The organism is Peribacillus sp. NPDC097284, from assembly GCF_044761765.1.
GTDB lineage: Bacteria > Bacillota > Bacilli > Bacillales > DSM-1321 > Peribacillus.
Genome location: NZ_JBIWCZ010000001.1, coordinates 979,551 through 1,037,221 on the forward strand (window position 1 = coordinate 979,551; position 57,671 = coordinate 1,037,221).

Annotated in this window: 54 protein-coding genes and 2 pseudogenes (2 of these 56 cut by a window edge); 20 read left to right on the forward strand and 36 right to left on the reverse strand. The window is 42.0% G+C overall.

The window, feature by feature from the left end; translation table 11 throughout:
- The 7 genes from ACIQXU_RS04875 to ACIQXU_RS04905 form a co-directional block, all read right to left on the reverse strand.
- Positions 1 to 329, reverse strand: the 5' portion of a protein-coding gene (locus ACIQXU_RS04875) for an aldo/keto reductase (RefSeq protein WP_402874244.1). It extends 571 nt beyond the left edge of the window; only the first 329 of its 900 coding nucleotides appear in the window; its start codon is at positions 327 to 329; its stop codon lies beyond the left edge, outside the window.
- 22 nt (positions 330 to 351) lie between these two features.
- Positions 352 to 1,050 carry a carbohydrate ABC transporter permease gene (locus ACIQXU_RS04880; protein ID WP_402957375.1) on the reverse strand — a complete coding sequence of 233 codons (699 nt, stop codon included), beginning with the start codon at positions 1,048 to 1,050 and terminating at the stop codon, positions 352 to 354.
- A 127-nt stretch (positions 1,051 to 1,177) separates the two neighbouring features.
- Positions 1,178 to 2,053, reverse strand: a complete 876-nt coding sequence (locus tag ACIQXU_RS04885; RefSeq protein ID WP_402987402.1) for a carbohydrate ABC transporter permease — start codon at positions 2,051 to 2,053, stop codon at positions 1,178 to 1,180.
- 70 nt (positions 2,054 to 2,123) lie between these two features.
- The gene (locus ACIQXU_RS04890) at positions 2,124 to 3,368 is read right to left on the reverse strand and encodes an ABC transporter substrate-binding protein (RefSeq protein ID WP_402987078.1); all 1,245 of its coding nucleotides are present in this window, start codon (positions 3,366 to 3,368) and stop codon (positions 2,124 to 2,126) included.
- Positions 3,369 to 3,396: 28 nt separating this feature from the next.
- On the reverse strand, positions 3,397 to 4,443 hold the full coding sequence (gene ssuD / locus ACIQXU_RS04895) for an FMNH2-dependent alkanesulfonate monooxygenase (RefSeq protein WP_402957371.1): 1,047 nt from the start codon (positions 4,441 to 4,443) through the stop codon (positions 3,397 to 3,399).
- A gap of 920 nt (positions 4,444 to 5,363) precedes the next feature.
- Entirely contained in the window at positions 5,364 to 5,585 is a 222-nt protein-coding gene (locus tag ACIQXU_RS04900; protein ID WP_402987080.1) for a hypothetical protein, read from the reverse strand.
- A 428-nt stretch (positions 5,586 to 6,013) separates the two neighbouring features.
- The gene (locus tag ACIQXU_RS04905) at positions 6,014 to 6,256 is read right to left on the reverse strand and encodes a hypothetical protein (RefSeq protein WP_402987082.1); all 243 of its coding nucleotides are present in this window, start codon (positions 6,254 to 6,256) and stop codon (positions 6,014 to 6,016) included.
- Positions 6,257 to 6,575: 319 nt separating this feature from the next.
- Between ACIQXU_RS04905 and ACIQXU_RS04910 the strand changes: the two genes are divergently transcribed.
- Complete coding sequence (locus ACIQXU_RS04910) at positions 6,576 to 7,133, forward strand: DUF4256 domain-containing protein (RefSeq protein WP_402874235.1); 558 nt, start codon at positions 6,576 to 6,578, stop codon at positions 7,131 to 7,133.
- Between the two features lie 166 nt (positions 7,134 to 7,299).
- Complete coding sequence (locus ACIQXU_RS04915; protein WP_402987084.1) at positions 7,300 to 8,130, forward strand: hypothetical protein; 831 nt, start codon at positions 7,300 to 7,302, stop codon at positions 8,128 to 8,130.
- A 72-nt stretch (positions 8,131 to 8,202) separates the two neighbouring features.
- Here the strand turns inward: ACIQXU_RS04915 and ACIQXU_RS04920 are convergent, their stop codons facing one another.
- From ACIQXU_RS04920 to ACIQXU_RS04945, 6 genes are all read right to left on the reverse strand, one after another.
- Positions 8,203 to 8,964 (reverse strand): SDR family oxidoreductase, encoded by a 762-nt coding sequence (locus ACIQXU_RS04920; protein ID WP_402874229.1) that lies wholly within the window; start codon positions 8,962 to 8,964, stop codon positions 8,203 to 8,205.
- Positions 8,965 to 9,140: 176 nt separating this feature from the next.
- A complete protein-coding gene (locus ACIQXU_RS04925) occupies positions 9,141 to 9,896 on the reverse strand; it encodes a hypothetical protein (protein WP_402987086.1) in 756 nt (251 codons plus the stop codon).
- Between the two features lie 179 nt (positions 9,897 to 10,075).
- On the reverse strand, positions 10,076 to 11,635 hold the full coding sequence (locus ACIQXU_RS04930) for a SagB family peptide dehydrogenase (RefSeq protein WP_402987088.1): 1,560 nt from the start codon (positions 11,633 to 11,635) through the stop codon (positions 10,076 to 10,078).
- 21 nt (positions 11,636 to 11,656) lie between these two features.
- Entirely contained in the window at positions 11,657 to 13,573 is a 1,917-nt protein-coding gene (locus ACIQXU_RS04935; RefSeq protein ID WP_402987405.1) for a TOMM precursor leader peptide-binding protein, read from the reverse strand.
- 14 nt (positions 13,574 to 13,587) lie between these two features.
- Entirely contained in the window at positions 13,588 to 15,534 is a 1,947-nt protein-coding gene (locus ACIQXU_RS04940; protein ID WP_402987090.1) for a putative thiazole-containing bacteriocin maturation protein, read from the reverse strand.
- A gap of 137 nt (positions 15,535 to 15,671) precedes the next feature.
- Positions 15,672 to 15,917, reverse strand: coding sequence for a hypothetical protein (locus tag ACIQXU_RS04945; protein WP_402874214.1), 246 nt, complete (start codon positions 15,915 to 15,917; stop codon positions 15,672 to 15,674).
- Between the two features lie 322 nt (positions 15,918 to 16,239).
- Here ACIQXU_RS04945 and ACIQXU_RS04950 point away from each other — a divergent pair, with 322 nt between their 5' ends.
- The 3 genes from ACIQXU_RS04950 (at position 16,240) to ACIQXU_RS04960 (ending at position 19,134) form a co-directional block, all read left to right on the forward strand.
- A complete protein-coding gene (locus ACIQXU_RS04950) occupies positions 16,240 to 17,709 on the forward strand; it encodes a serine hydrolase domain-containing protein (protein ID WP_402987092.1) in 1,470 nt (489 codons plus the stop codon).
- Between the two features lie 178 nt (positions 17,710 to 17,887).
- Entirely contained in the window at positions 17,888 to 18,523 is a 636-nt protein-coding gene (locus ACIQXU_RS04955; protein ID WP_402987094.1) for a 2OG-Fe(II) oxygenase, read from the forward strand.
- 245 nt (positions 18,524 to 18,768) lie between these two features.
- Entirely contained in the window at positions 18,769 to 19,134 is a 366-nt protein-coding gene (locus ACIQXU_RS04960; protein WP_402987096.1) for a hypothetical protein, read from the forward strand.
- 150 nt (positions 19,135 to 19,284) lie between these two features.
- Here the strand turns inward: ACIQXU_RS04960 and ACIQXU_RS04965 are convergent, their stop codons facing one another.
- Positions 19,285 to 19,827, reverse strand: coding sequence for a hypothetical protein (locus ACIQXU_RS04965; RefSeq protein WP_402987098.1), 543 nt, complete (start codon positions 19,825 to 19,827; stop codon positions 19,285 to 19,287).
- A gap of 267 nt (positions 19,828 to 20,094) precedes the next feature.
- Between ACIQXU_RS04965 and ACIQXU_RS04970 the strand changes: the two genes are divergently transcribed.
- Together ACIQXU_RS04970 and ACIQXU_RS04975 are read left to right on the forward strand one after the other, a co-directional pair.
- On the forward strand, positions 20,095 to 21,279 hold the full coding sequence (locus tag ACIQXU_RS04970) for a YhgE/Pip domain-containing protein (RefSeq protein WP_402957349.1): 1,185 nt from the start codon (positions 20,095 to 20,097) through the stop codon (positions 21,277 to 21,279).
- A gap of 54 nt (positions 21,280 to 21,333) precedes the next feature.
- A complete protein-coding gene (locus ACIQXU_RS04975) occupies positions 21,334 to 21,879 on the forward strand; it encodes a PadR family transcriptional regulator (RefSeq protein WP_402987100.1) in 546 nt (181 codons plus the stop codon).
- A 106-nt stretch (positions 21,880 to 21,985) separates the two neighbouring features.
- On the opposite strand, the gene ACIQXU_RS04980 is transcribed toward ACIQXU_RS04975, so the two are convergent.
- Complete coding sequence (locus ACIQXU_RS04980; RefSeq protein WP_402987102.1) at positions 21,986 to 23,785, reverse strand: hypothetical protein; 1,800 nt, start codon at positions 23,783 to 23,785, stop codon at positions 21,986 to 21,988.
- Positions 23,786 to 24,046: 261 nt separating this feature from the next.
- Between ACIQXU_RS04980 and ACIQXU_RS04985 the strand changes: the two genes are divergently transcribed.
- A complete protein-coding gene (locus tag ACIQXU_RS04985; RefSeq protein WP_402987104.1) occupies positions 24,047 to 25,459 on the forward strand; it encodes a hypothetical protein in 1,413 nt (470 codons plus the stop codon).
- Positions 25,460 to 25,945: 486 nt separating this feature from the next.
- Here ACIQXU_RS04985 and ACIQXU_RS04990 read toward each other — a convergent pair whose 3' ends face one another.
- The 5 genes from ACIQXU_RS04990 to ACIQXU_RS05010 form a co-directional block, all read right to left on the reverse strand.
- Positions 25,946 to 27,214 carry an L-lactate MFS transporter gene (locus ACIQXU_RS04990; RefSeq protein ID WP_402874188.1) on the reverse strand — a complete coding sequence of 423 codons (1,269 nt, stop codon included), beginning with the start codon at positions 27,212 to 27,214 and terminating at the stop codon, positions 25,946 to 25,948.
- A 219-nt stretch (positions 27,215 to 27,433) separates the two neighbouring features.
- Positions 27,434 to 28,189: an SDR family NAD(P)-dependent oxidoreductase gene (locus tag ACIQXU_RS04995; protein WP_402957341.1), complete on the reverse strand. Its 756-nt coding sequence runs from the start codon at positions 28,187 to 28,189 to the stop codon at positions 27,434 to 27,436.
- 240 nt (positions 28,190 to 28,429) lie between these two features.
- The gene (locus ACIQXU_RS05000; protein WP_402987106.1) at positions 28,430 to 29,032 is read right to left on the reverse strand and encodes an Ltp family lipoprotein; all 603 of its coding nucleotides are present in this window, start codon (positions 29,030 to 29,032) and stop codon (positions 28,430 to 28,432) included.
- A gap of 207 nt (positions 29,033 to 29,239) precedes the next feature.
- On the reverse strand, positions 29,240 to 29,884 hold the full coding sequence (locus tag ACIQXU_RS05005) for an FMN-dependent NADH-azoreductase (protein ID WP_402874180.1): 645 nt from the start codon (positions 29,882 to 29,884) through the stop codon (positions 29,240 to 29,242).
- Between the two features lie 269 nt (positions 29,885 to 30,153).
- Positions 30,154 to 30,303, reverse strand: coding sequence for a hypothetical protein (locus ACIQXU_RS05010; RefSeq protein ID WP_402874177.1), 150 nt, complete (start codon positions 30,301 to 30,303; stop codon positions 30,154 to 30,156).
- A 118-nt stretch (positions 30,304 to 30,421) separates the two neighbouring features.
- On the opposite strand from ACIQXU_RS05010, the gene ACIQXU_RS05015 reads away from it, so the two are divergent.
- On the forward strand, positions 30,422 to 30,946 hold the full coding sequence (locus ACIQXU_RS05015; RefSeq protein WP_402987109.1) for a GNAT family N-acetyltransferase: 525 nt from the start codon (positions 30,422 to 30,424) through the stop codon (positions 30,944 to 30,946).
- 158 nt (positions 30,947 to 31,104) lie between these two features.
- On the opposite strand, the gene ACIQXU_RS05020 is transcribed toward ACIQXU_RS05015, so the two are convergent.
- The 4 genes from ACIQXU_RS05020 to ACIQXU_RS05035 all read right to left on the reverse strand — a co-directional run bounded on the left by ACIQXU_RS05020 (position 31,105) and on the right by ACIQXU_RS05035 (position 33,386).
- Complete coding sequence (locus ACIQXU_RS05020) at positions 31,105 to 31,932, reverse strand: STAS domain-containing protein (RefSeq protein WP_402987111.1); 828 nt, start codon at positions 31,930 to 31,932, stop codon at positions 31,105 to 31,107.
- A 317-nt stretch (positions 31,933 to 32,249) separates the two neighbouring features.
- The gene (locus ACIQXU_RS05025; protein ID WP_402874171.1) at positions 32,250 to 32,411 is read right to left on the reverse strand and encodes a hypothetical protein; all 162 of its coding nucleotides are present in this window, start codon (positions 32,409 to 32,411) and stop codon (positions 32,250 to 32,252) included.
- A 113-nt stretch (positions 32,412 to 32,524) separates the two neighbouring features.
- A complete protein-coding gene (locus tag ACIQXU_RS05030) occupies positions 32,525 to 32,845 on the reverse strand; it encodes an antibiotic biosynthesis monooxygenase family protein (protein WP_402874169.1) in 321 nt (106 codons plus the stop codon).
- A 196-nt stretch (positions 32,846 to 33,041) separates the two neighbouring features.
- Entirely contained in the window at positions 33,042 to 33,386 is a 345-nt protein-coding gene (locus ACIQXU_RS05035) for a hypothetical protein (RefSeq protein WP_402987113.1), read from the reverse strand.
- Positions 33,387 to 33,564: 178 nt separating this feature from the next.
- Between ACIQXU_RS05035 and ACIQXU_RS05040 the strand changes: the two are divergent.
- Positions 33,565 to 34,644 (forward strand): annotated as a pseudogene (locus tag ACIQXU_RS05040) (CotH kinase family protein); the annotation flags it as partial.
- A 66-nt stretch (positions 34,645 to 34,710) separates the two neighbouring features.
- On the forward strand, positions 34,711 to 35,070 hold the full coding sequence (locus tag ACIQXU_RS05045; protein WP_402987408.1) for an SET domain-containing protein: 360 nt from the start codon (positions 34,711 to 34,713) through the stop codon (positions 35,068 to 35,070).
- A 125-nt stretch (positions 35,071 to 35,195) separates the two neighbouring features.
- Here ACIQXU_RS05045 and ACIQXU_RS05050 read toward each other — a convergent pair whose 3' ends face one another.
- Both ACIQXU_RS05050 and ACIQXU_RS05055 read right to left on the reverse strand, forming a co-directional pair.
- A complete protein-coding gene (locus tag ACIQXU_RS05050) occupies positions 35,196 to 36,152 on the reverse strand; it encodes an ABC transporter permease (RefSeq protein ID WP_402987115.1) in 957 nt (318 codons plus the stop codon).
- Entirely contained in the window at positions 36,149 to 37,081 is a 933-nt protein-coding gene (locus tag ACIQXU_RS05055; RefSeq protein ID WP_402987117.1) for an ABC transporter ATP-binding protein, read from the reverse strand. Before ACIQXU_RS05055 ends, ACIQXU_RS05050 begins: the two co-directional genes overlap by 4 nt.
- 406 nt (positions 37,082 to 37,487) lie before the next feature.
- On the opposite strand from ACIQXU_RS05055, the gene ACIQXU_RS05060 reads away from it, so the two are divergent.
- Positions 37,488 to 37,997, forward strand: coding sequence for an SH3 domain-containing protein (locus ACIQXU_RS05060; RefSeq protein WP_402987119.1), 510 nt, complete (start codon positions 37,488 to 37,490; stop codon positions 37,995 to 37,997).
- Between the two features lie 410 nt (positions 37,998 to 38,407).
- Here the strand turns inward: ACIQXU_RS05060 and ACIQXU_RS05065 are convergent, their stop codons facing one another.
- Genes ACIQXU_RS05065 through ACIQXU_RS05080 form a run of 4 tightly spaced genes read right to left on the reverse strand, consistent with a single transcriptional unit; the run spans position 38,408 to position 40,207 of the window.
- A complete protein-coding gene (locus ACIQXU_RS05065; RefSeq protein WP_402987121.1) occupies positions 38,408 to 38,869 on the reverse strand; it encodes a VOC family protein in 462 nt (153 codons plus the stop codon).
- A 47-nt stretch (positions 38,870 to 38,916) separates the two neighbouring features.
- Positions 38,917 to 39,252 (reverse strand): VOC family protein, encoded by a 336-nt coding sequence (locus ACIQXU_RS05070; protein WP_402987123.1) that lies wholly within the window; start codon positions 39,250 to 39,252, stop codon positions 38,917 to 38,919.
- Between the two features lie 38 nt (positions 39,253 to 39,290).
- Positions 39,291 to 39,695 (reverse strand): PH domain-containing protein, encoded by a 405-nt coding sequence (locus tag ACIQXU_RS05075; RefSeq protein ID WP_402987125.1) that lies wholly within the window; start codon positions 39,693 to 39,695, stop codon positions 39,291 to 39,293.
- Positions 39,695 to 40,207 (reverse strand): DUF1572 family protein, encoded by a 513-nt coding sequence (locus ACIQXU_RS05080; protein WP_402987127.1) that lies wholly within the window; start codon positions 40,205 to 40,207, stop codon positions 39,695 to 39,697. The genes ACIQXU_RS05075 and ACIQXU_RS05080 overlap by 1 nt, the downstream gene beginning before the upstream one ends.
- 158 nt (positions 40,208 to 40,365) lie before the next feature.
- Between ACIQXU_RS05080 and ACIQXU_RS05085 the strand changes: the two genes are divergently transcribed.
- The 6 genes from ACIQXU_RS05085 (at position 40,366) to ACIQXU_RS05110 (ending at position 45,731) form a co-directional block, all read left to right on the forward strand.
- Positions 40,366 to 41,013 (forward strand): glycosyltransferase, encoded by a 648-nt coding sequence (locus ACIQXU_RS05085; RefSeq protein ID WP_402987411.1) that lies wholly within the window; start codon positions 40,366 to 40,368, stop codon positions 41,011 to 41,013.
- Positions 41,014 to 41,142: 129 nt separating this feature from the next.
- A complete protein-coding gene (locus ACIQXU_RS05090) occupies positions 41,143 to 41,730 on the forward strand; it encodes a GNAT family N-acetyltransferase (RefSeq protein WP_402987129.1) in 588 nt (195 codons plus the stop codon).
- Between the two features lie 553 nt (positions 41,731 to 42,283).
- The gene (locus ACIQXU_RS05095) at positions 42,284 to 43,549 is read left to right on the forward strand and encodes a right-handed parallel beta-helix repeat-containing protein (protein ID WP_402987414.1); all 1,266 of its coding nucleotides are present in this window, start codon (positions 42,284 to 42,286) and stop codon (positions 43,547 to 43,549) included.
- The gene (locus ACIQXU_RS05100) at positions 43,546 to 44,076 is read left to right on the forward strand and encodes a nitrous oxide reductase accessory protein NosL (RefSeq protein ID WP_402987131.1); all 531 of its coding nucleotides are present in this window, start codon (positions 43,546 to 43,548) and stop codon (positions 44,074 to 44,076) included. The genes ACIQXU_RS05095 and ACIQXU_RS05100 overlap by 4 nt, the downstream gene beginning before the upstream one ends.
- A gap of 150 nt (positions 44,077 to 44,226) precedes the next feature.
- Positions 44,227 to 45,039, forward strand: coding sequence for an ABC transporter permease (locus ACIQXU_RS05105; protein WP_402987133.1), 813 nt, complete (start codon positions 44,227 to 44,229; stop codon positions 45,037 to 45,039).
- Positions 45,036 to 45,731, forward strand: coding sequence for an ABC transporter ATP-binding protein (locus ACIQXU_RS05110; protein ID WP_402874135.1), 696 nt, complete (start codon positions 45,036 to 45,038; stop codon positions 45,729 to 45,731). Before ACIQXU_RS05105 ends, ACIQXU_RS05110 begins: the two co-directional genes overlap by 4 nt.
- A gap of 2 nt (positions 45,732 to 45,733) precedes the next feature.
- Here ACIQXU_RS05110 and ACIQXU_RS05115 read toward each other — a convergent pair.
- A pseudogene (locus tag ACIQXU_RS05115) lies at positions 45,734 to 45,859 on the reverse strand (hypothetical protein); the annotation flags it as partial.
- Between the two features lie 626 nt (positions 45,860 to 46,485).
- Between ACIQXU_RS05115 and ACIQXU_RS05120 the strand changes: the two are divergent.
- Positions 46,486 to 47,283: a peptidoglycan-binding protein gene (locus tag ACIQXU_RS05120; protein WP_402987135.1), complete on the forward strand. Its 798-nt coding sequence runs from the start codon at positions 46,486 to 46,488 to the stop codon at positions 47,281 to 47,283.
- A 97-nt stretch (positions 47,284 to 47,380) separates the two neighbouring features.
- Here ACIQXU_RS05120 and ACIQXU_RS05125 read toward each other — a convergent pair whose 3' ends face one another.
- The 4 genes from ACIQXU_RS05125 to ACIQXU_RS05140 all read right to left on the reverse strand — a co-directional run bounded on the left by ACIQXU_RS05125 (position 47,381) and on the right by ACIQXU_RS05140 (position 55,865).
- Positions 47,381 to 51,718 (reverse strand): endonuclease, encoded by a 4,338-nt coding sequence (locus ACIQXU_RS05125; protein WP_402987137.1) that lies wholly within the window; start codon positions 51,716 to 51,718, stop codon positions 47,381 to 47,383.
- 79 nt (positions 51,719 to 51,797) lie between these two features.
- Positions 51,798 to 54,602, reverse strand: a complete 2,805-nt coding sequence (locus ACIQXU_RS05130) for a 5'-nucleotidase C-terminal domain-containing protein (RefSeq protein ID WP_402987139.1) — start codon at positions 54,600 to 54,602, stop codon at positions 51,798 to 51,800.
- Positions 54,603 to 54,955: 353 nt separating this feature from the next.
- Positions 54,956 to 55,348: a DUF1648 domain-containing protein gene (locus ACIQXU_RS05135; RefSeq protein ID WP_402957299.1), complete on the reverse strand. Its 393-nt coding sequence runs from the start codon at positions 55,346 to 55,348 to the stop codon at positions 54,956 to 54,958.
- Positions 55,349 to 55,355: 7 nt separating this feature from the next.
- A complete protein-coding gene (locus tag ACIQXU_RS05140) occupies positions 55,356 to 55,865 on the reverse strand; it encodes a hypothetical protein (protein WP_402987141.1) in 510 nt (169 codons plus the stop codon).
- A gap of 228 nt (positions 55,866 to 56,093) precedes the next feature.
- Between ACIQXU_RS05140 and ACIQXU_RS05145 the strand changes: the two genes are divergently transcribed.
- On the forward strand, positions 56,094 to 56,345 hold the full coding sequence (locus ACIQXU_RS05145) for a hypothetical protein (RefSeq protein WP_402874120.1): 252 nt from the start codon (positions 56,094 to 56,096) through the stop codon (positions 56,343 to 56,345).
- Positions 56,346 to 56,594: 249 nt separating this feature from the next.
- Here the strand turns inward: ACIQXU_RS05145 and ACIQXU_RS05150 are convergent.
- On the reverse strand, positions 56,595 to 57,671 hold part of the coding region annotated (locus tag ACIQXU_RS05150) for an SH3 domain-containing protein (protein ID WP_402987143.1) (this coding region is incomplete at its 5' end). The annotated region continues 734 nt past the right edge of the window; 1,077 of 1,811 annotated nt are visible.

Consider the following 57,671-nt stretch of genomic DNA (forward strand, 5'->3'; position numbering starts at 1 on the left):
TCGGCCGACTCGATGATATGCTCCTTGCTTGAATCATAGTGATTGAGAGAGAAGCCATTTTTGCCATTGGCGAGCTTAATGCCGCACTTCGTCACGATTTCCATTCGGTCCCGAAGGTCGGGTTTCGCTTTCAGCACCTTGCCGAAAAGCCCTTCGCATGTGTAATCACCGTAAATATTCGCGTTATCGAAGGTAGTGATTCCCAACTCGAGACATTGCTCGGTCAGAGTTAAGAATTCCTGTGTGGACTTATTCCAGTCCGCCGCCCTCCAGTGCCCGTGGACGATCCTTGAAAAAGACAATCCTTCTTGCAGTGTAACTCGTTCCATAACCGACACCTCTTCCTATTTATTAGCCTTTCACCGCTCCGGCCGTCATGCCGGCGATGAAGTACTTTTGCAAAAATACATAGATAATGACCATTGGCGCTGAAGCAATGATGACTCCCGTAAACAGAAGCGGATAATTCGTCATGTATTCACCCTGGAATTCCAGTAAGGCAAGCGGCAGGGTCTTGAACTCGTCTTGCGTGATGAACAGAAGCGGATATAAGAGATCGTTCCAGTGCATCACGAACAGGAAGATGGCCGTTGCCGATAAGGACGGCAGGGATAGTGGCAAGACAATGCGGGTATACATCTGCCAGTTGCCAGCACCGTCCATGATGGCTGCCTCGAATATCGTCTTCGGCAGGGACTTCATGAATCCGGTCAGGATGAACACCCCGACTGGCATCGTCACCGCTATATTGACAATCATCAACCCGACAAGGCTGTTCGTCAATCCTAAATCATACATGAGCTGATAAAGCGGAATCATGTTCGTTTGGGCGGGTACCATCATTCCGAGTGCGAAGAAACTGAACAATAGTCCACCGGCCCAGCCACCCATCCTCACAATTGAAAAGGCAATCAGGCTGGCAAAAAACAAGGTCAGGATGACGGATACCAACGTGACGGTCAAGCTGTTCTTAAAGTAGGTTCCCATCGACTGGTCGATGAACACATTGACATAATTATCGAACTGAAAGGATTCCGGCAACCCCAGCACATTGCTGTACATTTCAGACATTGGCTTGAACGTCGACAGGAAGATCGTCAGGATCGGAATGATGATCAATGACGCATAGAGAAGCATCAGTACCGTTTTTGAAAGTTTCATAGCTGCGGTCTCCCCCCTAATAGTTTACTCGATCGGCCCGTAAGGCTTTGAATTGTATATATGTAATAACTGCCATCAGAATCATGAACAGGACCGATTCAGCTGAAGCGTAACCGAACTTGAAGCTACGAAACGCCGTGGTATAGATGAAGGTTGCCAGAATTTCCGTCGAGTAGTTTGGCCCCCCTTTGGTCATCGCGAAGATCAAGTCGAACGCCTTGAACGACTGAATCGTCGTATAGGCAATGACGATGGTCGCTGCCGGTGCGACAAGCGGCCAGGTGACAGTAAGGAACGTCTGCCAGCGGTTGGCCCCTTCAATTTTTGCCACCTCATACAATTCGCTTGGAATCGCCTGAAGTCCGGCGACGAAGATGATCAGCATCTGCCCCGTATGGAACCAAACTTGAACGGCTGCAATCGAGAAGATGGCGATATCCTCATCTCCCAGCCAATTCTGTGAAAGAGACTCGAGGTTCAGGCCAGAAAGCAGGCTTGATAATAACCCCATGTTCGGGTCATAAATGAAGGTCCAGATGAACGCGACCGATACCGAGGAAAGGATCGTCGGGAAAAAGTATAACGCCCGGAGAAACACATTGACCTTCGTGTTTTTGATCAAAAATAAGGCGAACAGCAGCGACAGGATCGTCTGGAAAATCACGACGAACAGCATGAACTTGATGTTATTCGTAAAGGCCTTAGCAAAAATGCTGTCCTCGGTCACTAGCTTCACATAGTTATCGAACCCGACGAACTGATAATCGGGTGTGATGCCATCCCAGTTTGTGAAGGAATAGAAAAGGGCGCTAAGCGTAGGATAGATGAAAAAGATGAGATACATAAGTAAACCTGGTGCAATAAACAGGAACAATCGTTTATTCTTCTTCAGCACGATGCACAACCTCCCCTAACAGACAAAAGAAAGAGAGAGAGAAAGATCTTCTCCCTCCGTACGCTTTTCATTCATCGATATTTTGTTTGACGATTTTCTGGGCGTCACTTGCCGCTTTATCCGGTTCCGTGCCGCCGATGACCGCCTGGATGGAAGACAGGACGGCTTTTTCCACGTTCGCGTTGGTGATGGTATATCTCGGCTGGAATCTTGTATTTTTATCCATCCATTCCGTTGAATCCTTCAGAATATCGGACTCATACTCGACATCGTTCAGTGTTAAAAGCTGGCCCGTTTCATTGGCATAGGCCGACGCGTTTTCAGGCTCTGTTAAGAAGTCGATGAACTTCTTGGCTGCTTCTTGTTTCTTCGATTTGCTGTTCACCGCCAGCATGAAGGTTGTCGTATGGACGCCTTCGAATTTTGCCTCATCCTCTGAAACCGTAATCGGTGCCAGCATCTTCAGCTTGATATCCGGATTGAGTGCCTGGATGTTCGCCATCGCGAAGGACCCAGTCCCCAGCATCGCCGCTTTTTCCTGTGCCACCAAGGCAATGGCACCGTCATGCTTCACGCTTAAGGAGTCTTTTGAAATGTATCCTTTATCAACTAGCTCCTTAAATTGCGACAGGGTTTTGACCCACCATTCTTCAGTCAGCTCATTCTCGCCATTAACTAATTTTGTGAAAACTTCTTCGTCCGGCGCATTGTTCATGACCATCGAGTTGATCAGCTGACCTGGGCCAATATCGGCTCCTGGGAAAGCGATGGGCAGGTAGCCCGCCTTTTTCAACTTTTCGCATAGGGCAAGGAAGCCATCCCAGTCCTTGGCAGGTTCTAGTCCCAATTTTTCAAAAAGGCCGACATTGTAAACGGGCTGGTTGAAGACAAGCTGAAGCGGAAGCGCCAATTGCTTCCCGTCATCCTGTCCGGCTTCAATCAGACTTTCATTGAATTTCCCAACAAACTCTTCACCGCTAAGATCCGTGAATAGATCGGCTTTCTTCAGAATCTCAAATTGCGATCCCGGGAACGCCGTGAAGACATCCCCTGTCGAGCCGTCCTTCAGGATGGTCTGGGCAGTAGATTGGTATTCCTCGGACGGGTATACCGTCATATTGACTTTGATATCCGGGTTTTCTTTTTCGAATTTAGAAATTTGCTCCTTGAAGGCCTTGTTGTCTTCCCCACGCCAGTGGATGAAGCTGATTGTCGTTTTCTCGCCGTCGTCTGTAGAGCTTTTCGAAGAACATCCGATGACAAGGACCGCCATCATCATACATATAAATAAAACCGAAAACTTTCTTTTCATGTGATTCCCCCCTATCTTTCTTCTCTTTTCAATCCTTTAATTTTGGAAAAAGCAATTCCGCAACCCTATATGATTCTTCCAGGTGTGGATAACCAGATAGAATGAAAGTGTCTACACCCGCTTCCTGGTACTTTTTCATATTGCTAGCCACTTGGTCGGGATTTCCCACCAAAGCCGTTCCTGCCCCTTCCCGGGCCAAACCGATTCCTGCCCAAAGTCCAGGACTGATTTCAAGCGAATCCCTGTTTTTGTACGAGATATCGCTCATCCTGTTCTGCGCATTGGAATCGAAGCCAGCCATCTTCTTTCTCATTTCATCAATTGTATGTTGATCTACATACTTGATTAGTTCATCCGCTGCGGCCCACGCTTCCTCCTCCGTCTCCCTGACGATCACATGAAGCCTTATGCCAAACTTCACCTCTCGCCCTTGTTGTTTCGCCAACTCCCTTACCGTGTCGATTCTTGTTTTGACCACATCGACCGGTTCACCCCATGTCAGATAATGATCGACATGCTTCGCCGCCACTTCATAAGCAGAAGCTGATGTCCCGCCAATGTATAAGGCCGGAGATTGCTTTGGAGTGGAAGGATGGAGTTGACTATTCTCAATATTAAAATAATTCCCTTTAAAGGTTACGGATTCCTGCTTAAATAATTGATTCCATATAGATAAAAACTCGCCGCTCATTTCATAGCGTTCATCATGAGTCAAATGGAGACCGTCCCCTGCCAATTCCTTGGGGTCCCCACCCTGTACGATATTCAGCAGGAGGCGTCCTCCCGAAATTTTATTAAGAGTTGCCGCCATCCGCGCAGCAACGGGCGGAGCGACGAATCCGGGGCGGACCGCAACCAGGAATTTCATCCGTTTCGTCAATGGGACAAGACTCGACGCGATCACCCATGAATCTTCACAAGCAACCCCCGTAGGCAGCAGTGCACCGTCAAATCCGAGCGTGTCGACAGCCTTTGCCACCTGCTCAATATAATCAAACGTGACCTCACGCTTTCCATGCTCCGTACCCAAATACCTGCCTTCTCCCGCCGTCGGTAAAAACCAAAAAACCTCCATGCCTATATCCCCCTTTTAAAATAAAAAAAACCAAACGCAAATCACCCATAGATATGGGTCGATGCCTTTGGTTTTCCAATCAGCTAATTATTCTTATTTGTTTACTGTGTTTTGTAATTACTAGCTAGTATAGTCGGATTGACCCACTGTGTCAAACCTTTTTTAATCAGGCATCTCCCTATTATTTAATGCCCGGGAGAAGAATTGGTGAAGAGGAATTCTTTAGAGGAATGCTAATCCTTTAACATAAGAAAAAGGAGCTACAATCGGAGGAATTTTGCAGTTTTTTTTAAAAGTTTTCATAGGCGTGGATGCCCATGTATTGTACCTGTAAGAATTTGTTCAGTGTATTAATCGTTTGTTATTGATCCAAACGTATCTCCCCCTTAAAATAATCGTCTTATTATTCCACCTCCAGTGAAAATTATGGGCAGTATGTTTCTCTGATAGTAGCTTAGATGCATTAGACCGGAAAAGGACCTGTAGAGGACCAAAGGAACCCTCTTCACATAAAAGACCTTCATAAAGATTTGGAGTTCTTTTATGTGAAGAGCTTTATAAAGGATTTGTATTGATTTTTCACTTACTCACTAGATTCAGAAATCCTGAGGATGTTATTCCGTTCCAAACAATGGCTTAAGCGCCTCGTTATAACGTTACCTGAGAATGAAAATGGAGGATGGGAATATAATCCTTCGCATATATTAGTTGTATTTTCGAAATAAGAACACAATATATTGATGAAGGTTTATACAAAAAACAGCTGTCGACTTTGTCGACAGCCTGAGACGAACTCATTTAAGGTTCGTCTTTTTCTTTTTAAAGTTTTTAAAAAGTTTTACAAGCATTAAAATGATAAATAATATCATTACTACTGTAAACGCTGCTGTTACTACAAAAGACATAGAGGTTCCTTCTTTCTATCTTAAAATTGAGTTTTTGGTTATTTTACCTTTTGCATTCGATTCAACATTAACTCTTAAGTATTTTTCTTGCAATTTAAGACCATGCCCTTTAACTGTAAAACCTAAAATTGCGCTACCTTCTTGATAAGCAATTCTTCTTGAGCTACTAGGCTTTTGTATTGCACTTTTCTTTTCAACTACATCAATAAGAATTCCCGCAACATTTTCTGTTTTCATATAGTTCCCAGTTCTTCTGGCAGTCACTTTTTTTCCATCATAAGTAAATTCTGCACCTATATATGCCGTAACTAGTTTTAAACTTTTTATAGCTGTATCATAAATACTTCTTGAGTGTGAAGCATTTTTTATTTTGTTCTTTGAAGTTGCAGCGTATGCTTTATCGACAAATAGATTATCAACAAATGTAAATAAGTTAAGGTCAGTATTTTCATCTACTTCCCTTTCTGCTGATTCTTTAAATTCATCTACTATAACAAAATTATCGTCGAAAGTTACACTAAGATTTTCATTGACCTCAAAAGTTTCGGGTTCTATATTAGTTTCTAATTCTATTGACTTATGTAAATCATGATTTATAGTTTTTAATTTCTTTTCAATACCTTTATTTAACGTTTCTTGAGTATTCTCTTTTAACGTCTGCGAGATTATAGAATTAACAGATTTACTGCTCGTTTTAGTTTTTTCTTCGATTTCCGAAATAATATTTTCTCTATCAATAATAATTTTTTTCTTTCGGAATTATTGAATTTTATTTTTATATCGTCATTATTTTGAGCTTGTACTGTATTTCCTTTTAATTCACTAGCTTGTACATTCAATGTTTCAGTTAAAAATATACTAATGAATAATACGCTTACAAAAAAAACAGTAAGTATTTTCTTTATCATTTTAAGGACTCCCCTTTTTTTTTACAAAAGTAAGCATATAAAAAAAAAGAAAGATTTAATATAAGTAAAAAGTCCTTAATTAACATTAGAACCCCTGATTTGACCGATCTCGGCTGAATTCAAGGGTTGACTCGTGTTTTGGCTTCAGTAGGGTGCTTTATGTGAACTAGATATGAAATTAATATAGTATTCATGTGATATTTTGAGCCTTGTTCAACTAATGGGCCAGATTGTGGAGGAATCGACTTACTTAATGTTATAAAGCAATTTTATATATACTTAAACCATTATTAGTAAAAATAATAAGGGGGAAACTAATATGGCTTTGGAGTTGTCACTAGAACAACGTGAAGAATTACTCAAAGCATTGAAAGTCCGTTTTGAGAAAAACATGAGCCGCCATAAAGGTCTTGAATGGGCTAACGTTCAAGCAAAATTGGAGGCTAATACTAAAAAGATGTGGTCGCTCAATGAGATGGAAAGAACTGGCGGCGAACCAGATGTTGTTGGTCATGATAAAAAGAAGGACGAATACATTTTTTACGATTGTTCAACGGAAAGTCCTAAAGGTCGCAGAAGTGTTTGTTACGATCGTGAAGGGCTTGAGACAAGAAAAAAATATAAACCGGAAAATAACGCGATTGATATGGCAACTACCATGGGCATTGAACTTTTAACAGAAGAACAATATCGAGCGTTGCAAAAAATCGGAAATTTCGATATGAAAACGTCGAGTTGGGTGCAAACCCCCTCTGATATTAGAGAACTTGGCGGTGCCCTTTTTTGCGATTTTCGTTTCGGGCACGTTTTCATTTACCACAATGGAGCTGAATCATACTATGCTGCCAGAGGGTTTCGTGGCTCGCTTAAGGTTTAGAGTTTGCACAGGCAGCTACATACGAATGTGAAACTGAATCACCTAAGGGAGTGACTTCATTTCATTCTTCCTCTATTTGGCCGGGTAGTTGGATTAGAGTTCCTGAATAAAGGGTAATTTCATGGTAAGGTTTACGTAAAGAACATCAATAATCATGAAAAGAGGGATGACGCTGAAATATCTAATCGTACTAACCTTTATGATGGTGATGATGACTGCTTGCGGAAATGAAGAGAAAGAAGCGGTACAAAAACAAAATCCTGAACAAACGGTGGATGTTGAAACAGATAAGAGCCAGACAGAAGAGCCAAATACTGAAACAGATAAGGAGCAAACGGAAGAGGTAAAGACAGAAACAAAAGAAGTGGATAAACCAAATACGAATGTAGCAAGTGATAGCAAAGCTGAAAAAGCCGATTTCCAAAGTATCATTCCAAGTGACTGGGGCATTAAGCTACCAACAGATTTCCCTGTGACCAAAGGAAAACATGTAACGGCTATCGCGTCTTCAACTCAGAATAAAGCGACTTTTACATTTTATAACACAGACAAACAACTAGAGATCAACGATCCAAAGATAAAAGAAACGGGGCAATTAGTTGGCAAGTTGGTCATTACTCGATATGAAACGGAAAAAGCAGCAAGTGAAGAAATCGATCAAACCGTTTTCTCAGATGGTGAAGCTGTTGATTTAGGGCATGGCATAACGGGGTATCAGGATGCAGGAGCAGGTTCATTATTTACAAGTTGGAATGAAGGACGCTGGGCCATTATAGCCCGTTCCACAACAGAAAAGTCAGAAGAAAGCTTAGCGACAGCGAAGGAAACTGTAGAATTTTTGGAAACGCATATGATGCCTGTTCCTAAGAAATATGGGCAATTGCATATCGATGCAAACGATACAGGCAGCCTTGCAAAGTGGCAAAAACAAAAGTTTGTTTATACGCTAACTGATTTTGGCGACAACACGCTTAATTGGCTGGTTACCTTTAAATAAATACACTTTTTGTATCTTGATTAAGAAGGCCGCCAATAGGCGGCCTTCTTTGTATGATCTTTATAACCCCAACTAAAATGCTGCGGTCCAGCCTGCATCTGCGGTTATGACTGTGCCATTTACAAAGCTTGAGTCGTCTGAACCCAGGAATAGGGCCACTTTTGCAATTTCTTCAGATTGGCCTGCACGAGGGATGACAGATTGTGGGATTTTCGTACGGCTTGAACCAAATTCATTCAGATTTTTCATGCCGGCCGTAATATTGGTCATAACGGCTCCGGGTGCGATGGCATTACAGCGAATCCCTTTATTGGCATACATAAAGCCTGTATTTTTTGTGAATCCGACCACTGCATGCTTTGAAGCCGTATATGCAGCGCCGGCATGTGCTCCGTTCAGTCCACCTGTAGAAGCCGTATTGACGATGACACCTTGTCCTTTTTCCAAGAAAATCGGCAAGGCCTTACGGGTGGCACGCATGACACCTTTTGTGTTGATGTTAAAGATCCGATCCCATTTATCATCATCGATATCACCCGCTGGTTCGAAGCCATCCATAATTCCTGCGTTATTGACCAGGATATCTAATGTGCCATATTCTGATACAGCGGTATCAATCATATGATCAATATCTGCTTGTTCCCCGACATTTACTTTTATCGCTTTAGCCGTTCCGCCATTACTTTCGATGGCATCTGCGACCTTTTTCGCACCATCCATATCAAGGTCTGCGAGAATGACTTTGGCTCCTTCTTTAGCATACAATTCCGCAATCGCTTTCCCCATACCCGATGCTGCACCTGTTACCACGGCTACTTTATTTTGAAGTTTCATATTTATCCCTCCTATTAAGGTTTTTCAATCAATGAATGCGTTCATAGCTTTTCCAACCCTCCTGCTTTTCATGTACTGTACCTCTGGGTAACCACCAAACAATTTTCTCCTATGTAAAAAAAGGGAACTGTCTCCAGTTCCTCAAAAAGAATAGAATTTTTTTCTAAGGCCTGATTTTATACCAGCTGTTCAATCACAATGGATGCACTTAGGACAGCTGCAGCCCCTGGACCGCTTATCGTATTATTCAGTGTAGTCGCCCCGTCGATATTACGTAAAGTAAGAACGGTACCAGCAGGTAATGTCACGATAACTTGTCCGCTATACGTTTGGTTACCAGATCTACTGCCATAATTGGAACCAGCTATTTGAGCCGCTCCAGCGAATAAAGCGAATGCTGACGTACCTTGTTGTGGAAATACTTCATACGTGATGAGGTACGTGCCTGTTTGCGAAATCGTAATCGCTGCGCTCCCCGGAGTATGAACAACGAACCCTGGAGGTACGATGCTTCCGTTAGTGTTAAACGTCACTGATGCATTTGCAGCAAGAGTTTGAGCTGTTGTGTCATAGATAAAAGCGAAGCCAGGTATTGTTCCTGTTGCCCCTGTTGCTCCTGTTGCTCCTGTCGCTCCCGTGGCCCCTGTTGCCCCTGTGGCTCCTGTGGCTCCCGTGGCTCCCGTGGCTCCTGTTGCTCCTGTTGCCCCTGTGGCTCCCGTGGCTCCTGTTGCTCCCGTGGCTCCTGTTGCTCCCGTGGCTCCTGTTGCTCCTGTTGCCCCTGTGGCTCCTACTCCTCCAGAAACCCTAACTTGTACATTTTGTTTGATAATTTGTGAGTTTCCTTCGCACCGACATTTTTTGTGCCCACAGTCCTTGCACTTCTTTGATTTGCAACGACAATCACTATGGCCACATTTACTACATTTACTCAATATCTTCACTCATAAAATAGTTTCTCACTATCTTATGAGTGAAGAAATCAATTGGATTGGACAAACTCTCTATCTCTTCATAAAAGAAAACCCCTCTTTATGAAAAAAGTAGGGGTTGAGTTGGATCCATTCATTTGGTATTCAAGAGTTTATTTTCCCCACATTCCTCCATCCAGAAGCTAACCATGCAAACTTCCTTTTAGCCAAGGTCGCCCCCGATACGGTCCGATTGGGACTTGGATGAGCGTTGTTTTTTCATGCAGTCCTTTTTTATAAATGTCATCACATACGTTCACATCGAACCCAAGCAAAGGATGACCTCCCATATCCAAGGCTGTCGCTACTAAAAGTAATCGTTGGACGAGCATTCCCGCTTCCATCTGTTGGATGCGGTATCCCCTGTAGCTTAGCTCCTTTTTGCGGTGATCTCTATTCCCTGCCACATGCAGGCAGATTGGAACTTGCAGTAAATTCACATTATCCAGTGACATGGCGTATTGCAACTGAGTTCGCTGATCACCTTGTTGCACCAGCCGTAGTGCATGATTGGCTCTATCATAAACATAAGCACCATCTGAAATATCTTCCACTTGATGCAAACAGGCATAAATGGAGACATCGTGTTCTTGCTTCTCATCCACATCATTCGTATACGAAAAAGATGCCGAAGCCTCTTGCAACAGTGTGGCGAGTTGAACCTTGCTCACCTTCCCTAAAACGAAATCCATTTCCGGGGAAAACCGCTTACGGCAAATAGTAGCCAGGTCATACGACAACCGCTCCACCGCTGGCAAATCTATACTCCCCATACCTTTTCCACTTCGCGCTTCCTTTGCTTCAATTCCCTGAAAGGAACAAGTGGTTTCGATTATGGATGCTTCATTCATTTGGACCAACATTGGGTACTCTATGATTTTCTGTGACCGTTCGTAGTGGGTACGCGCTATCGCAGGAAGTGCCTTACATAATTCAACCGACGTGACGGCACGTTTTATTTCCCTTTCAAATGCCACTTCATTTGTAGCTTCCACAGATAAAAGAATGGCGGCATATGTGCTTTCTTCTTGTTCAGATAATCCAATTAAGTGATTAATGGCCCGGTCCAGGAATTGAAAGGACACGCCAGTCGAGAAGCCGAACTTCTTCGCCACCTCCAATAACTGACCCATCAGGACACCTGCGTCCAATCCTTGCAGGCGATAGGAAAAATCGTGGTACTTATAGAAGTTTTTCCAAAACATCGTCGACACGAAGACCGTTCCGAAACACGTTGTCATATCGCAACGACCGCCAAGTGCCTGGTCCAGATAGTCATCAAAATTACCTTCCCGCACTAATACCAAACGATGGTGTGCCACATCATAATGGTACACGCCAGCAGGCAACTCCTCGATTTTCAGGTAGATGTACAGTTCGTTTGGATACAATGCTCCCCCTGAAGGCGCAAAACGGCGGAACGACTGCATGAAGTCCATTTGTTCCGGATCATTCATGAACTGGCTCACTTGAGCAAGGCCGAATACATACCAAAGAAAGTGACCGATAGCCTTGAAGTCGGGTTGGGATGATGTTTGGCAGGCTTCCAATGTCAGCGGCACTTCCGGCGAAAAAGGGAACACAGGCAAGTCACGGTAAAGTTTATAGGAAAGTGGCGCATCCTCCCAATCGACTTCCCAGTCAGGCGGTCTGACCTTCGCTGTGTCAAACTGAAGATTATGCAAAAATTGATCTAGATTCATCCCCTGCCTCCTTACCACCGCTTATGGAAATGGATGCGGATCTTGATTAAGCTGTTCGATTGTCAGCGGCTGCTTCGCATATCCTAGTTCCACGGGAACCTGCAAAACCCTATCGAGTCCTGTAACGCGGGTCAGGTGATGACCGAATGTCATCGGCAGCATGCCCGGTATCAGCACTTTCACGCAATGTAACCCGTTCTTTTTCAGTTCTGGCGTCGTTTGATCCACGACAAGCACATCAAGGCCATGCTGTTGCAACTGTAAAAGCACGTCCTGTAGGTCATCCATTAAGTCGGCATGTTTCACCCCGGCCAAGAACTCCTCGTCGAACGTATGCAACGGCCGTCGATCATCCAATAAAAAGTGCAACCGTTCTTCCGCTTGCCGTAACCCAAACAGCATGCCATGATCATCCATCTGCTGGACTAGGTACGGGTCAGCGAGCATCTTCTCATACTCTTCCTGATTGGCCTCGAATTTATCGTCAAGGGTCAGCATCATGCCCGCCAACTCATGAATCGCACTTTTCGCCGCCCGGATGGGATCCAAATGGGCACCACCCGCGCAAATGAGATTCAATCCTTTTCGTTTCCTGTTTTTCGCCATCGCCCAGACACTTGGAATGCCATGTTCCATCGTCGCGTTATACAAATGGATGTCATATCCCGCCGCTGCACGTGCCCGGTCCATCATCAATGCCAGTTCTTCGTCATTCGCCGAATACGGGTCAAGGCGGGGAAGCGGGAGCTTAGCGTACCAGGTCAATAGAAAAGAATCGCGTTCCACCACTTCGAAAATCCCGTACAAAATCGCCTCTTCCAAACTGCCTCCTAACGCGCAGCCATTGGACGTTTCATAAACAAACCCCTCCCCGCAGCCCAAGCTATAATAAGCCACCAGCTCTGGAACCAAAATTGGACGCTCTTGTAAAAAAGAATAGCTCCAAACCCAGTTGATTGGGGAATCCGGATGAAACCGCTTGAAAGGAAAACCAGGCAGATCATACATTTCATCGGTATGAACACCAAGCTTGCTGGGATCCAGGGCCTCATCTTTCAGATTATTGTAGCTGTCATGGACAACGGTCCGCTTTCCCCGTGGTTCAAGACCACAATACCGCTCCAATCCTTCCAAAATCGCAGTCATCTCGCTAACCGCATAGGAATTAGTCCGCCCCGCTGTCCCTTCATCCCCCATGAACAAAGGAAGACTCACACTGACATCGGCAAATGGCGGCACAAGATCGACCATCTTATTATTCAGAAAACCCATCCGGGGATCGAGATAATCCTTGGCCAGCACCTGACTTAGCTCAGTCATTGAACGGGTGCGGTAGCCATCGGGATCCACCTTCGGACTTGGTTGTAACGAAATTCGGGCCGCCCTTGAAGAATCATCGGGAATGGGACTACAGACCGGGCAGATTGGATCCGCTAAAAAAGGATGCCAGGAAATATTCAGTGTCTTCATGTTGATCAAGGCTACAGCATATTCCGACCGGGCCCCAGTCCCTTCCGTCACCCGCTGCACCTCTTCTCCAATCAGGTAAGCCATTTGTAACAGTCCCGTGCGCGATGCCGCCGGGTCATCTTGCTTCCCTCCATTCTCCTGCAATTGCTTTTGGATGGCCCACATTTCTTTCCGATCGCGCCCCGCCATGAGATGCCGTAGATCCGCGCATTGCGAGCACCCTTCCTTCTCCATCCGCACTAGTGGCCCAACCATCCCTTCACCAAATGACACAAAGCCCCGTAACCATGGAATGTCGAGGACTTCCTCCGCCTTTAGGTGGGCAGAAGGATCCCAGGCATCCTGCAGCACGAGAGCCAGTTCAGCCGTTTCGGGTATCTCTGTCAAAAAGTCGACCTGGCGAATGATTTCGTATTCGTCTGACAATATTCCGTACACCAGGTCCACCAACACTCCTTCTCCGACCATCAAGATGACAGGCTTCACCTTGATCCCTCCTCTCGCAGCAACACACCAAATACCCCTGCCAGCTCCTCTTTCAAAACAGGTTCCAATTCCAGTTCGAAGGCCAATAGCCGCTTTCCGTTCCAATCCAGCACTTGCAAGGCCTCCTGCAGCACTTCCGATTCTCTTGATTCTTCATACGACGCAATCCTAAGGGTCAACGGCGTCCTTTTTTCCATAAGCACGGATGAAGCTTTCAAACCCTGCTTCTTGTAGCCCCCCTTTTCGTTTTGAATGGCCATGAGTGCCTGCTGTAAAGCATTCCGTAAAGCCTGCGTACTATTCAGCCCTACACATCCGTACCACTCATCCCCCGTACCGACCCATACGACAGGGAAACCGAATACTTCCTCTCCTAACGCAATCACGGGGTCACCTGCCATTCTAGTCAACGCCTGCAAGTAATACCGGCAGCGCTCATCGTCTATGACCTCCAACTGAATTCGACCACAGGCGTGCTTTTCGTTGCTTCGCTTGGTTAATTCCTCGTCCAAACACTTGTACAACCCCCGGCACATACACTCCGCGAACGTCTCTCCCGTACCAACGCCGACGAATCCTTCTACACCTACTCCATCCCATTGAGGTAAAGTCGGACCAAGATGGCTGACCGTTTCCGTGGCATACGCTTCAACTCCCGTTAAGCCCGCTTCCCTCCTCGCTTCTTCATGCAACAATTCCGAGCAGATGATCGCTTGCAACAATTCAGCTGGACCCTCCGACATCGGATCAACCACTTGGACACGGCATTGAGCTAACGGCAGTTGCTTCAGCTCTCCTTCTTCCCAGCTATGGAAGATGCCCGATTGGCTGGAAGTCATTCGGCCAAAGGACATAAACAACTTACCCCGTTCGCCTCGGCTTGATTGCTGATTCAATCTCAAGTCGAAATCCGTCACCCATCTTGCAGCCGCCGTGCCCGTGACAAACGGGTGGGGCAAAAAGGTGTGCCAGCTCCCTTCCAAGGTTTCCATATCAAGCAGGTAAAGTTGATTGCTCTGATCCGATTTGCTCACTCCCGTACTCCTTTTGAATAACTCGAACGCCAATACATTTGCGAGGAGCGCACCCGCCGTGGAGGAAAAAGAGGCAGCCTCTTGATCGGTAATCAGGGAAGACTGATGTAAACGGCGCCAGGCAGACTCCCAGCAGGAAAGCGATTCCCCGTTCACCATCGGACCGGCAAGACCAATTTGATTCAGACTCAGTGCAGGGAAAAACATCTTCTCTTCTTGCCTGCAGGCCGCGTGCAGCGCCCGCAGTTCCTCCACCTCCCCATCTTGTGACACAGACACGATATAATCATATGGCCGGATTATTTCCTGCCAAGCTCTTTCCCCCTCCTGATTCTGGGAAACCTCCTCCACCACCACGTCCTCATCTGTTGTACGGAAATGGGCAACAATTTCCTTCAGTCGCTTTCTATTCGTCGATTCCGAATCCTTTATATGAATATGAAAAGCAGGCAATCCAGATTCAAGCAACGCGGATACCAGTGATACGAAAAACGGACCTGAGCCAATCGCCAATACTTTCAGCTGACGATAATCCTGAAAACGACGGGCTCCCGAATCGCCGACACTATCCAAAAACGCAATCTGAGACGCATACTTATCCACAATCCGATCCGTCAACTGGTGTGGGGCATCTTGACTGATATCCCGAACGAACCCGTTCTTGTACAGAACTTCGGCAATCTCCATGACCCGATTCCGGTATGGCCCAGGCAATCCATCCGTCAAATCACTCAATGCATGTTCCCCGTTAAACATGGGTATTAACTGTTCAATCCATTGAACGATGGTACGTCCTTCCATACGGAAAGAACTTACATTATTCCGAAAATACACTCCCCCATTTGGTTCAGGGAGAAAAAACGTATCCCTATTCACTTTCAGACGCATAGAAGGGGTCAAATTCTTCATCTCGAACCTCCTAACCAACAAGCTTTACTTAGCTATCCCTCTAATCGTATGTATGACAATTTGTCTCTTATGTCTAATTCCATGGAGAAAAGCCCCTGCAGGCATTCTGCAGGGGTCGGTTCTTCTCTGAAAATCGATTAGCGACCGCAACGACCGCAGCGTCCACACCCTCCGCAACGTCCACATCCGCCACACCCTCCGATGCCTCCGAAGAAAAAGCATCCGAAACAACCAAGGCAACCAAAACACCCTAACGGGATAAGACGGGAATCTTCCATGGAATGCTGATGCTGAAATTGATTCGGATCCCAAGGGACCGGCTGACTGGCCTGGAACTGTGGGTCGACATTCAACATTTGAAGCTGATTTTGAAACTCATTCATGTATAAAACCTCCATATTTGAATTAATGAAAAATAACGAAGGAGTACTGAAAAAAAATAGTCTATAGGTTTTTCAATCTTTCAAGTACTCCTCCACACAAAATATGTACTCGGAATGGGTATTGCTACTGATTCAGATGCCCATTTTCATGCATTCCCCCGAAATCTTCACGGAATATTTACTTATCAAAGGCGAACAGCAAAGTAGTGCACGAGCCATCAACGAATCTATTTATCTGGAATTCATTGACCCACTTTTGTTAAATCCTTACAATGATTCAAGAAAGATATTTTGCACTTGATAGAGAAAGGAAAATGAGAAGATGCGAAAAAGACATAAGATAATTAGTTTCATACTGACCATACTGCTCGTCCTGACAAGTGTTTCCGGAGTTGTGTTGGGAAACGAACAGGCGTCAAGAAAACTGGATTCTTCCGCTATTGATGAGTTTATGGCAAATGAAATCGAGCGGCTCAAGATTCCGGGAGCTTCATTGGCCATCGTAGAGGGAGATCGGGTGGAATACGTGCAAGGATATGGTGTGGCCAACCAAAATGGAACTGAAATGACTTCGGAAACCCCCATTGTTCTTGGGTCCGTCAGTAAATCATTTACGGCACTTGCCCTTATGCAGTTAGTGGATCAGGGAAAAATACGATTACAAGATCCCGTGCAATTGTACATCCCCTGGTTTCATCTTGACGATAAGGAGGCTTCTCGGAAAATCACGATTCAGCACTTACTGAATCATACGAGCGGTCTTTCCACATATGACGGCCAAGTGGCTATCTCACAGGGAGATAAGACATTGAAAGAACATGTCAAAGGCTTGGCAGAGATTGAATTGAAGCACCCTGCCGGTGACCGCTATGAATATTCGAATCTAAATTACAACATCTTAGGTTTAGTCATTGAGGAAGTGACAAATCTATCATATAAAGACTATCTAAATGAATTCATATTCAAGCCGCTTGAAATGAAGAATACCTACGCTGACCCTAAAGATGTTGCAAACCATGCCATTGCGGGCGGTTATCAGACGGTATTTGGATGGAAGCTACCGACCAAGCAATTGAAACACGAGGGATCGGTTCCTTCCGGTTACATCATTTCTAGTGCGGAAGATATGGCAAATTATATGATCGCCCAATTGAATCATGGCACATTCAATGGAAAAGGCATTTTATCGAAGAATGGCATGAACACCTTGCATCAGCCATCATCATACATAGGGGATGATACGTACTACGCAATGGGATGGGAAGTGAAGGATGATGAAATCTCCCATAATGGATGGACAGAAAACACCTACTCAAAAGTGATCTTAGACGGGCAGTATGGCATCAGCTTACAGATTAATTCAATGGATTATTTCAACCTCAATGAATATGATTCGATCATAAGCGGAGTGAACAAGCTCGTACATCATGAAGAACCCCCTAGCCCCACTGACCACCCATTTATGAAATATGCAGTGATTGATCTGATTATATTGGGATTCGTGACCCTGATTGTCTGGTCAGTCTATAGAATATTCAAACCTAAATCACGAGAAGTACACGGATTCCTCCGTATTCTCCATATGATGTTCCTCGTCATGGTTTACTGGCTGATTCCGTTGAGTATTTTGATCGGATTCCCTTATCTATTCGGTCCTTTATCTACAGTTACACTATTTGCTCCTGGAATCGGTCACCTATTATTTGGACTGCCTTTGCTTCTTTTGATTGTGGGAGTCGTTACATTGGGGAAAGGCATACGAACTGCGCGGAAAACCCATTTAAATGCATGAAAAACGATGGTGGGGATTCACACCATCGTTCCACAAAAAACCTTTCGTACTAATAATATATACCAAAGTAAAAAATTTCCGTTATTCGAAAGGTTCGTGATATAATCATTTATCGCTAAAAAGCCAAATAGACTGATGGATTTTTCCGAAAATTCATTCATTAAGGGAGTGAACGACCATGGATAACAAAGAACAGACTATTTTCACCCATAAAGGAAATACAATCAAAACAGAAGATAGAGAGATTACGATCCTTACTAGATTAGAAGAACCGCTCATCGCCGTTTTGGGGAATGTGTTAAGTGACGAAGAATGTGACGAATTAATCAGTTTGTCCAAAGATAAACTGAACCGTTCCAAAATCGGTGATACACGCGAAGTAAATGAGATGCGGACAAGCAGTAGCATGTACTTCCAAGACAAGGAAAATGACCTCATCACGACCATTGAAAAAAGAGTTTCTTCTATTATGAATGTACCCGTTGAACATGGGGACGGTATTCAAATTCTAAAGTATACCCCTGGTCAAGAGTATAAGGCTCATTATGATTTTTTCGCCTCTTCCAGTAAAGCTGCAAAAAATAATAGAATTAGCACCATCATCATGTACTTGAATGATGTGGAGGAAGGCGGGGAAACGTTCTTTCCTAAACTAAATCTCTCTGTATCTCCCCAAAAGGGAATGGCCGTGTACTTCGAGTATTTCTATGATGATCAACATGTAAATGAACAAACCTTACACGGTGGAGCCCCGGTCATAACAGGAGAAAAATGGGTAGCGACACAATGGATGAGAAAACAGAAACAGATCTAGACAAAAACTTCAATGCCGGTGTGCCTTCAAACTGTAAGTAGAGGTAAGAGGTAGGCTTTTGGGGAAAGTATCCTCCCAAAAGCTGAGATCAAACCCCTCTCTTCAGTCTTTTTTTTTATTTTGGTTCTATTACCGATGAACGAACGGTAATAAAAGAAGGGCTAGATATAGATATTACATGGGTTGCTGTTGGAGCAATCGAAATTAGAGAGGAGAACATTCCTATTATTTTAAAGAGAAAACTATTGACTGCTTTTCTTAGTAGTTTGTTATTTGCATTGGTCCTGTCATCGCTTGGTGGCTTTGATTTGAATGCATTTATGAATTTATATTATTTAAATCTTATGATTGTCATTATTTACGGAGTGATCACTTCCTTCTTTAGTGACTGGCTGAGTAGGCAGATTTCTAAAAAGGCTTACACTCGTGAAATTTTCTCCTTCTTATTTCACTGTTTATTCGGATTCGTCTTACAAATTCTAAGTCTTGTTTCTGCCATCTCATTCTTTATTGTTGACCGCCTATTAGCAAAAGTGAAAATTGGATGGCTATCCGTTATCATAGCCTTTGTCATCGTCGTGCTAGTATTTATCCTTATGATGAATAGGTAGACCACTGACCTGGCAAGTCGGTAAAACGATGACTTCCCCTAACGAGGGCATTCGTTCCATAGGCTTCATCAAAGAAGACCACTTATTCGGTGATCTTTTTTATTTGTTCAAAAATCCCCTTGTGTTCCGAATCGTCCACTCCTTCGAGAATCATTTATGACTTGTGTGCTGTTCCTCCTTCACATCCATCACCAATGTATCGAATAATTCACCATCCGAATAAACCAAAATGGCCCATTCACCCGCATCCGGCAACATGACATTCGAAGGTACACTCCCATCGGCTCCATTCACGGCACTACTCCCCGTCAAGCTTCTGGACCACTCTCCATCAATTAATACGGAATGGATGGTTGACGTGTTCCGATGATATCCGACGAATGTCGCTACGCCCTTATCCATTCCCCAAAAGTGCCACAACCATTTCTCCACTTTATTTGCCTTTAATTCAGGCCCTATGATGCCAAGCCTGTTTTCGTTACCGATTACCTTGGCGTTTGTCGATGTACGAAATTCGACAGCTTTCCGCTCCCAGTCAATTTGATCTAGGTCTTTATCCGTTACGAAACTTGGAATCTCATCAATCACGCTTACCTCGTCTGTTTTCTCCGGTTCTTGCACCTTGGATGAGGTACATCCACTAATCACGAGTAAACACACTAAACAAGCTATATAAGCGATTTTACTTTTCAAAAAAGCTCCCCCTACCCGAAATATTTTACATATAATACCATTATACACAAAAGCGAAACAGTAACCATACTGTAAAAACCAGACTTACATACATATACACTCATGCTTAGCACCAGCCACATAATGGAGACTTTCCTAATGTTTAGTATCGTAATTTTTTATTGACTTTAAAAAAGGATTCGAGTAGACTGATGAAGCGGTTCAATTAAAGTACTCAAATTAAAGTAGTTAAACCAGAATACATTTAAAGAAGGATGGATGTAACAAATGAAGTTTAAATATAAACATTTCTTAAAGACACAAGGTTCCATTGCTGCCATTTTCATGGGGATTTTCTATGGCCTTTGTATGCTAGGCATTTTCTTACCTGGTTATTCGGCCATTCCAGGAAATATCGATCAATTGCCAGTTGCCATCGTCAATGATGATGCTGGTGAATACGGAGACAAGATTGCCAGCCAATTGAAAGAAAACTTACCGTTTAAAGAAATCGAAACAGATGTAACAAATAAACAAGCGTTAAAAGATCTAAATAAGAATGATTTAGCGCTAGTCGTACACATCCCGAAAACATTCTCTGCGGATATGCAAAATGGCGAAACGTCATCAAGCATTGACTTTACAGTGAATGAAGCAGGACCAACCGTTGTTTCCTCAACTATGACTTCAGTCGTTACGGAAATTAACAATCAGTTGAGCGCACAATTCTCACAACAAACCGCTCAAGGCGTATTGATGAACTTTAATTTACCGGAAGAAAAAGCGGCTGAAATGGCGAAACAAATCGAAACGGCGTATTCAGGAAACATCGTCACGATCAATGAAGTGCCAGATGGCATGCACCACAATATGTTACCGATGTTCTTGACGATGGCAGGATATGTAGGTGCCATGATCGGTGCGATGCAATTAGTGACCTCATTCAGACAGAGCCGTGGAAAAGCGAGCAAGACACGACTATTCATGTATGTACAAATGACTGCCTTATTGGTTGCCGTTGTTTCATCATTCGTTGCCCTAGGCATCACTTATTTAGTGAATGAACCAAGTGGAGACCTATTCCTCAGCACGCTAGGTCAACAAATCTTGAACTATATGGTATGTTTCAACTTTACAGCCATTTTGGTATTCTTGGTTGGAGATGGTGGTATGGTGTTAAACATCCCGATCTTATTAACACAAACCATCGCAAATGGTGCCACCGTGTCACGTGATATGATGTATGCGCCGTATGAATGGATGAGCCACATTTCACCTATGTATTACTCGGTGCAAGCATACTTTGCCAACCTATATAGCACCACGAGTCCAAGTCCGTTTATTTGGTCCATGGTAGCCGTCGGTCTGGGTGCCATGTTCATCAACATGCTCATCGTGGCCTTTGTCCACAAAAAAGTCCCATTGGATAATCAAGTGGTACAACCGGAAACGGAAGCTGCAAAGACCGCTTAAATTCCCGCTTCGTTTGCTATAATAAGGATAACCATTTTCTGAAGGAGCTTAGAGATGCCCATTCAAGTTTTCATATTGAGCAAACTGATGAAGGATAATAATTATCCATATAAATTAAAAAAGCAGCTGTCTGAACCCATCCCTTTCGATCAACTGGGTGGGCTGACGGAAAGTAAGCTGTATTACCATTTTGATTCGCTAGTCAAACAAGGCTTAATCGAGATAGTCGAAATCATTAAAGAAGATCATCGACCTGATAAACAAGTATTCGGGATTACGGCTAAAGGCCGTGAAGAACTTCCGAAGAAAATCTACAAGTTGTTTGAAAATGCCAGTTCCATTAGTGATATGGTGGTGGGACTTGCATACCTCAAATATGTAGACCGTGATAAGGTAGTCGAAATCCTGAAAAACAACAAAAAGAAGTTCCTTGCAAAGTGGGAACAAATTGCGGATTTTGAAAAACAGATCAAGATGGAAAAAGACCATGATAAAGAAAAGCTAGTGGAATATTTAGGTGAATACTTTTCATCCAGAGCAGATCACACCATTTACTGGCTTGATGAGGTAATTAAACGGATTCAACAAGGGGAATTATAAAGAAAAAAACTGCACCTTCATTGTTAGACACACCTAACAATCGGAGGTACAGTTTTTTTCATTGAACAAGCCGTGCGCTCCTTTCAAGGAGTACGCACGGCTTCTTTTATTTCTTCGGCAAATCTACATTCGTGAACTGATCGACGGGAACAATCTCTTCTTCCATGTCCATCACGTTCAAGATGACCCGGTCTCCTACCTTGGTCAAGACTACATCGGACAATCCTTGAACGGAAGGATCAATCGAGAACCTTTTGCTGCTGCCCTCTACGATAAGATAGAACACATACCCACTCGAAAGATTGGCATCATTGATTCTGATGACTTTCCCTTTGACCTCTTTCATTTCAAATCCTTTTTGGGGCGTCACTCCATTGACTTTCCCTAAGGAGGCGATCAGTTTCTTATAGTTCCGGAATGCTTCATCTTTGTTCTTCCCGAAAGCTACTTGAGGATTGTCGCTATTGGCATACACGATGGCCACCCCTTGGAACTTGCTTCCTTTTGTAACGGGGATCACATAGGTCGGTGCCCCGTATATCGTATAGAACACGCCATTGGTCGCTTTCCATCCTGGATATTTGGATAAGAATTCACTCGCATTGGCATTCGATTTTGCTTCTTTACCGGTTAAAACGGATGTCACGCCTTTATAATATGTCATTTCACCCGTCTTGGCGTTGAACACACCGTAACCTACCAGCGTTTTCGAGTTCCCTTTTGATTTGGCCCTCGTGAAATCGACGACATAAATCAACTCGCCTTTATCATTAAAGGTGACTTGCATATTTTCCTCATTCGGAATCAAGACATCTTTTTTCGGACCGATGAGTGATTGGTTTTTCCACCCGTGAACATATTTTCCCCAATAGCTCCAATACTCTAGAGCCGTTTCCTCAGTGAAGGTTCTGTCCACCCATTTCGGTTCTTTTCCTAATGGATAGAAGGTCGTGTCACCCGTTTCCGGATTCACCACTACCACCCCATCCACGACAGACCCACTTCTGTATTTCAAGTAATGGCCAACCGAAGCTACAAAGAAAGGCTTGCCTTCTTCATCTGGCTCCAGGTATGAATCGTAGATGACTTTGGTTGGATACGCCTTATGAATCTGTCTATCTACATCATAATCCAAATACTGTGACGGGGCATACAGCATCTTCCCTTTCACCGTGCTCGCACCTTTATCGGTCGCTATGGCCGAAATCAAGTTATATCCTGGCGTGTATTCGGCTTTTCCAGCTTTCAGGAATCCGTCCATTTCAATGGGAGAGGTATACGTCAATTCGCCATTGATATTGGTCAGACGGTAATCACCTTCCGTGAAATATGAGGCATTCTGGATTTTATTAATGGCAGCATCGCCCTTTGCATCAGCCATTTTCACCGTCACTAGTGGCATCGTTTTAATATCTTGGACTTCCTCTAGTTTATTCTTCTTTACGACATCGGCTAACCCATGAAGGTTCCCGGCAATCGTAAGGGGATAAAACAGCATGATCACCCAAGTGGCAATCAGCAATAAACCGATGATATACATGGCATGGACATTCCAAGGCGTTCTGACTCGCTTCGAAACGCCTTGTTCCCGGTCACGTCTTTTTAGGGAAGGTTCTTTATCCCTCGATAGGTACAAGCATGCATCCACGATAAGGAACAACCCAAATACTACGGCCAAGTTGGAAAAGAACGCTTCAACCGTTTGGTCTAGTAGATTAATATCGATGATAAAAAATAAAATGACAGCGGCCAATAATAGCCGCAGAACCTGTTCAGTGAAAAAGAGCCAATCTTTTTTCCTGACGGCTATGGACCACCTTTGCGGAATGAGGGAAAGTCCCAATAAAGCAAACGGAAGCTTCGTCACGATCCCTTTTAAGATGAATACTAGTAATGAAAATATCATGATTTCAAAAAAACTCCCTTTATCTATTTTTCTAATTCTACCTAATTTTAACACAACTAATCAGCCACTTTTGCCTCTCCCCTACAAACCTATTCATTTTCAAAAAAATATTTTTAGAGCATGCTACTTTTTCCTTTTTAAAGTTTATATAGACGGTGAAGTGATTCTTTTCGAAAGCTTCAATAAGATGAAGAACAATTTGGTTAGATCATACCCTCTGCCCAATGGATGTAGGCGGATACTAAAAGGAGACGGAACCGGATGATTTATGAAGAAACGTACCATTACTTATTGAAACATGTATCCTCCACTGAATTCGATGCGTGTTTGTACTCTTTGCTGCATAGTGATTGGGATGGGGTCATTCAGAGCCCGCTTCATGCAATGGCAAGCAGTTTGGGGACATCGGAAAAATATTTGAAGCAGATCATCAGGAAATTCACGTCACCAAAAGGAGACCTTCCGCAGGTTTTCGTACCCGTTCAACAAGAAGGGGATGCTTTATATAAGTTCAACCTTGGACCGACAAGTAACCTTGGCTTTAACCATAAGACCGATCGTTATTGCAAGAAATACCGTTTCTTTTATCATGAGGCTTTCAAAGGGTTGACGATTTCGGCAAAACGTCTGTTGCTGATGGCCGCTTACCGGATGTCGGTTTCAAAATCGGAAGAAGTGATGTTCGATTATCATGAATTCGTTTCGGACTCCACTTCCCTATTCACAAGACAGCGCCTGTTCGAAGCGATGGATACCATCTATGAAGCAGGCTTAGGCGATCTCGTTACGATTGCTTTCACAAGCAAGGCTTTCTCCAAGAAAGAAGTGATAATGTTTACCTTTAAGGAAGGGACGCTTGGAGAGTATCGCGAAAACCGTGGCGAGCGGGCAGGACTGCGCCGGACCATTTTCAATGCGGGCTTTCCTGGCCATATCAGCGATGCCTTCTGCCTGGAGTTGGAACGGGTCGGGAAGTACATTTTCCGCTCGTTTCTTAAAGATGCAAAAAAAGCGGAAACTCCGAGCGATACGCAAAAGGAACTGCTGACCCTTGCGCGATTCGTCTATTCACAAGCACTCAAGAAATTCGGCAAGGCCTTGCGTGCCAACAAACCATTGCTCACTGAACCAAAACAGGCATCGGCTTATTTAAGCACGATTGTCTATAATGAAACATTAGAACAAATGGCGAAGTATGCCCACCAGGCCGAGTCCATCAAGTCCCTGCTTGACCGTGAACATTTTCATAAAGAGATTTCAGAGAAGGCACTTGGACGGGAAGTGAACTATATGGAAGTGAACCAACACATCGAACCGATCCGCCTCAAGTTTCAGCAAGCGGACTTCATCTATTCCATACTGAACGGCTGGTGCGAAGAGTGGCTCATATCCCGCGTGAAGACGGCGACCGAGACAATCGAAACAGAAGAGGAAATGACTGCACCGACAACCAACCCGGTACCCACAAGGACCGCTTCGGAATATATCATAGCGCTTAGAAATGATACATATGATCAATTGGACAAACTGCTCGCTTTAATCGGAAAGTTCGGTAACGCGGCGGTATCACCGTCCAACCAGCAATATACACTCACGAGGAAAAAGGAAACCATCCAATCCTATTTCGCCATACAACGTGGTCGGCTCGATGCCTTTGCTGCATCGCCTTCTTAACATCACACTACCTTCCTAAGCTAGTGTTTTTTCCCCTGCCCTTTTTCATCATTTACATAGATTCATAACAGGAGCGGATTCCGCTCTCTTTTTTTTGTCCTTTAAAGCGGCTGTGGATAAGAAGACGTGGCTGTGAATTAAAGAATTTCGCTTGTGGATTGTGGATATCCGCCTGTGGATGTCGGCTGATAGGATGTGAGTTGTGGATGGTATATGTGGATTGTGAATAGGTAGCCGTAAGTGATAAAAGAAGTAGTTCCAAAACCCAGTCATACCAAGGGTTTGGGCATGCAAGTTATCTAAGGGTCTAAAGAATGGGTCTGAAAAGAAAGAACTGAAAAAGATCCTGACTAATCGTTTGAATAAGGAGATGAATCGGTTTCATCGTTTAGGGCAAAATGAATGTCCTTAAAACTTACTTAAAAAAACCCGCTGAGGAAGAAATCAGCGAGTTTCTTATTCCATCATTATACAAACTACTTACCATTAAACACTGATATCCTGGCTTTCGTTCGTCTGGATTTTTTTCAATCGGTTTATGTCCAGACGAATCAATAAGGAAACAATCAATGCAACGGCGAAAAAACCAGTGAATACGATTAAACTTTGGGAGTAACTCCCGGTTGTTTCCCTGATCCATGAAGCGAACATCGGACCCACGAGCCCAGCAGCTGCCCATGCCGTTAGAATATATCCATGAATGGCACCTAACTGCTTCGTACCGAACAAATCTCCGATATACGCTGGAATGGAAGCGAATCCTCCACCATAGCATGTATAAATAATCGCTAATAAAATTTGATAGATAACCGGGTTATCCGTAATGATCAAGAGCGGGAAGGCAATGACCTGTATCGTGAAAAATATGGTATACGTATTCGGGCGACCAATGAAATCCGATACAGATGCCCAGCCAATCCGTCCAAGACCATTGAAGGCACCGAGCACGCCCACTAGTGCCGCAGCAGCAGCGGCGCTTAACCCAATACTTTCCTGGGCAAGCGGGGAGGCAGCTGAAATGATGGCAATCCCACAAGTTATATTGATGAACAGCATGATCCATAGATAATAAAACCGTTTTGTTTTAACTGCTTCGTTAGCGGTCAACTGCGAAAGATCTTGCAATGCCTTCACTTTGCCCGTTTTGATTTTCTCTTTATACCCCACAGGTAGCCAGCCTTTCTCTGGAGGCTCCAAGTAAAGAGAGGAAGCGATCATGATGATAAAGTAAGCGGTGCCAAGAATGAAAAAGGTAGTAGCAATTCCTACCGATTCAATCAGACCCTGGATGATTGGCGAGTTAATCAGTGCCGCAAACCCAAAGCCCATAATGGCTAGGCCAGTCGCTAGACCCCTGCGATCTGGAAACCACTTCACCAAGGTCGATACCGGTGCTATGTAGCCTACACCGAGCCCAATCCCACCGAAAACGCCATAAGAAATATAAAGGAGAGGCAAGGACTCCAGATGAATCGCTACACCGGACCCCGTAATACCTAAACCAAAAAAAATCGCCGAGAGAATCCCCGCTTTCCTTGGTCCATATTTTTCAACAAAATGACCAAGAAATGCAGCCGATAACCCAAGAAACAAAATCGCAATACTAAATGTTAAGCTAATATCAGTCAAATCCCAACCGAATTCGCTTGCAAGTGGCTTCGTGAATACGCTCCAAGCATACACCGAACCAATCGACAAGTGAATTCCCACTGCAGAAACAGCAATCAACCACCTATTCTTCGTCTTCTTCCCCATTCCCCAACATCCCCCTTACAAATGAACGAAACATCATACTTAGACAAAATACCCGTAGATGAAAACAATCCACACGTAAAATATCTACAAAAATAGTAACATATGGATAATTATTAGACAATTCATTTAAAAAACAACCAGTTTAATGAACGAAGTGGGTAGGGGAACGTATTGAAGCATGATAAAAGCGCGTCGATAGAATCAACGCGCCCGAACATTTTAATGTAACATGATGGATCCACCGTCTACCATCAACGTTTGACCAGTAATATATTTACTATCATCGGAAGCTAAGAATACAGCCACGCGACCGATGTCTTCCTCGGGATCACCCAAGCGCCCCACCGGAATACCCGCCAGCATTCCTTCATACATATCGGGATGCGCTTTAGCCCAAGCTTGCACGCCTTCCGAGTTGGCAATCGGAGAAATTAGATTGATGGTGATTCCAAATCCGCCAAGTTCATTGGCCGTGACACGGGTAAGACCACGAATCGCTTCTTTTGCCGCTGCATAGGCCGCTTGTGTCGGCTGCCCTTTAATCCCCGCCCCAGAAGCGAAGTTGATAATATTTCCCTTCGTTTCTTTTAGATGGGGAACGGCCGCCTGCATTAAATAGAATGTTGGATAAAACCCGGTATTGAATGATAAATCCAGATTCTCTCTAGTCGTTTCCATAAAGGGAATTTGTCTCGATACATGAGCATTATTAACGAGCACATTCAGCTTTCCGTATTTCTCCACAACCTGGTCCACTAACCCTTTTAACTCATCATGCTTCGTTAAATCGAATCGAATGAACATCGAATTAGGTGAGTATTGTTGCAACGAGGCCTCCACTTTCCTGCCTGTTTCTTCATTCACATCGACAATGACTACGTTTGCGCCCTCTTTCGCCATCGCATGGGCCATACCAGCACCGATTCCACCAGCACCACCAGTAATCAAGACCACTTTATCTTCTAATTTTTTCATATAAACACCTTCCTTCACCATGATTATTGCTTTATCTAGTAAGAAAATCAAAAATTTGTCTCTATATAATTAAACTACCCTTAAAACATATCCCCTATCAATCCCACGACCACGGGATTAAGTCGATGTACACGTTGTTTACTCAACTGGCATCCACTATTGATTGTTTATCGTTAAAAAAATCCAACAAAAAAACGCTGAATCAGATTCAACGTTTTTTGTTGGTATTTCATGTGAATATTATTCTAAATGATCCACAGCATATTGAGCTTCTTCTTTGGTAAACTTTTCTCCATACTCTGAAACCAATTGATCATAAACCGCTGCTTTTGACATATCCATTTCATCCACATACGTTTTTGCTTTCTTCAACGCATTTTCTTTCCAGTCAATTTCTATATTGTCGATAGCATATTGTGCCGCTTCTTCTGGAAATTTTTCTCCATGCTCTGAAACCAATTGATCATAAACCGCAGCTTTTGACATATCCATGTTTTCCGCATACGTTTCTGCTTTCTTTAATGCTGCCTTATGTTCGTTTGGTACATTATCTGATGCTTTCTTATCATCTTCTACCTTTTTGTCGTCTTTTACCTTATTTGGCTCTGCCACTTTATTATCATTTTCTACCTTGGTATCATCATCTTTCCCGCCTAATGAAGTGATGATCACCAAGATGATGATCACTAAAATACCGGTGAAAATTTTATGCCTCATAAAAAAATTACGTTGATCTTTTCCACAATGAACGCATTTCTTTACTCCTTTTGCAATTTCCTTACCGCAAGCTTTACACTTGGTCATCTGATTACTCAAAATATTCCCTCGCATTTCTTCGTACATGTTTTTTTAATATACCTAAATACCTATATCATTATACCGGTTGGATTAGATAATCATATAAGTTATTAAGAATTGGTAGAAACTCGCATTTGTTCGTTATCCTGACTCCTAAAAAAAATCTACATAAAATAGGGCCTTCTCCTTTACTCAAAAAAGGCATTTGAATCGAAACTCAAATGCCTTTTTTGATATTACCCATATATTTTATTATGCTTTAACAGCCAATTCTACTAAGCGTTGTGCGGAAGCCTTTACTTCTTCCAACCCTGCAGAAATGATTTCTTGTGCTTTATCAGACATTGCATTGTGACCTTCGATGATGACCTCATCGATGATTTCCATGCCGAAGATGCCACCGAATACATTGCGCATGTAGTTCACTGCCATTTCCATCGGAGCCGCTTCCGGTGTTGAGTAAACTCCGCCACGAGCGTTTAGGAAGATCGCTTTTTTGTCAGTCATTAATTGAACCATGTTCCCATTTGCATCATATTTGAATGCAAATCCTGCCGCAAAGACATAATCGATGAATGTATGCAGTTTAGCCGGGATTGTTAAGTTCCATAATGGGAACGCGAATACCACTACGTCCGCTGCAGTGATTGCGTCCATTGCTTTTTGTTTAGCAGCCAAAAGGCGTGTTTCTATATCCGTTAACTCTCCGCCTGTTTGCACTTTGCCGAACGCGTTGAAAATTTCTTGTCCGAAGTATGGTGTATCTTCTTCAAACACATCGTACGTTGTTACATTTACGTCTTTGCCTTCTAATGAAGCCATGAACGTTTCGTACATTTTGCTTGAGATTCCTTCTGTTGCCGGACGGTTGTTTGCTTTTACTACTAATACATTCATTATATATTCTCCTCATTTATCCTATATTTAGTTATTTTAAAATAATGTATCTTTATTTCAAGATAATTATATTTTGTATCATCCATCCTATTCTGTCAACATATTAGATTTGTTTTCGTTATACTTTTATTATGTTTTAAATAACAATAACTCCATACATGTACCGTTTCTGCAGACAAAGTACTTTGTGCATCGACGATTGCGAATCGATCTACTTGCACCCCAAGCATAAAAAAACCGCTCGGCCCTTAAGGCTAAGCGGTTCTGTTCTAGTCTTGACTCTGGCCAGGATTGCTTCTCTTACGTTTTTCCGCAGAATACTCTTTACCGTGTGCTTCATGTTCGGCAATGATGGCTTCTTCTGGAATATGGTTATTCTTCTTCGGTGAACTGATGCGATTACGATGCTTTTTACCCATGATAATCCCCCCTTTAAGTAAAGGATAAGCATATCTTGTCCGGGAAACTGAAAAACATGTATAGGGCAGGATTCCTCTTCTCAAGGTCGAATAACAAGAATGGAAGGGGATGATACAGATGTTTCCGATACTCGAGACAGAAAGACTGACCTTAAGGGAAATTACCGAAAGCGATAGCCAAGAAATCTACCAGTGCTTTTCCAATGATGACCTTACACGTTTTTATGGGCAAGATTCGTTTGAAAGTATCGAACAGGCAAGGGAAATCATTGAAAAATTTGCTGAGAACTATAAAGAGAAACGGGCCATTCGTTGGGGAATCGAAAGAAAAGGGATACCTGGACTGATTGGAACGATAGGATTTCACGCCTACCTTCCCAAAAACAGAAGAGCGGAAATTGGCTATGAACTCCATCCGGATCATTGGAATAAAGGGTATATGACAGAGGGGCTCAAAGAAATAGCCGCCTTCGGTTTCAATGAGCTCGGTCTGACGCGTATCGGTGCGGTGGTGTTTACGGAAAATGTCCAATCCAGTCAGTTATTAAAAAAGGCAGGCTTTGCCGAGGAAGGGATCCTTCGAAAGTACATGTATCAAAATGGAGTCCCACACGATACGTATATGTATTCCTTGATTAAGTAGGGGAATGCATAAAGAGACTGCCAAGCATTTTCTTGGGCAGTCTCTAATTTCCAATCTCTCGTTGGACTCCATCGATAACGGCATTTCCATCATGTAGAACTTGTTTTTTCTCCGTAATTCCGGTCAAAATATAACCGATATTGAGAGATCACTTCATCTTATACGATTAAATAATCTTGCAACGCCTGTTGCAGCGTTCCTTTCGTTTCTGCTTTATTACCAAAGCACACTCCAGATCTCACCATTTTCGTAACGATCTCAGGACGGAGGCCAGTGATTACCGCTTTACACCCCATCATCGCCGTCCCATCCAGAATGTTCATTAACTTTCTAAGGACGGAAATTTCCATATCGACGATTCCTGATAAATCCAATATCAAAACTTGTATCCCCAGTTTTCCTATCTCTATCAGTACTTTTTCCTCGATGATATACATGCGTGATTCTTCCATATCCCCAATCAAAGGCAGGATGCAGATACTTGGGGTAATTGGAATGATTGGGACGGATAAGTTCTCCACCAAGTTCTGTTGCGATAAGATCAATCGATCCTTATAATCCGAGTAACGAATGAAGAACGCTTTAAGAAATTGGTCGACCTGTTCATTCACTTTCTTCTCTAAATCGAAAAACACTTCCACATTATTGAATGTATCTTGTAATTGTTCATATTCATATAGGAATTTCCATAACGTTCTGCGAATGGCCTGAACCCATTCCAACTTGAATGAAAGAGTCAAGGAGTGCGTGGCCCACGCTTCTCCCTCTTGTTCAGCAAAAGCAATGATGGCTGCCTCATTCTGTTCCACGATGTACCGAACCAGCTTATGCGCATTATTCAGAAGGTCCACATTCCCAACCAGCAGGATTTCCTCGATTTTTTCTCTAACATTGACTGCCTCTTCCAAAATTTGCCGCTCGAAATCATCCTTTTTTTCTAGGAGGAACTCCATGATTTTGTCTTCTTCATTAATGGAAAAGTTCAACATACCCACTCCTTTTTCGTCACATCTGTACTCCTAGATTTCTCTGTGACAGGAGGTTTTTCCTGCTAAATGCTAATAAAAATAGATAATGGTCAATCGGTCAGTTTTAAAAAGTTGAAATATCTGCAGTATACTTGTCATGCACGGTGACATTCGACCTCATTTTTTGATTCATTCGACCACGAATAGGATTTATTCAACCACGGGATCCATTAATTCGACCACTCGTTGTATTCATTCAACCACAGCCCTTAGTTATTCGACCACAGACAGAAAAATAAGCATAACTTTTCAGCTATGCTTACATACATTCATATTTATTCAGTCGTTTCTTTTTCGTCTTCATCACTATTATCACGATAGATTTCCGAGATGCCATTCATCCCGTTCAAAAGCTGTTGTGTCGTAAAGTCTTCGCCGCCGACTAAATTATCCTCACGTTTTTGCTTTTCATCTTTTTTCAAATTTGATTGATCCATGTGGTATTCACCTCCATGATATAGGGTGTCTTATCATGGAAGGAGTATGCATAAGTAGCCTTTCCCGTATATAAAAAAAGTCGCCATCATAAACATGCTGGCTGACTCATATCTTACTTTCCTGTCGATTTCACTGCTTTCACTTCATATAATCCGCCTTCTGAGCTGACGATATAATCAGGCTTTGGCTTGCCAAGATTGGCTTTATGTCCAGCAATGTGTGCGTCGCTCTTCTCCCACTGCTTCCAGTATTCCTCTGATTCCCAGCGAATCATGATGATTACTTCCTCATCGCCCCGTCGCACCTTTTTGACCAAAACACTTAGATCGACGAACCCTTCTTGCTTTTCAATCAAACCTTCTCTACTGAATTTTTGCACGATTTGATCTGCATGGCCTTCTGTTACCACTGTTTTTTTCATTTGAACGAACATAGTGCACATCCCCCATCCATTTGCTTTCTATTAACCAGTTTAATCAATAATGATTCTCACTGTCAATAAATAGTAACTTCAAGATGCCCATGTTTTTTGTGGGGGCTATCCGAAGTTATGTGACAAATATCCTTTCCCTTTATCATTTTTCGCCTGATTTTTCAAAAACACATTCAAGCTCGGACACCCCTGCATACTATACCATTAGCTTCATGAAAGGAGGGGTTTGAATGACGAAAGGAAAAAAAGGAAAAAAGGGTAAACATTCTACTGGACATAAGTCCACTGGCAGAACGTCTACTCGCAGTACTTCCACTCGTAGTACTTCCACTGGCAGAACGTCCACTCGCAGAACGTCTACTCGCAGTACGTCCACTGGCAGAACGTCTACTCGCAGAACGTCTACTCGCAGTACGTCCACTGGCAGAACGTCTACTCGCAGAACGTCTACTCGCAGTACGTCTACTCGCAGTACGTCTACTCGCAGTACGTGTACTCGCAGGACGTCCACTCGCAGGACGTGTACTCGCAGGACGTCCACTCGCAGTACGTCCACTCGCAGTACGTGTACTCGCAGTACGTCTACTGGATGTTCAACAAGAAAAAGAAGAAATAGAAGATAAGTAAATGAATCATTGCGGTTTCAGCTTGATGAATAGTAGCCGCTTCATCAAGCTGAGACTTCTTTCTTAACAATAGTATAAAAGGTAGGTAATTGTATGAGCTATCATATTCCCTCATATTTCTTGACGATTGAAGAAGAAGATTTGGATCATTTACGGAAAAATGTATGGAGCGACAACCCGATTCCCGCTTATTTAAAAGTTGGTGAAAATTCCTATGATATCGATATGGCCTATCGGGGCTCTTATACACGGAAATTCCGAAAAAGGTCTTATTGGGTTGAGTTTATCGAACCTGAAAGATTCTTTGGCGCTCAAAAAATCCATCTGAATGCTGAATACAGAGATCCCTCGTTAATGCGCAACAAGCTTTCTCTAGATTTCTTCGAAGACCTCGGAGTTCTTTCACCACATAGTCAGCATATCAATTTAACACGTAATGATGCCTTAAAGGGCGTATATTTACAATTGGAATCCGTGGACGAATTTTTTTTAGAAAAAAGAGGTCTTCCCTCCGGACCCATCTACTACGCTGTCGGCAATGGTGCAAACTTTTCCTTGGAAAAAGACGAAAAACCAAAACAATCGCTTCTATCTGGTTATAAACGAGTGTATGGCATAGAGTCCGACGATATTTTCCTGCATGATTTCATTCAAAAAATCAATACAACCCCTCTAAGTAAATTACATGATGTCGTCGCACAGCATATCCATATGGATTCATACTTACGCTGGCTATCCGCAGCCGTTTGTACGATGAATAATGACGGTTTCACGCATAACTATGCCTTATACCGCAATAGTAAAACTGGTTTATTCGAAATCATTCCTTGGGACTATGATGCAACATGGGGACGGAAAGTGAGCGGTGGAATCATGGAGCACACGTACGTGCCTATCGAAGGAAAAAAGAAAAATCACCTGAACATCCTTCTCTTACAAGTTCCTGAATTTCGTAAACTCTATAAAGATACAGTAGAAGAAATCCTGGAAACAACATTCACGGTCGATTATATGGAAGATAAAGTACACACCCTCCATCAAGCGTTACGACCCCATGTCCTCCTCGATCCTTATAAGAAGGGGCAGATCGATGTATTCGATCAAGAACCTGAATTCATCTTTGAATTCATTCGCAAACGGAATGCTTATTTAAAAACACAACTAAAAACCCTAGATAAGGAACACATGAAAACGAATCAGGATTGGCAGAAAGGAGATTCCTCAGTGGCACCCATTTGCATGAAAAACACAGGAAAATATGGACGCGGGATTTTCGCTACACGGGATATAAAAAAAGATGAACTGTTAGAGGTATCCCCTGTTGTCGTTTCGCCTAAAAAGGACTGGAAATACTTAAAGAAAACCTCACTATTTGAACATTGCTTCTATTGGGGAGACGATGATACAGCGATTGCCCTAGGATATGGTTCCTTATTTAATCATTCCTATACCCCAAATGCCAGGTATGATAATAATGAAGATCGTTTAACCATCGACTTTTATGCATATGCTGATATATTGGCCGGGGAGGAAATCACCATCAATTATAATGGCGAGGTGGACGATACAGATTCTCTATGGTTTGATGTAATTGAGTAATTTTTGCAAAAACCGTTCCGTAAAGCGAACGGTTTTACTTTTATAAACCTATCTTCTACCTCTTCCTTTTCAAAAAAAAACCGAAACCCCCAAAGGGATTTCGACTTTTCCAACGAATTACACCATCAATTCGTAATATCCTTTTTTTGAAAGAAGAAAAAGGTTAGCGCTAAGAATAGGAAATAATAGACGGCAAGCACACCTATAGAGAAACCAAGGGATGCCCCTTCGAACATGTTCACCGTTTCAGAAATATATCCTCTTAAATCGAGATGAGGAAATAAGACAAATTTTAACCACTCATTTTTTTCAATAAATGACTGAATGATCGCAGTCAACGTAGAAGAAGCAAATAAAATGAAGATAGCAATCCCCACTGCAAGGGCTTGGCTTTTAAATAATGTGCTTAACATGAAGGCGATGGCTGTGATCACCAAGAATCCTGGGATCCAATAGACCATCATATTCACAACATATTCGCCAACTAAAACAGGAGCGAATCCAAAAGAAGTCGGATCCATGATTTTATCTGTATAGGAACCACTTCCAAAGAATAAAAGACCAATTAGATAGCTGAATGCGAGTAAAATCACAAGTAATAGTGCCGCAAATAATAGGGAGGTAATGTATTTGGAAAGTAGGATCTTCCAACGTTTATAAGGCCTGATCAACAACTGCTTAATCGTTCCATCCGAAAACTCGGAAGACACCAGGGAACTACAAACGATGACGACAAATAAAGTAATGAATGAAGTGATGGATGTCGTCCATTCCGCCATATACGTCCAGTTCGTTTGAAGGTCTGGGTTTATGTTTTCCTTGAGAAGTTGTTCGTTAACTTCCATTTGTTCCTTGAAGAATTCCTTGTCTTCATCATCAAATTCCGGACTTTTCATTTGTTTTTCCTGCTCTTTTATATCTGCACGCACATCTTGCTTCCAGTCTGCATCTTTATCGACTGGGTTCAGTTTACTTTCTATAAACGCCGAGCCGATTACCATTAATAGAAGGAAACCAATAAACACATAGCTCGATTTTTTTTGAAAAATCTTCATCCATTCATTGCGTATCAAGGACATCATACCGTTTCCCTCATTCCCTGCTGTGTTATTTCAAAGAACTTATCTTCTAATGATTTTCTAGTAACCACGATTTCATAGACATCGATTTGATTCTTTATGAAACTACTATTTATACTGGCCGTCTGTCCACGTGTCGCTGATACGGAAATGGATTCCGCACTATGCTTGATCACTGGAAGATTAGGAAACTCTTCTAGCAAAATCGTTTTTGCCCGCTCCCCATCGCTAACCGTAAAGGCCACTTCATGAATATCCTCTTGTTTTTCTTCTGTTCTTTTTTCTTCCGTATGTATCAATTTACCCTTTTCGATAATGGCAAAGGTATCACACATTAATTGCATTTCTGAAAGGAGATGCGAAGAAATCAACACACCCACTCCCTCACTTGCCAGCAACTTCAAATGATCACGGAATTCACGTATTCCTTGTGGGTCTAAGCCATTGGTTGGTTCATCAAAAATCAATAAAGATGGTTTATGTAAAATGGCCTGTGCTACACCAAGACGTTGACGCATGCCCAATGAATAGGTTTTCACCTTTTTATCGATGGCCTCTTCCAATTTTACGATCTTGATCACTTCTTCGATCCGCTCAGGGGAAATCTTATTATGTGACATGTGAGCATAATGCATGATGTTCTTTCTGCCCGTCATATATTTATAGAATTCTGGATTTTCGACAATGGCCCCTAGTTGGTTCATTGCCCCTTCAAAATCTTTATCAAGATCATGCCCCTTGATCATAACGCTGCCGCCCGTGCGATTAATAAGACCGGTAATCATCCGGATAATCGTCGTTTTCCCCGCTCCATTCGGACCAAGCAAACCGAATATTTCATTGCTTTTGATTTCAAAACTCACATCATCGACAATGACGTTTTTCCCAATTTTCTTCTTCAAGGATTGAACCTTAAGAACTGTTTCCGACATAATATACCTACCTTTTTTTGAATTGACCTATAAGTCACCAGTATAAACGTATCATAATATCCACTTATTTTCCATCTAGTTTATAAGTACGTCTTTATTTTAGGCTATGTTCTAAAAGAATGTTGCTACAAGTATTTAATAAAGAAAGAACGTTTGAAGGTCCTAAATCATTCTCATTTCTATTTTACGGATGCCTTTCGCCTTCTTTGTTTCTCCAAGGAACAGTAAAAAAAATGATAGTTAAATAACCGAGCTTGGTGAAAATTCCCCAAGTTCTTTTTTAAGATTACTACTTATTCAAAACCATTTTTGAAAACATAGTATTATATAACTACGCATGATATGATAAAAAAGGAAAAAAATTCTATAAAATAAATCTATGTAACTGATTAGGAGTGTTGTTAGAATGAAAAAAATTATCTCGATTTTTGCAAGTGTTTGTTTACTAACATTATGTTTATCATTCAATTCAACCGAAGCTAAAACCACAAGCTATGACAAAGCCTATGCAGCAACAGTCCTTTCTGTAAAATCTTCAGCAGGAACATCGTATAAAACATTGGGGAAAATTAAGGTTGGGACAATCGTAAAAGTATATGGTGGCGTACCTATCGGTAAGGATCAGGATAACTTGTCCTCTTCTGAACAATATGGCTGGTCAAAAATCAAATACAAAGGTAAATACGGCTATGTAAAAACACACGAACTCCACTTTGCTGATCCATATAAATGGTCACCAGGAGTAAAAACAAAAACAATTAACGAGATTAAGAAAAATTATGTTGGCAAAAAAGATAAAACCAAACTAGAAAAAAGTGATCTAGGTTATTATGATATGTATATACAATTCAATGGAAAAGGTGATTGGCATCAACTTGTATATATTAACTGTAAAACAGGCTGGTATCACGGTTAATTAAGTAATACCTTAAAAACTTAAAAAAGAGCCATATCTATTAGATATATTTAATAGGTGTGGCTCTTTTATCTCTTTTTAGGTGGAATAAGAATCATTCGTATTTAATCGTAAAAAATTATAGTCAGCATATTGAATGACTTTTTGTGAATCTACAAAGGAAATTCGAATTTTAATTTAAGATTATAGGTTAGAAAATGTTTCAGTTGATGGATATTCAGAAGTCCGTCTAAGTGCATTTGAAGGAAATCACGCTATATAATCATATGAGAAATGGGGATTAACTATAAGATTCGATCCGCCCCTTCACTATCTAATTTATAGCCTACTCTATAGAAAAACGTGTTATCGAATAGGAAGATTTCACAATACCTATATGTAATCAATTCATTTCATCTGCCTCCCATTTATTAAACCCTACGTCTTTTACTCCATTCCTCCAGGGACATCATGGTAAAGTCTTCTTCGACATCCAATCTTAAAGGGGTGATCAATTCAAGGGAGTTACCATCGGGATCTTGAAAATAGATGGCTGCGTGGGCATGAGGGTTATTAGGTAGAATAAGCGGCTGCCTATCAGGTGGAAAGTCGAAAGCTGTTTTTATCTGAATTCCCTTATCTCCCAGCCATTCTTTCGCATGTTCAATATCTTTTTTGTCCACATGTAAGGCAACATGCCTCAGAGAAGGGTGGTAAGGGGTTTGCACTTTATCCGTTTCCCACAACCCTAACCAACTACGCCCCTTCTCAATCCAAAAGAAAGCTAAGGTATCATTTTGATAGGCTAGTTCTAACTCCAGTTGTTCATAGAATTCGATGGATCGAGCAAGATTTGATACAGGTAAATGTGCTTCATACAGGCCTTTGATCATGGGTTGGCTCTCCTCTGCTATGTCGGATAAAAAGGGTGTCTTCCCCTTCAACTCTTCGTTTTATCGATGATGCGGATTAGGTTTCCCGAGCGATCTTGAAAGATGGCGTATCTACCTGGTGGAATATCACATGGTTCCTTCACAAAATCCAATGTGCTGTTTTCATGGTAAAACCGGTCTACACTATCCACGATAAAAACGCCACCGGCCGAGAATCCTTCCTCATCATCTTCAAGCATTAACTGCACATCACTATCCGGAAGCTTTAACGCAACCGTATGGTCCCCTTCCTGCCAAGCTTCTTCAAATCCCAACACTTCCCGATAGTAACGGGATGAACCTTTTAAATATTTGACTGGATGACATAAAAAAGCTAATTTCATTTTCTCGCCTCCCACATATTTTTCATTCCTTAAGACCTTTATTTCTTCAGGACAATGACAATCGAGGGATTCAATTTCTTTAATTCCTCAAGGAACTTTTCACGATTTTCCGGGGAAATAAGCACCGTTTTGCCATTCCCATATAGGATTTCCAACCGGTCGAGTGAAAGCGCTGGCGAAGATAATGGATTAAAGGTTCTTCTTATCGATCTGATTTCATAGACCGGGATGATTTTATGAATGAATGCCGACCGAACGACCAAACTATTTCTCTCTATCACATAATAGGTCGTAAACCATATCCAAAGAATCAAACCGGCTACCGGCACGCCTATATATAGACTTGTCAGGTCTTGATCCGTGAATAGCGGGATGAAGACTGCGATGATTATCCCTAAGAAGACAGGGTAAGTCCACCAATCTTTCTTTGATTGAAATTTCATTAAAACTCTCCTTTTACTCGTTTTGGGATGGTCAAACTTTTCCAGGCATCCCCCTTTTGCAGCTTGGCTATATAGACGATCTGGCCGATATGGTAGGAATAGTGATACATTTGTCGCTCAAGGGCCTCAATCAAGGTATGGGGTTCTTTTCTAATGAATATGTCTCGAAGCAGATGTTCCTTCTTGATGGCATGCAAGGAATAAAGAAGGACATTCCATCCCTTTTCCCAAACCTCGATTAACTCTTTTCGACTGGTAATGGCAGGCTCGAATTCCGCATCTCGGTCCCTGGACTGTTTCTCCCCATCTGTATATAAAAAGTCCGTCCACCGTGAAACCATATTCCCGCTCATATGCTTCACGATGATGGCGATACTATTGGATTGCTCATTCGGTGACCAAAAAAGCATCTCCTCATCAAGCTGTTCCATCGCCTTATCCGCTGTATATTTCATATCCTTAAACCGCCATTTAAACACCCTAATATATTCAGAAGAAATATCGTTTGACATCTCACCATCCCCTTTGTATGTATTTCTCTATTAAAGGGGGATTTCCTTCTCTTTATCACTGATTGAATGGGATAAGTTTTAGGTGATTTAGGAGTAAAAACTGGAACTACATCAAATAATAAGCCAGTATTTCATCTTAAATAAAGGAGATGTTTTTTATTAAAAACCTGTTCATGAAGGTAACGTTATTGATTATGTCATTTGCCTTAATTTTCTCACCCCTACATACGGAGGCCAAAGGTAAAGCCAATCCTTCAAGGCAATGTATGGAAGAATCGTCGGTTCAACTGCAAAATGCTTTACGGAAGCTTTGGATCGATCATACGATCTGGACAAGAAGCTATATTGTCAGTGCCATCTCAGGCCTGGATGATCAAGAAAAAGTGTTAGCACGGTTATTACAAAACCAAGATGATATCGGGAATGCCATTAAGCCCTATTATGGGGAGGAGGCCGGTGACAAGCTGGCCCAATTGCTAAGGGAGCACATTGTACTTGCAGGAAAAGTGGTGGAGGCAGCAAAAAGCGGAAACCAAAATAACTTCAAGAAATACAATACGGAATGGTATAAAAACGCTGATGATATCGCCCTCTTTCTCAGCAAAGCCAATCCAAATTGGAGCAATGAAGAATTAAAGGAACTGTTATATATGCATCTGCAATTGTTGACAGACCAAGTGAGTGCCCGACTTAAAAAGGACACAGACGCTGAAATTGTTGCTTTTGATAAAGGAGAAGACCATATTATTATATTGGCGGATGTTTTAACCAAAGGGATTATCAAGCAATTTCCTAAGAAGTTTTAGATTTTGAACGAAATATTTCATAGCAATAGCAATGGTAAAGTAGCATTCTTTCATTGAATGCTATTTTTTCTGTATCTTTTTGGAATTTTCTATATAATGGTAATAACTAACAGAAAAAGAGGTGATAAAATGGAGAATCCATTCGAAAATTTCCCTACTTTAGAAACGGAACGACTAATCCTGAGGAAAATAACGTGGGAAGATGCTGAAGATATTCATGTTTACGGTTCTGATGAAGAAGTGACAAAATACGTCACGTGGGATAACCATAAGACACTGGCTGATACTAGAGATTTTATTGACTTTGCCATGGCACAATATGAGAATAAGCATGTCGCTCCGTGGGGAATCCAGTATAAAGAGACTAGGAAGATCATCGGAACCATTGATTTTGTCTCGTGGCTGGTCGGGCATCGTGTGGCCGAAATCGGTTATGTACTTTCTCAAGATTATTGGGGAAAGGGAATCATGACAGAAGCTGCCAATGAAGTGATTGCCTTTGGCTTTAACCGGATGAATGTCGTTCGAATTCAAGCAAGATGTTTCGTGGAGAATACAGGATCCGCACGGGTGATGGAGAAAATAGGTATGTCATTTGAAGGAACCTTGAGAAAAGGCATCTTCGCAAAAGGAAAACATCAAGATCTTAACATGTACTCCATACTACAAGAGGAGTTCTCCCCGCTTCATCAGCCCAAAACGGAAAATAACATTTAAGCAGCTTGTCCTTTCAAGCTGCTTTAGTTGGAGGAATGATCGATGAATACCTTGTAAATTTCATTTCTGTCATTACCAATATCCACTCGTTATACTTCTCATAAACTCCTCCCCTTTTTTTAACGCATCAAATAAATTTATGATATCCTCTAAAACCGTAATCATTACAATTTTCACATATGGTTTGAATTTTAGTCGCTTTTAGTCCATCCATTACAGGTATTTAAATATCCATTTGGATCATATCAGGCATTAATTCTTCGGTACGTTTAATCGCTTCTTCTCCATTTTTCCCTTCTCCTATAATAAGAAAGTCTTCAATTCTTCTAAGATTCCTCGAATTCCTTCTCTTGCCTTCTCTTTCAATAGAATGATCATCATATTATTTAATCTTTTCATTCTGTCTATACTAATGTTATGAACATTTACACTTCAAGGAAATGTTGTCTGTACACCATGAGCATGGTTGGTATCCTCATTAAATTTATACATTTATTAGCTAGACTAAAGTGTGAATCCATTCGAGAGCGAGGAGACTAAAGAAGTGAAAATAATGTATTATATCTTGTTTCTCCTCTTATTATCATTTTGCTTGCCAGCTGTATCAGAAGCCACAGGCACTTTACAATCTAAAATTGATGAAGCTCCAAACGGTGCCACGATTAAAATAGAGGAGGGAGAGTATGAGGAGACAGTAATAATCTCCAAGCCAGTAACCCTAGAAGGAACAGGTAAAGTCCTTCTTCGCTCTTGTGAGGATAAACCGGTAGTTACCATTCTCAACAAGGGTGTTACTCTAAAAAATATGATGGTGGAACATTGTGGGAGTGATAAAGAAGACACAGCTATTTATGTTACTGGTTCTCATCATATTCTGGAAAGACTTAATATTGAGACTAAACATTTGGGCATTATACTGGACCATGCAAATGACATGACCATCCAAGACAGCGAGATTATTGGCATAAATCGAGGGAATGGAATCGATTTATGGAAATCTAACCGAAATAAGTTTGAAAACCTTACTATAACGAATGTTTCTGATGGGATTTATTTAGAGCAAAGCGACAAGAATATCTTACGCGGAAATAACATCCAAAAATCCCGTTACGGTATGCATCTCATGTTCTCCAATGATAATATACTTGACGAAAATGTATCTACATTAAATACAACAGGCACGGAGTTAATGGAATCAAAACGGACAGTCGTTAGTAATAATCAGTTTTCTTCTAATAATAATAGTGTGAATGCTCAAGGACTGTTACTATATTTAGCTTCTGATACTGAGGTGACCGGAAATGAGTTTATATCCAATCGAGTAGGCATTTTTATCGAAAAAGCTGAAAACAATCGATTGAAATCCAATAAAATCATGGACAATTTTACTGGAATACAGTTTTTAAAATCGAATGGAAATAAGGCAATGAATAATACATTCGTCGGAAATGTCAACGATGCCCAGGCAATAGACAGCTCAAATAATCAACTGGACGGTAATTATTGGGATTCAGCTAGTAAGGTTGATTTAGATGGGAATGGCAAGAGTGATATTGTCTATACTGCCGACCCATATTTTCTTACCTTAACAGCGGATGTTCCGGAATATCAACTATTTTTCCAAGCCCCAGGAATTATCATGTTGCAAAATATGTTGAAAAGTCCATTTGAACAGTTATTAATAGATTCAGCCCCTCTAATGGACATGACCATGGAAGTAGAAAAAGAACAATCATCTAGTTTTAGTTTATGGTTTATGAGTGCAGTGATGATTGTAGCAAGTTGTAGTTTATTTATATTTGGGAGGAAAAAACGATGAAGAAAAAACTATTTAGTTTCCTTGCAGTGGCAGGAATAATGATGAGTATCACAGCATGTGGGAATGATGAGGTTAAACCTATTGCAATTAATGAAGCGACGGACACTTGTGAAACATGTAATATGGCCGTTATTAACGATCAACATGCTACCCAAATTATTTTAGATAATGGTAAATCCATGGTTTTTGATGATATAGGCTGTATGTATGATTGGGTTCATGCTAATGAAAATAAAAAAATTGATGCTCAATTTGTCCGTGATTACAACGATAAAGAATGGATTTTAGGAAAAGATGCAATTTATGTATACAATCCATCGGTTAAAACACCAATGGCCTACAATGTACTATCATTTAAAGATAAAGCTTCCGCTGAAGAGTTTGCCATTGCAAATGAAGGCAGTCAGCTAATGTCTGCAAACGATTTAGCTGACCATGGGTGGGAGCAAAACCATGAAATGATGCAGAAACATAATATGAAGGACCATTCACATTCAGACGGAGAAGAAGATAGCGGTTCTCATTGAAGAATAGGGGCCAGTTCCATTTTCGGGCTGCCCCTATTTCTTTATCAGGTATCTAGGTATCTGACCGTTATATATTGAGATGATTGGTGAACTACATGTTAGACATATAAGATACTGAAGTAGAAGATTGTTCGAAAAGAGGGAACAAAGATGTGGAATATTTGGTTTTCTGAACTGCGCATGACCGTACGACAGCGATCGTATTATTCTTTCTTGGGCTTGTGGGTCGCTGTATTGTCTCTCTTATTTTTATTGCAAAGCAGCTCCCCCTCCTTAACTGGTTATACCAATACGACTGGTACTATAATCAACGTCGCTTTATATATCATCCCACTTTTCATGTTGATCATTGGTTCCTTTTCAATCGCCAATGAGATGGAAAATGGACAATGGCGGTTATTGAATACCTATCCGTTATTTACTTTGTCTTACATAGTGGGCAAAATAGGTGGTCAATTCACGGCTCAAGCGATCGTTTTCACGTTCAGTTATGGAATTAGCTTGGCCATAGGGATAGTGAGTGGGAATATTTTTTCCAGCGACTGGCTTTTATCTATTTACTTTTTCTCTATTACTCTAATTTTTTTCTTTCTCATCCTTGGGGTAACCGTAGGGTGTATCGTATCGACAAGGTGGCAGGCATTATCAATTTCCGTCATTATCTGGTTTTTTCTAATCATGATTTGGCCGACTGCATTGATTGCTATCTTAGGTTTGCTCCCTTATCCTTGGATTGCCCCCATGATGAAATTTTTCTTATTTGCAAATCCCGCTGAAATCATTCGGGTGTCCTTTGTCATGTCACTTGATGCAGAGTCGGTTTTTGGTCAAGCATATGATTCACTTATGACTTTCTTAGACTCTCCTTTCGGAATTATTATCTATATATTATATGTCATTGGATTTTTGTCACTGACGTTATTATTTTCGATGCTCATGCTGGAATGGAGGAAAAGGCGATGACAGGATTAAAAGTGGATGGTGTCTCGAAGGTTTATAAGAAAAAGACGGCATTATATCCATGTTCTTTTGAAGTAACAGAGGGAACTTGTATCGTATTATGCGGTGGAAATGGTGCTGGCAAAAGTACATTATTACAAATAATTGCGGGTCTTCTATATCCATCTAGTGGTACAACTTCTATTAACGGAAAAGTCATTAAATATGATCGCGAGAACTATTTAAAAGAAATCGGTTTCATGCCTGATGACTTCCAAGCCCAGGAAATGATGACAGTTGAAGAGTTCCTTAGTTTTTATGGATCTTTACGGAAAGTGAAAAGCGAAAGGATTAATGAAGTAATCGAGTTGATAGGTCTTGTTGATAAGAAACGTGAACTAGTAAAAAGTTTGTCTAAGGGCATGCGGCAACGATTATTGTTCGGGCAATCCATTTTAGCCAAACCGAATGTTTTGCTACTGGATGAGCCCACTAATGGATTGGATCCCTACTGGGTTAACCAGTTCGTTGAAATTCTTAATCAGATTAAAAAAAATGGTACAATCATTGTTTTTTCTACCCATATGATGGATGTAGCAGCCGAGACGGGAGACATTATTCTATTTATGAAACAGGGGGAAATCATTCAGATAATCAAGAATGAGAATAGATTAGAAGAGACGACAATGAAATTGTTGAAGCTTCATCGCCAATAGGATTCCTTGCTTTTCTTTACGTGTAACGGATTAAATGCAACAAACTTCATCTCATTTTCTTTTAAAATGTGAGCTAAGCTCAGCCAATATTGCCCGGTAGGCTCCATGACTATCATCACTTTTCCCATACAATCTAACTCATTCCAACTTTTACACAAGAAAAGAGACACAATGCCTTATAAGGAATATTCTTGCTAAAATTAATCAACTTGCGAATCAGTCGATAACTTTTACAAAAATCACATGAATGAAAATGGATAAGAGAATGCCGGCCACTTAACTATAATTAGGTGGCTTTTTGCTGTATGCCTTGATTTTGGGACATTTTTTATCATTTCACTAGCAAACTAGCTTATGATTTTAAAAGATAATGACTCTTTTTCAGTAACCCCTTATCCGTTTCATCCATGTATCAGTCAAGATTCAGGTTATATCAGTCAATGGAGGCTTTTTATCAGTCAATGGAGGCTTTTTATCAGTCAAACTCGCCGATTTATCGGTCAAACTTGCCGATTTATCGGTCAAATGCCGGGAACAAGATGAAATCGCGCAATCTTTCACATTTTTTTATACAAAAACAACCAAATCCCATGAAACAAGGGATTTGTAATCACATCGAACCTCCCCGTTTTCTCAGATTCCGTTACATGTATTAACAGTTCTTTGGTCCCTTTGCGGTGTTTTTCCGTTCCCTGCACGAAAGAATCGGTAGCCAAACGAATTGTATACGTGAGATACAACAAGGAGGACAAACATGAAGAACATTATATGCATGATCATCACGGTTTCGATATTCATGATAGGATTAGCGATGCCGACTAAAGGTGAAGCGGCCCTTGGAGATCGCACGCTATCGCAAGGTACAAGCCATAGTGATGTAAAAGAATTACAAGAATTATTGCTGACAAAAGGGGTTTATCCCTATCATGAGGCAACAGGTTACTACGGTTCCATTACAAAAGAATCCGTGAAGGAATTCCAGGAAAAATCGAACCTGAAAGCCGATGGAATAGCAGGTTTACAAACGAATCAAAAAATACAGGTTCTTCGCACGGGGGACATCGGTAAGCATGTGGCCGATTTGCAAAAATTATTGAAGGTGTGGGATGTATACACATCAACGGTTGATGGGATATTCGGCAGCGGTACAAAACAAGCCGTCTCCACATTTCAAAGACAAAAAGGATTGACTGCCGACGGAATTGCCGGGGCAAAAACCATGAGTAAGCTAGAAACGAAAGCCAATTCAGTTAGTAACAGCTCGAAGACTTTGACGGTTTCAAGTACCGCTTACACGGCAAGTTGTGAAGGGTGTTCGGGTATTACGAGAATGGGCGTAGATTTGAAGAAATATGATGATGCAAAAGTAATTGCCGTCGATCCGAATGTGATTCCATTAGGTTCAACAGTGGAAGTGGAAGGCTATGGGAAAGCACTCGCTGTGGATACTGGGGGAGCGATTAAAGGGAATAAGATCGATGTATTCATCCCTAAACAAGCGGATGCTTTAATTTGGGGTAAAAAACAAGTCAAGGTGACAATAGTAGATTAATAGTACTTCTAATAGAACAAAGGCAAAAAGAGCATGGTGACAAACACATGCTCTTTTTGCTTTTCAATGTTTACTCGTTTGTCAGAGATTAAAGAAATTAACTCGCTTTTTTAAAATCTTTGGTTTGTGCTGATCCCCAAATTTCGTTGGCCCATTCAGGATGGTCGATGAATGGATTACGATTGTGCTGCCATTTTTCATAAATGACCTCATTGCGGTTGCTCTCGAATTCATCAACTGGATCGAGTTCATTCCACTCCAAAAGCGTTGATAACTTTCCATGAAGCGGCTTTGGATACGTATTGACCGTATCGGAAAGTTCCAAGTCAAGCTCACCGTTACCCTCATAGCGAACGGCCATGTAAAACAGCATGCGGGCGACATCGCCTTTTACATTGTCAGGTGGCTCCCATGAATCCGAATCAACCTTACAGTCACATCCGCTATAGCCTTGGCCTCCATTGTCGAAATCCAGATGCCCTCGTTTACTATTCACCGACACATCTTCCGGACGAAGGTGATGAAGATCTGTCCCAGGACCTACGCTTGTCCCAAAATTCCCATGGGATTTAGCCCAAACATGCTCACGGTTCCACTGTCCCGAATTCCCTCCATTTGAACCTTTCGAAATGGATTTTCCAGAGTACAGCAAGATGACGTTTTTAGGATTATTGGGATCTTCATCTGCATCCTTAATGCCATCCCATACTTGTGCGTACGTCAATTTTTTCTGACTTTTAATGATGGTGTGGAGCGTCGTTTTCAATTCGTTGCCCGTTTTTCCGGACGCTTTTTGGTAATATGCTTCGAGTGGTTTATCCTCTGATACTTTCAGGCTGAAACTAGCAATCACTTCTGAAGACTTGTCCTTTGCTGTTACAGCGACAATATAATTTCCCACTTTATCGGTTGGAAGGGTCAATGTAGAGCCTACAATTGAACCGAATGTAGACGAAAAAGTAAGTGAATCGTTATCGGGATCCTCAAAGTACTCACGTAAATTAAGAGTAACCGTCGAACCCACTTTTACATCTACATTTTCTATTTTCTTCTTTACAACTGGGGCTTTATTCTCCTTTGAAGCGAAAGGAGAAGCAATCGCTTCCCCTTTTGCATTCAAGAACTTGATTCCAGACGTATTGACACCTTTTTTGGTCGTCCATTTCTGGACATTTTCAGCGCCTCTGATTTCTTTGATATAGTCGTTATCAATGATGACTTCTTTTACCTCTGCACCACTGAAATCAATGATGGCACCTGCTTTCGTCGGCTCAAGAATCACCTTCGTATTTTTCAAACCGGAACCCTGCAGTTTGGCATAGTCACTCTTGATGAAGATGCCCTCTTCGATGGTAGAGTCCCCATCAAGATTGATCAAAACGCTCGGTGAAGCAATCGTAAGTTTTTTTGTTTTGAATTTGGATAGATGATACGTCTTTTCTGGAACGATTGGTTCTACTGCTCCTGATGCCGTTAAGTCGGTCTGAATCAATACAGGGTCATGATCGCTTGCCCGTCCATGTGTTTCCATGAAGGAGGAGTTAATATGAACGATGTCCACTTTTGTGGAGTCTGCCATATTGTTGGATACAAGAATATGATCAAGTACTTGGGAGTTTCCTTGGTATGTGTACGAGTAACGTTGTTTAAACGGTACTTCCTCAATCATATTTTTTAATTCTTTACCCTTTAACTCTTTAAGTGGTGCTGAGAATTCAAAGTCATTAAAGTCTCCGAGCAATACAATATGTTCATCAGGATTTTCTTCCGTGATTCCTTTGACAAATTGATTGACGATGGAAGCAATTTTTAGTCTTTGAACCTCACTTGATAGAACAGGTGGCTGATTTTTCCCGAATAAAGGTTGATCACCGCCCTTGGAATTGAAATGATTGGCGACAACGACTACACTTTCCCCTTTAAATTCAAACTGGGCAGCCAATGGCTTCCTGCTTGAAGCAAAGGCCGAATTAGTAGGATCGATTCTCCCAGGGTTCAAGGTAAGCTTATCCCCTTTATACGCAACGGATTCCGTCGGCTTCCCTTTTGTTCCCTCAACTAATTTCACACGGTCTGTATTATACAAAAAGCCTACGCGGATATTTCCACCAGGTGCCCCGCCATCCGCTTTATCTTCTGGAGCAATATCAATATATTGATAGGTTGGTCCGCCTGATGCCTTGATTTTGTCGATCACTTTCTGTGCACTTTGACTGGCATCCGTCGTTCCACTATCTGTTGCCCCGTCATTATCCTGCATTTCCGTCACGCCGATAATGTCCGGCGCTTTGAGATTCGTAATGATGGAATTTGCTATGGTTGTAACCTTTAAATCAGCCGTTTGTGTTGAGAAATTCTCGATGTTATAAGACGCAATCGATAGTTTATCAGACTCTGCTGATAACGACGTCACTTCCCTGGCTGTTCCGCCATCCTGTAATGTTGGCAGCTTGTTTTTGTCCGTCAGCACTCTATAGTTGCTATAGCCGTAGCTGATTACCCCGGTAACATTACTTGTAAAGAAATCTCCTGTTTTTGCGACGAATTTTTCATCATCCATATCCAGGGTGATTCTTTCAGGGTTATAGTCTTCTTCCGTAACTTTGAGTCCGCCCACTGCCGTGCTTGTTTTCATATCTCCCGGAATTACAACCAATTCACCATAATCTTGGGGAGCTACCACTTTCGGTTGATAGACTTCTACGAGCATTCCTTCTAAACTCTCATAAAAATCAATTCCGTCTTCTATCGGTTCGAAATCGGTCAGTTGATCATCATCGATATTTTCAGAAGGCGGGATGACATCTTTGCCTATAACTATCGGTTTCGGAATGGCTAGAGTACCCGTCTTTTTAATAGTCGTATTGGTCAATTCAGTCGTTGGCAGATCCGTCGTTTTCATTTCAGCGTAGCCCTCGACATACCATTCCACAACTTTACCATCCACCGAGACGGAATCTCCCGCTTTCAACCCATGCGCTTTGTTGTAGACAAGGATTCCTTCTGACGTCGTCAAATCATCGTCCGGATTAGGATCTTGCATGTAAAAGTTATTGGCATCTTTTACATACGTGACGACACCTTCGACATTTGAGACGAGCTGATTTTCATACGGTGAAAAATGATTCATTCCTTGAATGTCACGAATCTTCAAGTCATTCGTTTTCGTGACGATATAGGAAAATGTGAATACTTCCGATGTTTTGTCGTTCACGGCGATTGCCTTGATGTCTGTATCTTTCGTTAACGTTATCGGTGCTGTGTATAACGTGCTTAAAGAGGTTGGGGTAGAACCATCTAACGTATAATAAATCTTTGCTCCTTCCCATCCAGATTCAAGGGATATTTTTGTATTTTCACTGACTGTACCAGGATAAACATCCGTATACACAGCTGGTTTGTTCACCAATTCATAGTCTTCAAGCCCTCTTGGCTTAAGCTGATACGCATCATTGAATTGTGAAGCGATTCCAGTGACGGAAATGAGGTCTCCTTCTTTAAAGCTCTTCAGGAAATCCTCATAACTCGAACCATTCCGGTTATCATGGCGAACGAGTACGGAATGACCTTTCTCATCTTTCGCTTTAAATTCGAATGTTCCATATGTGCCCGATGCTGCCAATTCAGTGATGGTCGCCTTTTCAATGGTGACTAGCTCTCCTTGTGTGGCCTCATTGACTCCTGCCGCATCGATTCGTTGTGTTTCAGGAAGGGCATTCCCAGAAGAAACCACTTCAAGGGTCGTAGGTTGGATTTGCAATTCGTTACTATAAGCAGAGACCTTTCCGATTAATCGAACCTTATCTCCTTGCTTCACGTCCGTTGTCCATGAAGTTCCATACACATAGAGTCCAGCGGTTTGGTCTTGGATGTAAAAACCTTTTCCTCCCCAATAGCCAATGCCTGTCGTAACGATTCCTTCAATCTGCACCACATCTTCCGTATTCGTGCGTGCCTCTGCAAGGGAGCCCAAAACCTTCACATCAGGTTGCTCTGGCGGTGTGTCACCATCGCTAATGATTGTGTAAGCAGTGGGAGATTTAAGACCAGGGACACTGAAGTAAGCTTCCAGTGAACCAGTAATCGTCACCTGTTTCTTGAGTAGCTCCGGGTGATCCACTAGATTCAAGGCTGTCCGAATATTACCGCTAGGTAGCTGAATCGGCATAATTTTTTTACTGTCGGTTTCATCCGGACTATCCGCGATTCCGATATTGGTATTCACGGTAAACGGTGCTTTTTGGACATAGCTTGTACCACTAGATGCTGTTCCTACAATATATCCTTTCACCGTTTTACCTTTTCCACTGTTATTCGCGATGGCTTCCGCTACAGATAGGAACTCTTCCGCTTTTGCGACCGCTGCATATGGCAAAATCGTTGATAGAACTAATAATATGGCAAAGAAAATCTTACTTATCCCATTCTTCTTCAAGTACTCAACCCCTCCAGTTTTTTATTAAAACTTGGCGATGTTACCTGTCAGTGAGTCAGATAGTTCCTCTCCCTATCTATTAAAAAATGGTGTCCCCCTTGACTGTGACGTCCGTCAGATTTACGCTTTTCCCATTCAGCCCTGATACATCCAAATCCCCTTCCACTATCACACCTGAAATAGTAAAGGGCTCTAAAGGAGTTCCAGTCAAGGTTAGGTTACCTTTGACTACTATATTTTTCAAAGATGAGAGCTTTGTGATATCCAATGTGGTATTGCCCTCGTATGTTTTGGTTGGATCTTCCGGTGTATCAGGTGTACCTGGGTCCGGTGTGCCTGGTTCAGGATTTGGTGTAATCCCAGAAACGTCCGTAATCCGTCCCTCGATGGTTGGGTTGACCGTTTTTAACTGGCTTACATAATCCGCAAGGTTCTCCCAATCAGGAAGGCCGATGTCCGTCACTCTTCCTTCTGCATAGGCTTTTGCAAAGACTGTAAAGCCATCTCCACCCTTGGCTGTAAAGGCATTGGTGGCTACTGTATATTGCTTGGTTTTATCCAATTCGCTATACGTTCCATCTTGTCCTTTCACTTCAACCTTTTGTACGCGTTGACCCGCATCCTTTGTGCTGTCATATGTGAATTTCATGCCGGATACATGTAGGAAACCGCCACTCTCTCTCGGTGCTTGGCTCACGCTATGTTCCAATGCTTGCGTTATTTCCGCACCAGTTAGCTTCATCGTCGCCAGTGTATTGCCAAACGGTAAAACGGTGAGGATATCCCCTAATGTGATGTCACCTTGATCGATACCGGCACGGATGCCTCCACCATTTTGGAAAGCTATGACCGTATCTTTATTAAATTCCTTTGCTTTCGTCAGCATGGCATCGGTGATCAAGTTGCCTAATTCCGTTTCGTTTTTACGGACACTTGGTTTCGTAACGTCACCTGAATCACGCGGACTTTCCATTGCCTTCACTGCAGTTGCGCCCGTTTTGCTTTCTTTTACTTCCTGAATCTTCTTGGAGTAGGTTTCCAACTTCTGGGCCGCTTCTGCATCATCCTGTTTGTCGGCAAGCTTGATCAATTGACCTGCTTGTCCTATAATTTTTCCTTTACTATCAAATTCAACATCGAGCGTACCTAGATAATCACTATATTGATAAGCTTGGACAACGACCGTCGGGTCTTTCGTTTGTCCTTTTTCATCCTCACTGATCACAACTGGACCGTCTAACTGTGTATGGCTATGTCCACCGACGATCACATCAATCCCTTTTACCTTAGACGCCAGCGTTAAATCATTATCATATTCGGCATTGTCATCATACCCAAGATGGGAGATGGCGACGATTTTATTCACGCCCATGCCTTCGAAAGCTTTCACGGCCTTTTCTGCTTCTTCCAGATAGTTCTCGAATACGATACTGCCAGGGCTTGAAATGTCTTTCGTTTCTTCTGTCGTCAGTCCAAAGAACCCGACCTTCTCACCATCGATATCCTTCACGATGCCATTATAGATTTTTCCTTGTTCAGGTTCACTCGAATATAGATCCGAGAATAACCCTTTAAATTTATCGTCTTTGGAAAAGTCTACATTCGAACTGACAAATGGGAACTTGGCGCCTTTAATAAAATCGGCTAATGCTTGGTGCCCTTCATCGCTTGACCCTAAATCGAACTCATGATTTCCGAATGTCATCACGTCATATTTCATTAAGTTCATGAATTGAAGATCGGCCTGACCCTTGAATTCATTGAAATACAAGGTTCCTGAGAATACGTCACCCGCATCGATCAAAAGCGCCTTTGGCTTACTTTCCCTTACTTCCTTAACGGCAGTCACCCGTTTGGCCACGTTATCCAAGTGAGCATGCGTGTCATTCGTATGCATCAAAGATAGGGTGAATTGAAGCCCTTCATCAGCTGTTGCAACCAACTTATCCGCTGCTGCAATCCTTGCTTGGAAAGCCTTCTTATCCGCTTTATTGATTCCAGTTAAATCAATAGCCGCTTTCGCTTGTTTAGCCGCGTTGATCTGTGCTTTCGTCTTAAGTGGTCCCTTTGCCAGCTTTTCGTACGCACTTACTTTCTTTTCTACTGCTTTTTTCTTTTCGGTATAAAGGGCCACTTCATATTTTCCGTTTACTTTCTTCGCGTAAGCATGGATGGCCTTACCGAGCTTCGATGTTTTGCTTACCTTTTTCAACTGGCCTGAAACGGCGTCCATCCGTTTGGCAGCCGTTTTCAAGTCCCCTTTTGCGATCCAATACTCGGCCTTATCATAGTAGTACGGCACTTTAAGATCCCCGTTTAAGGATTTTTTCGTTCCTTTGGTGAACTTATCGTATAGAAGGGCTTCAATCTTGGCGCCGTACACGGTATCTTTAATGTCCTTTTCGGTCTTTTTCACAGCGGAATTCAACGCGTTATATTTTTTCTTAACCTCCGTCGGTTTTTGGGCAATGACGGAATTCGTCAGAGACTTAAGTGCTTTATCATGGGCTACCTTAGCCTTTTCCGCCTTTTGATAGCCTTTCACATAACCCTCTGCCCGTGTTATGTATTTATCATAGGCCTTGATTTCCTTTAGTTTTTCATCTTTTTGTTTTTTCGTTAAGGTTGATTTTTTAATCGAAGCGGTTATGTCTTTTTTCGCTTGTTTTGCAGCTTTGGTTTGTTTCTTGATGGTGGATACGGAAGCGAGTTTAGAAGAGTAGAAGTACGTGTCGAATGGCTTTTTGATGGTGGCCTTCGCTATCTTGATTTTACTGGTTAAGCTTGTTGTTGCAGCATCCGTTGGCACCGGTGCCACTACGACGATAGTTGATGCGGCCAGTACGGTGGCTGACGCAAATTGAATCATTTTCTTTTTCCCCATAAAAAATAATTCCTCCCCATTCTTTTTCTATGCCGAAATAAGGTTTTATTAGCATGCCCACCGAGGACTCAAGGCAAAACATGCTTTCATAAAACAGAAAATCTCAGCATATCCCATTATCACAAATCCATTTTTCTAGATATGTGTATAACCTATAATACAACAGAATATTCCAAATTTATATCAAATCCATGATTTTTTACACAATATTGACATTTTTATAACTTGACAAATGTTGTTCTCTAGCATCTTTCTACATCACTTTACAAAATCCAGCTCCCTCTGCCATAAAAATCTCTATAGTAAAAAAGCGATTCCTCTTCATGAAGAATCACCCGTTTAATCTGTACCTATTATAGAACCGCTTCCATGATCCTCCAGTTAGCAAGAAGCAGACAAATGACGATGCCCGTTTTGATGATATTCACCATCAGCCTATTGTACGTTACCTCCTTGTCTTTATCTTCACTTTTATAGATTCGTAAGTTGATGGAATCAGGATACCTTTCAACAAGGCTAAACACACCAAAAGCCAATAGCCCGATTAATGGCAGGCCTAAAATGCTTTTCTTATCTCCCCATTGGGATACGGCACCCGATGGATCAAAACTCATAGGGATGCTATTCGGTAGAACCGGCCACTTTAAAAATATGTATACAAACATCATTATAAGTAGAATCATCGAAACACTATCTAATAAACTCTCAACGAATGTTTTTTTAGTTGTTACTTGTTGCTTGTCCATGGTCTCCTCACCTTCTTAACATAGCCAATTCCTTTGCCAGGATGGAAGGACGGAATTTCTTTTGATGAAAGAACTCCTTTAACTCTTCCGGAGTCTGATAGGAAAGCCTAATATGGTAGTAATTGATATGTTCAATGATGGCGAATGCGTAAAGAAAGATGAACCAATAATGACCGACCCGAAACAGGGTGAATTGATAAACGGCTACGAGTAATCCTATCAAGATCAGAACAATATTAATCTTTTTAAACGCACGGAAAATACGTAGTGGAGCAGAAGGCAGCCCGACGAACTTCTTTTGCTTCGCTTGTTTCCATTTCAGAAACCAATAGAGGCTCCCTTGAAGCAGGATGAACTCCAGCACAACAAAGGCATAGATAGGCGGGAACGAAATCAAGTAAGGATCCGCCCATTTCTGTTGCTGAATGAATAACAACCACAAAGCGGCAAAAAGGACCGTTGCCGTAAACTCACCTGTCCATAAACTGTATAATTTCCGGTTCGCTTTTTTTTGCATCTAATTCCCCCTGTATACATTCGAATATTTTTTTCTATCAATTTCTCTCTTCAGCTTTCTACATAATATTTCTCTAAAAAACAAAATAATCCTTCCAGGCACCCCTCATGACTACCAATTTTATATGGGTATCCTTGATCCTTTTATTAAAAAACCATGACAAATCGATAAGCTAACTTGTCCGAAGTCGCATTAACTATATAAACCAGTAGAAAAGAGGTGAATTACATGTCTGATTCTGTGTCCATTCCTAGACCTCCTGATGTAGTGACGATACTATGGGAAAGAAATCCTTTAAGACCTCACTCTTCTCGTACAATTGTAGAAGCTACAGTCATTGGAAACGCTGATTCCTGCAAGCTATCAACAGGTAAGTCCTACCGAAAAGCTGTAAATTGTCTACTATCAAATGATTTTGTAAGGGTTTCGAATACCTGTTTGGGAGTTTTCGGGGTTTCCGTCTTCGTCCGTAAATTCTAGTATATTTTATTTAAGAGAGACGATATTGGACTGAAGGGTGGATAGGTAAAAGGTTCAGGCCAAGCGTGATAACCCGAACCTTTTCCTACTTATATTACTGAAGAATTTTGTCGAAAAATCGATATAATGGCAAAATCCGAAGATAAATGAGACGATTTCGAAGATAAAATTGCCTTTTCGTAGATAAATGTTGAAATAAGCTATATATCGTAAAAACCACATGAACCTAATCATGTGGTTTTTACGATATTATTTATATTTTGGAATTTCAATGTTTAGATTATAGGAATCTAATAAACTATATAGATTATAAATCTGTTTTACTTGCTTCACGGCCCAGCCGATATCTGTTGCATATTGGTGTGTGGCATATCCATAACTGCTAGCCCCAGCAGGATTCCATCTCATTTTATATAAGGTGTCCTGACCTGTGGAGATATAGCCTTTGGCGATGAATTCTGCACCGCCGATGATGGCCGCTTCCGGAGTGAACCATCCTGCATTATAGGCATATTGCGCGCCACTGCTTACTGCCGTTCCATCATACGCGCCGATTCCATACATATTATAGACCGTCTTTCCATTCACCATAACGCCTGTTGCTAATGGTGAAGTCCCTTTGCCCGTTTCCAATAATGCGTGTGAAATAAGATAAATATCATTGACTCCATATTTATCCCCTGCCGTCATGAAGGTGGCTGCTTGTCCTTCTAAAATCCCTTTGCCGGATAGGATTCTACTATTCACTTCGGCAGCATTCAGGTTCGCACTTTGAGAGAGTTTGACAAATTGAAACGAGTTAACTGGATCATCCACGAAATTATCTGGATTCAGATGATATTTCACATCTTCTGGACTCGCATTGACCCAGGTTTTATTGATATCGACTTCATACCAGTAATAACCGTCAGAGCCTTTCACCTTCGATTTGATTGTAAGAGACTGATTATTGCTGACCGAACCGACTACCCAGTTATCCGGACCAGCTCCTCCCCGTACTCGCCAGCCCGATCCATTGACCGTACCTTTCGTGGAAGAGGTCAAAATAATACCGTCTTCACGTATGTAGGTTTGGTAGCTTTTATCCGTTTGGGCATTGACGGCCATCTGCAAATCTACCATCTTGTCGATCGTCAGGCCATATTCTGTATAATTCTTAATGACCGTTCCAGGAGCATTGCCTGGAGTTTCTGCAGCTATGTTAACTAAATACTGTGAGCTCACATATCCCGTTTTCCCATTTGCTGAAACCTTTGCCCAACCATCAGATTCAGAATACACCGTTACCGCCGTATTATTGGCAAGCATAGCCACGATAGAGGCAGA

What these genes read in the sequence shown, in the direction of transcription:
- ACIQXU_RS04890 (WP_402987078.1), bottom strand. Translation starts at nt 3,368, where the DNA reads ATGAAAAGAAAGTTTTCGGTTTTATTTATATGTATGATGATGGCGGTC.
- ssuD (WP_402957371.1), bottom strand. Translation starts at nt 4,443, where the DNA reads ATGGAGGTTTTTTGGTTTTTACCGACGGCGGGAGAAGGCAGGTATTTG.
- ACIQXU_RS04900 (WP_402987080.1), bottom strand. Translation starts at nt 5,585, where the DNA reads ATGAAAACAGAAAATGTTGCGGGAATTCTTATTGATGTAGTTGAAAAG.
- ACIQXU_RS04905 (WP_402987082.1), bottom strand. Translation starts at nt 6,256, where the DNA reads ATGATAAAGAAAATACTTACTGTTTTTTTTGTAAGCGTATTATTCATT.
- ACIQXU_RS04910 (WP_402874235.1), top strand. Translation starts at nt 6,576, where the DNA reads ATGGCTTTGGAGTTGTCACTAGAACAACGTGAAGAATTACTCAAAGCA.
- ACIQXU_RS04915 (WP_402987084.1), top strand. Translation starts at nt 7,300, where the DNA reads ATGACGCTGAAATATCTAATCGTACTAACCTTTATGATGGTGATGATG.
- ACIQXU_RS04920 (WP_402874229.1), bottom strand. Translation starts at nt 8,964, where the DNA reads ATGAAACTTCAAAATAAAGTAGCCGTGGTAACAGGTGCAGCATCGGGT.
- ACIQXU_RS04930 (WP_402987088.1), bottom strand. Translation starts at nt 11,635, where the DNA reads ATGAATCTAGATCAATTTTTGCATAATCTTCAGTTTGACACAGCGAAG.
- ACIQXU_RS04935 (WP_402987405.1), bottom strand. Translation starts at nt 13,573, where the DNA reads ATGGTCGGAGAAGGAGTGTTGGTGGACCTGGTGTACGGAATATTGTCA.
- ACIQXU_RS04940 (WP_402987090.1), bottom strand. Translation starts at nt 15,534, where the DNA reads ATGAAGAATTTGACCCCTTCTATGCGTCTGAAAGTGAATAGGGATACG.
- ACIQXU_RS04945 (WP_402874214.1), bottom strand. Translation starts at nt 15,917, where the DNA reads ATGAATGAGTTTCAAAATCAGCTTCAAATGTTGAATGTCGACCCACAG.
- ACIQXU_RS04950 (WP_402987092.1), top strand. Translation starts at nt 16,240, where the DNA reads ATGCGAAAAAGACATAAGATAATTAGTTTCATACTGACCATACTGCTC.
- ACIQXU_RS04955 (WP_402987094.1), top strand. Translation starts at nt 17,888, where the DNA reads ATGGATAACAAAGAACAGACTATTTTCACCCATAAAGGAAATACAATC.
- ACIQXU_RS04970 (WP_402957349.1), top strand. Translation starts at nt 20,095, where the DNA reads ATGAAGTTTAAATATAAACATTTCTTAAAGACACAAGGTTCCATTGCT.
- ACIQXU_RS04975 (WP_402987100.1), top strand. Translation starts at nt 21,334, where the DNA reads ATGCCCATTCAAGTTTTCATATTGAGCAAACTGATGAAGGATAATAAT.
- ACIQXU_RS04980 (WP_402987102.1), bottom strand. Translation starts at nt 23,785, where the DNA reads ATGATATTTTCATTACTAGTATTCATCTTAAAAGGGATCGTGACGAAG.
- ACIQXU_RS04985 (WP_402987104.1), top strand. Translation starts at nt 24,047, where the DNA reads ATGATTTATGAAGAAACGTACCATTACTTATTGAAACATGTATCCTCC.
- ACIQXU_RS04990 (WP_402874188.1), bottom strand. Translation starts at nt 27,214, where the DNA reads ATGGGGAAGAAGACGAAGAATAGGTGGTTGATTGCTGTTTCTGCAGTG.
- ACIQXU_RS04995 (WP_402957341.1), bottom strand. Translation starts at nt 28,189, where the DNA reads ATGAAAAAATTAGAAGATAAAGTGGTCTTGATTACTGGTGGTGCTGGT.
- ACIQXU_RS05000 (WP_402987106.1), bottom strand. Translation starts at nt 29,032, where the DNA reads ATGTACGAAGAAATGCGAGGGAATATTTTGAGTAATCAGATGACCAAG.
- ACIQXU_RS05005 (WP_402874180.1), bottom strand. Translation starts at nt 29,884, where the DNA reads ATGAATGTATTAGTAGTAAAAGCAAACAACCGTCCGGCAACAGAAGGA.
- ACIQXU_RS05010 (WP_402874177.1), bottom strand. Translation starts at nt 30,303, where the DNA reads ATGGGTAAAAAGCATCGTAATCGCATCAGTTCACCGAAGAAGAATAAC.
- ACIQXU_RS05015 (WP_402987109.1), top strand. Translation starts at nt 30,422, where the DNA reads ATGTTTCCGATACTCGAGACAGAAAGACTGACCTTAAGGGAAATTACC.
- ACIQXU_RS05025 (WP_402874171.1), bottom strand. Translation starts at nt 32,411, where the DNA reads ATGGATCAATCAAATTTGAAAAAAGATGAAAAGCAAAAACGTGAGGAT.
- ACIQXU_RS05030 (WP_402874169.1), bottom strand. Translation starts at nt 32,845, where the DNA reads ATGTTCGTTCAAATGAAAAAAACAGTGGTAACAGAAGGCCATGCAGAT.
- ACIQXU_RS05045 (WP_402987408.1), top strand. Translation starts at nt 34,711, where the DNA reads ATGAAAAACACAGGAAAATATGGACGCGGGATTTTCGCTACACGGGAT.
- ACIQXU_RS05050 (WP_402987115.1), bottom strand. Translation starts at nt 36,152, where the DNA reads ATGATGTCCTTGATACGCAATGAATGGATGAAGATTTTTCAAAAAAAA.
- ACIQXU_RS05055 (WP_402987117.1), bottom strand. Translation starts at nt 37,081, where the DNA reads ATGTCGGAAACAGTTCTTAAGGTTCAATCCTTGAAGAAGAAAATTGGG.
- ACIQXU_RS05060 (WP_402987119.1), top strand. Translation starts at nt 37,488, where the DNA reads ATGAAAAAAATTATCTCGATTTTTGCAAGTGTTTGTTTACTAACATTA.
- ACIQXU_RS05065 (WP_402987121.1), bottom strand. Translation starts at nt 38,869, where the DNA reads ATGATCAAAGGCCTGTATGAAGCACATTTACCTGTATCAAATCTTGCT.
- ACIQXU_RS05070 (WP_402987123.1), bottom strand. Translation starts at nt 39,252, where the DNA reads ATGAAATTAGCTTTTTTATGTCATCCAGTCAAATATTTAAAAGGTTCA.
- ACIQXU_RS05075 (WP_402987125.1), bottom strand. Translation starts at nt 39,695, where the DNA reads ATGAAATTTCAATCAAAGAAAGATTGGTGGACTTACCCTGTCTTCTTA.
- ACIQXU_RS05080 (WP_402987127.1), bottom strand. Translation starts at nt 40,207, where the DNA reads ATGTCAAACGATATTTCTTCTGAATATATTAGGGTGTTTAAATGGCGG.
- ACIQXU_RS05090 (WP_402987129.1), top strand. Translation starts at nt 41,143, where the DNA reads ATGGAGAATCCATTCGAAAATTTCCCTACTTTAGAAACGGAACGACTA.
- ACIQXU_RS05095 (WP_402987414.1), top strand. Translation starts at nt 42,284, where the DNA reads ATGTATTATATCTTGTTTCTCCTCTTATTATCATTTTGCTTGCCAGCT.
- ACIQXU_RS05100 (WP_402987131.1), top strand. Translation starts at nt 43,546, where the DNA reads ATGAAGAAAAAACTATTTAGTTTCCTTGCAGTGGCAGGAATAATGATG.
- ACIQXU_RS05105 (WP_402987133.1), top strand. Translation starts at nt 44,227, where the DNA reads ATGTGGAATATTTGGTTTTCTGAACTGCGCATGACCGTACGACAGCGA.
- ACIQXU_RS05110 (WP_402874135.1), top strand. Translation starts at nt 45,036, where the DNA reads ATGACAGGATTAAAAGTGGATGGTGTCTCGAAGGTTTATAAGAAAAAG.
- ACIQXU_RS05120 (WP_402987135.1), top strand. Translation starts at nt 46,486, where the DNA reads ATGAAGAACATTATATGCATGATCATCACGGTTTCGATATTCATGATA.
- ACIQXU_RS05130 (WP_402987139.1), bottom strand. Translation starts at nt 54,602, where the DNA reads ATGGGGAAAAAGAAAATGATTCAATTTGCGTCAGCCACCGTACTGGCC.
- ACIQXU_RS05135 (WP_402957299.1), bottom strand. Translation starts at nt 55,348, where the DNA reads ATGGACAAGCAACAAGTAACAACTAAAAAAACATTCGTTGAGAGTTTA.
- ACIQXU_RS05140 (WP_402987141.1), bottom strand. Translation starts at nt 55,865, where the DNA reads ATGCAAAAAAAAGCGAACCGGAAATTATACAGTTTATGGACAGGTGAG.
- ACIQXU_RS05145 (WP_402874120.1), top strand. Translation starts at nt 56,094, where the DNA reads ATGTCTGATTCTGTGTCCATTCCTAGACCTCCTGATGTAGTGACGATA.